The sequence below is a fragment of the Comamonas sp. C11 genome (genome assembly GCF_024496285.1).
Lineage (GTDB): Bacteria > Pseudomonadota > Gammaproteobacteria > Burkholderiales > Burkholderiaceae_C > Comamonas > Comamonas testosteroni_F.
In genome coordinates, this window is sequence record NZ_CP101743.1 from 739,151 (window position 1) to 796,444 (window position 57,294).

48 protein-coding genes (2 of these 48 only partly in view) are annotated in these 57,294 nt (G+C 64.8%); 33 read left to right on the forward strand and 15 right to left on the reverse strand.

From position 1 onward, the window contains the following. The 3 genes from NOX35_RS03340 to NOX35_RS03350 all read right to left on the reverse strand — a co-directional run. Positions 1–477, reverse strand: partial view of a TRAP transporter small permease gene (locus NOX35_RS03340; RefSeq protein WP_034357232.1) — the 5' portion only. Its footprint begins 30 nt before the window's first position; only the first 477 of its 507 coding nucleotides appear in the window; the start codon lies at positions 475–477; the stop codon falls past the left edge of the window. An 80-nt stretch (positions 478–557) separates the two neighbouring features. Beyond that, a complete protein-coding gene (locus NOX35_RS03345) occupies positions 558–1,541 on the reverse strand; it encodes a TRAP transporter substrate-binding protein (protein WP_256495718.1) in 984 nt (327 codons plus the stop codon). Between the two features lie 171 nt (positions 1,542–1,712). Beyond that, positions 1,713–2,390: a GntR family transcriptional regulator gene (locus NOX35_RS03350; protein WP_012836944.1), complete on the reverse strand. Its 678-nt coding sequence runs from the start codon at positions 2,388–2,390 to the stop codon at positions 1,713–1,715. Between the two features lie 293 nt (positions 2,391–2,683). On the opposite strand from NOX35_RS03350, the gene NOX35_RS03355 reads away from it, so the two are divergent. The 6 genes from NOX35_RS03355 (at position 2,684) to NOX35_RS03380 (ending at position 9,311) form a co-directional block, all read left to right on the forward strand. Further along, complete coding sequence (locus NOX35_RS03355) at positions 2,684–3,403, forward strand: DUF969 domain-containing protein (protein WP_182285591.1); 720 nt, start codon at positions 2,684–2,686, stop codon at positions 3,401–3,403. Continuing rightward, positions 3,400–4,353 (forward strand): DUF979 domain-containing protein, encoded by a 954-nt coding sequence (locus NOX35_RS03360; RefSeq protein WP_182285592.1) that lies wholly within the window; start codon positions 3,400–3,402, stop codon positions 4,351–4,353. The genes NOX35_RS03355 and NOX35_RS03360 overlap by 4 nt, the downstream gene beginning before the upstream one ends. A 16-nt stretch (positions 4,354–4,369) precedes the next feature. After that, positions 4,370–5,026, forward strand: coding sequence for a pyroglutamyl-peptidase I (gene pcp / locus NOX35_RS03365; protein WP_182285593.1), 657 nt, complete (start codon positions 4,370–4,372; stop codon positions 5,024–5,026). A 20-nt stretch (positions 5,027–5,046) separates the two neighbouring features. Beyond that, positions 5,047–5,814 (forward strand): LamB/YcsF family protein, encoded by a 768-nt coding sequence (locus NOX35_RS03370; RefSeq protein ID WP_182285594.1) that lies wholly within the window; start codon positions 5,047–5,049, stop codon positions 5,812–5,814. Positions 5,815–5,819: 5 nt separating this feature from the next. Beyond that, the gene (locus NOX35_RS03375; protein ID WP_182287088.1) at positions 5,820–7,445 is read left to right on the forward strand and encodes an urea amidolyase family protein; all 1,626 of its coding nucleotides are present in this window, start codon (positions 5,820–5,822) and stop codon (positions 7,443–7,445) included. A gap of 138 nt (positions 7,446–7,583) precedes the next feature. Continuing rightward, a complete protein-coding gene (locus NOX35_RS03380) occupies positions 7,584–9,311 on the forward strand; it encodes a biotin carboxylase N-terminal domain-containing protein (protein ID WP_371878516.1) in 1,728 nt (575 codons plus the stop codon). Between the two features lie 49 nt (positions 9,312–9,360). On the opposite strand, the gene NOX35_RS03385 is transcribed toward NOX35_RS03380, so the two are convergent. Further along, positions 9,361–10,014 (reverse strand): TetR/AcrR family transcriptional regulator, encoded by a 654-nt coding sequence (locus NOX35_RS03385; protein WP_256495720.1) that lies wholly within the window; start codon positions 10,012–10,014, stop codon positions 9,361–9,363. A gap of 244 nt (positions 10,015–10,258) precedes the next feature. On the opposite strand from NOX35_RS03385, the gene NOX35_RS03390 reads away from it, so the two are divergent. From NOX35_RS03390 to NOX35_RS03400, 3 genes are all read left to right on the forward strand, one after another. Beyond that, the gene (locus NOX35_RS03390; protein WP_256495722.1) at positions 10,259–11,140 is read left to right on the forward strand and encodes a TauD/TfdA family dioxygenase; all 882 of its coding nucleotides are present in this window, start codon (positions 10,259–10,261) and stop codon (positions 11,138–11,140) included. After that, positions 11,122–11,892 (forward strand): class II aldolase/adducin family protein, encoded by a 771-nt coding sequence (locus NOX35_RS03395; protein WP_182285597.1) that lies wholly within the window; start codon positions 11,122–11,124, stop codon positions 11,890–11,892. Before NOX35_RS03390 ends, NOX35_RS03395 begins: the two co-directional genes overlap by 19 nt. 417 nt (positions 11,893–12,309) lie before the next feature. Next, positions 12,310–14,793, forward strand: coding sequence for a heavy metal translocating P-type ATPase (locus NOX35_RS03400; protein ID WP_256495723.1), 2,484 nt, complete (start codon positions 12,310–12,312; stop codon positions 14,791–14,793). A gap of 57 nt (positions 14,794–14,850) precedes the next feature. Here NOX35_RS03400 and NOX35_RS03405 read toward each other — a convergent pair whose 3' ends face one another. The 5 genes from NOX35_RS03405 to NOX35_RS03425 form a co-directional block, all read right to left on the reverse strand. After that, positions 14,851–15,558: a riboflavin synthase subunit alpha gene (locus NOX35_RS03405; protein ID WP_256495724.1), complete on the reverse strand. Its 708-nt coding sequence runs from the start codon at positions 15,556–15,558 to the stop codon at positions 14,851–14,853. A gap of 235 nt (positions 15,559–15,793) precedes the next feature. Continuing rightward, complete coding sequence (locus NOX35_RS03410) at positions 15,794–16,663, reverse strand: hypothetical protein (protein ID WP_256495725.1); 870 nt, start codon at positions 16,661–16,663, stop codon at positions 15,794–15,796. Between the two features lie 143 nt (positions 16,664–16,806). Then, on the reverse strand, positions 16,807–16,986 hold the full coding sequence (locus NOX35_RS03415; RefSeq protein WP_012836954.1) for a hypothetical protein: 180 nt from the start codon (positions 16,984–16,986) through the stop codon (positions 16,807–16,809). A gap of 192 nt (positions 16,987–17,178) precedes the next feature. Beyond that, positions 17,179–18,417 carry a PLP-dependent aminotransferase family protein gene (locus tag NOX35_RS03420; RefSeq protein WP_256495727.1) on the reverse strand — a complete coding sequence of 413 codons (1,239 nt, stop codon included), beginning with the start codon at positions 18,415–18,417 and terminating at the stop codon, positions 17,179–17,181. After that, positions 18,414–19,832 carry a VOC family protein gene (locus tag NOX35_RS03425; protein ID WP_182285602.1) on the reverse strand — a complete coding sequence of 473 codons (1,419 nt, stop codon included), beginning with the start codon at positions 19,830–19,832 and terminating at the stop codon, positions 18,414–18,416. The genes NOX35_RS03420 and NOX35_RS03425 overlap by 4 nt, the downstream gene beginning before the upstream one ends. A 171-nt stretch (positions 19,833–20,003) precedes the next feature. On the opposite strand from NOX35_RS03425, the gene NOX35_RS03430 reads away from it, so the two are divergent. After that, a complete protein-coding gene (locus NOX35_RS03430) occupies positions 20,004–20,921 on the forward strand; it encodes a LysR family transcriptional regulator (RefSeq protein ID WP_034381395.1) in 918 nt (305 codons plus the stop codon). Positions 20,922–21,048: 127 nt separating this feature from the next. On the opposite strand, the gene NOX35_RS03435 is transcribed toward NOX35_RS03430, so the two are convergent. After that, positions 21,049–21,960 (reverse strand): transporter substrate-binding domain-containing protein, encoded by a 912-nt coding sequence (locus NOX35_RS03435; protein WP_182285603.1) that lies wholly within the window; start codon positions 21,958–21,960, stop codon positions 21,049–21,051. A 472-nt stretch (positions 21,961–22,432) separates the two neighbouring features. Between NOX35_RS03435 and NOX35_RS03440 the strand changes: the two genes are divergently transcribed. Both NOX35_RS03440 and NOX35_RS03445 read left to right on the forward strand, forming a co-directional pair. Further along, the gene (locus tag NOX35_RS03440; RefSeq protein WP_256495730.1) at positions 22,433–23,110 is read left to right on the forward strand and encodes a DUF2760 domain-containing protein; all 678 of its coding nucleotides are present in this window, start codon (positions 22,433–22,435) and stop codon (positions 23,108–23,110) included. Positions 23,111–23,113: 3 nt separating this feature from the next. Next, positions 23,114–25,090: an Hsp70 family protein gene (locus NOX35_RS03445; protein ID WP_256495731.1), complete on the forward strand. Its 1,977-nt coding sequence runs from the start codon at positions 23,114–23,116 to the stop codon at positions 25,088–25,090. 253 nt (positions 25,091–25,343) lie between these two features. Here NOX35_RS03445 and NOX35_RS03450 read toward each other — a convergent pair whose 3' ends face one another. Next, on the reverse strand, positions 25,344–26,375 hold the full coding sequence (locus NOX35_RS03450; RefSeq protein WP_256495732.1) for a porin: 1,032 nt from the start codon (positions 26,373–26,375) through the stop codon (positions 25,344–25,346). Between the two features lie 196 nt (positions 26,376–26,571). On the opposite strand from NOX35_RS03450, the gene NOX35_RS03455 reads away from it, so the two are divergent. From NOX35_RS03455 to NOX35_RS03540, 19 genes are all read left to right on the forward strand, one after another. After that, positions 26,572–29,445 (forward strand): Hsp70 family protein, encoded by a 2,874-nt coding sequence (locus tag NOX35_RS03455; protein WP_256495733.1) that lies wholly within the window; start codon positions 26,572–26,574, stop codon positions 29,443–29,445. 195 nt (positions 29,446–29,640) lie between these two features. Continuing rightward, positions 29,641–30,669, forward strand: a complete 1,029-nt coding sequence (locus tag NOX35_RS03460; protein WP_182285608.1) for a tripartite tricarboxylate transporter substrate binding protein — start codon at positions 29,641–29,643, stop codon at positions 30,667–30,669. Positions 30,670–30,681: 12 nt separating this feature from the next. Then, on the forward strand, positions 30,682–31,107 hold the full coding sequence (locus NOX35_RS03465) for a DUF2809 domain-containing protein (protein WP_256495735.1): 426 nt from the start codon (positions 30,682–30,684) through the stop codon (positions 31,105–31,107). A 6-nt stretch (positions 31,108–31,113) separates the two neighbouring features. Next, on the forward strand, positions 31,114–32,439 hold the full coding sequence (locus NOX35_RS03470; protein WP_256495736.1) for a nitrate regulatory protein: 1,326 nt from the start codon (positions 31,114–31,116) through the stop codon (positions 32,437–32,439). Positions 32,440–32,698: 259 nt separating this feature from the next. Further along, positions 32,699–33,970, forward strand: a complete 1,272-nt coding sequence (locus tag NOX35_RS03475; protein ID WP_256495737.1) for a CmpA/NrtA family ABC transporter substrate-binding protein — start codon at positions 32,699–32,701, stop codon at positions 33,968–33,970. A gap of 26 nt (positions 33,971–33,996) precedes the next feature. After that, on the forward strand, positions 33,997–34,989 hold the full coding sequence (gene ntrB, locus NOX35_RS03480; protein ID WP_182285610.1) for a nitrate ABC transporter permease: 993 nt from the start codon (positions 33,997–33,999) through the stop codon (positions 34,987–34,989). A 109-nt stretch (positions 34,990–35,098) separates the two neighbouring features. Beyond that, positions 35,099–35,911, forward strand: coding sequence for an ABC transporter ATP-binding protein (locus NOX35_RS03485; RefSeq protein WP_256495738.1), 813 nt, complete (start codon positions 35,099–35,101; stop codon positions 35,909–35,911). Between the two features lie 367 nt (positions 35,912–36,278). Beyond that, complete coding sequence (gene nirB / locus NOX35_RS03490; RefSeq protein ID WP_256495740.1) at positions 36,279–38,753, forward strand: nitrite reductase large subunit NirB; 2,475 nt, start codon at positions 36,279–36,281, stop codon at positions 38,751–38,753. Positions 38,754–38,929: 176 nt separating this feature from the next. Next, positions 38,930–39,328, forward strand: a complete 399-nt coding sequence (nirD, locus tag NOX35_RS03495; RefSeq protein ID WP_182285612.1) for a nitrite reductase small subunit NirD — start codon at positions 38,930–38,932, stop codon at positions 39,326–39,328. A 79-nt stretch (positions 39,329–39,407) separates the two neighbouring features. Next, positions 39,408–39,521: a hypothetical protein gene (locus NOX35_RS28745; protein WP_371878517.1), complete on the forward strand. Its 114-nt coding sequence runs from the start codon at positions 39,408–39,410 to the stop codon at positions 39,519–39,521. Further along, positions 39,518–42,379: a nitrate reductase gene (locus NOX35_RS03500; RefSeq protein WP_256495741.1), complete on the forward strand. Its 2,862-nt coding sequence runs from the start codon at positions 39,518–39,520 to the stop codon at positions 42,377–42,379. The genes NOX35_RS28745 and NOX35_RS03500 overlap by 4 nt, the downstream gene beginning before the upstream one ends. Positions 42,380–42,415: 36 nt before the next feature. After that, a complete protein-coding gene (gene cobA / locus NOX35_RS03505; protein WP_256495742.1) occupies positions 42,416–43,240 on the forward strand; it encodes a uroporphyrinogen-III C-methyltransferase in 825 nt (274 codons plus the stop codon). A 145-nt stretch (positions 43,241–43,385) separates the two neighbouring features. Continuing rightward, a complete protein-coding gene (locus tag NOX35_RS03510) occupies positions 43,386–44,828 on the forward strand; it encodes an NAD-dependent succinate-semialdehyde dehydrogenase (RefSeq protein ID WP_182285617.1) in 1,443 nt (480 codons plus the stop codon). Positions 44,829–45,082: 254 nt separating this feature from the next. Next, positions 45,083–47,017, forward strand: a complete 1,935-nt coding sequence (locus NOX35_RS03515) for a TonB-dependent siderophore receptor (protein WP_256496880.1) — start codon at positions 45,083–45,085, stop codon at positions 47,015–47,017. A 5-nt stretch (positions 47,018–47,022) separates the two neighbouring features. Continuing rightward, positions 47,023–47,919 carry a substrate-binding domain-containing protein gene (locus NOX35_RS03520; RefSeq protein WP_232538116.1) on the forward strand — a complete coding sequence of 299 codons (897 nt, stop codon included), beginning with the start codon at positions 47,023–47,025 and terminating at the stop codon, positions 47,917–47,919. Positions 47,920–47,932: 13 nt separating this feature from the next. Beyond that, positions 47,933–48,484, forward strand: a complete 552-nt coding sequence (locus NOX35_RS03525) for a DUF2478 domain-containing protein (protein WP_256495744.1) — start codon at positions 47,933–47,935, stop codon at positions 48,482–48,484. Beyond that, positions 48,478–49,530: an iron ABC transporter substrate-binding protein gene (locus tag NOX35_RS03530; RefSeq protein WP_256495745.1), complete on the forward strand. Its 1,053-nt coding sequence runs from the start codon at positions 48,478–48,480 to the stop codon at positions 49,528–49,530. Before NOX35_RS03525 ends, NOX35_RS03530 begins: the two co-directional genes overlap by 7 nt. Before the next feature lie 155 nt (positions 49,531–49,685). After that, on the forward strand, positions 49,686–50,654 hold the full coding sequence (locus NOX35_RS03535) for an iron ABC transporter permease (protein WP_256496881.1): 969 nt from the start codon (positions 49,686–49,688) through the stop codon (positions 50,652–50,654). Next, a complete protein-coding gene (locus NOX35_RS03540; RefSeq protein ID WP_182285620.1) occupies positions 50,654–51,409 on the forward strand; it encodes an ABC transporter ATP-binding protein in 756 nt (251 codons plus the stop codon). Before NOX35_RS03535 ends, NOX35_RS03540 begins: the two co-directional genes overlap by 1 nt. Before the next feature lie 5 nt (positions 51,410–51,414). On the opposite strand, the gene NOX35_RS03545 is transcribed toward NOX35_RS03540, so the two are convergent. The 3 genes from NOX35_RS03545 to NOX35_RS03555 form a co-directional block, all read right to left on the reverse strand. Then, positions 51,415–53,409: an FUSC family protein gene (locus NOX35_RS03545; protein WP_256495746.1), complete on the reverse strand. Its 1,995-nt coding sequence runs from the start codon at positions 53,407–53,409 to the stop codon at positions 51,415–51,417. After that, positions 53,406–53,897 (reverse strand): MarR family winged helix-turn-helix transcriptional regulator, encoded by a 492-nt coding sequence (locus NOX35_RS03550; protein WP_256495748.1) that lies wholly within the window; start codon positions 53,895–53,897, stop codon positions 53,406–53,408. Before NOX35_RS03550 ends, NOX35_RS03545 begins: the two co-directional genes overlap by 4 nt. Positions 53,898–54,075: 178 nt before the next feature. Further along, positions 54,076–55,164 (reverse strand): YeiH family protein, encoded by a 1,089-nt coding sequence (locus NOX35_RS03555; RefSeq protein WP_182285623.1) that lies wholly within the window; start codon positions 55,162–55,164, stop codon positions 54,076–54,078. 263 nt (positions 55,165–55,427) lie between these two features. On the opposite strand from NOX35_RS03555, the gene NOX35_RS03560 reads away from it, so the two are divergent. Both NOX35_RS03560 and NOX35_RS03565 read left to right on the forward strand, forming a co-directional pair. After that, on the forward strand, positions 55,428–56,372 hold the full coding sequence (locus NOX35_RS03560) for a LysR family transcriptional regulator (RefSeq protein ID WP_182285624.1): 945 nt from the start codon (positions 55,428–55,430) through the stop codon (positions 56,370–56,372). A gap of 139 nt (positions 56,373–56,511) precedes the next feature. Continuing rightward, positions 56,512–56,733 (forward strand): hypothetical protein, encoded by a 222-nt coding sequence (locus NOX35_RS03565; RefSeq protein ID WP_034357313.1) that lies wholly within the window; start codon positions 56,512–56,514, stop codon positions 56,731–56,733. A 70-nt stretch (positions 56,734–56,803) separates the two neighbouring features. Here the strand turns inward: NOX35_RS03565 and NOX35_RS03570 are convergent, their stop codons facing one another. After that, positions 56,804–57,294 carry the 3' portion of a CreA family protein gene (locus tag NOX35_RS03570; protein ID WP_256495752.1) on the reverse strand. 10 nt of this gene lie beyond the right edge of the window, so 491 of the gene's 501 nt are visible here — the last part of the coding sequence; its start codon lies beyond the right edge, outside the window — the gene reads right to left on this strand; its stop codon occupies positions 56,804–56,806.

Consider the following 57,294-nt stretch of genomic DNA (forward strand, 5'->3'; position numbering starts at 1 on the left):
CGCCTTGCGTTTGCCCAGCAGCTCCAGCACCAGTTCGTCGCAGAACGCGATGAAGAAAACAATCGTGCCCAGAGCCATGAAAATCTGCGGAATCCACAGCGGTGTGGCGTCGATGCCCACGGAGATGTCTTCGATCTCCCAGGACTGCCATACCAGGCGCGTGGAATAGAAAGCCAGAAAGGCCGAAAGAATGGTGGCGATGCCCAGGGCGGTCAGTTCCAGCGCCTTGTAGGCCTTGCCCTTGAGCGCGCCCAGCAACAGGGTGACGCGGATATGTTCACCTTTCTTCAAGGTGCTGGCCAGGGCCATGAAGCCGGCTCCGGCCATGGCGTAGCCTGCGTAGGCATCGGTGCCCGGGGCGCTGAAACCGAAGAGTCGGCTGGTGATGGTCAGCAGCACCATCGCCAGCACGCCGATCATGGCGATGCCGGCAAGCCAGGCACTGCCGTCATAGAGGCCGTTGAGTAACTTGCGCATACTTGTCTTCCTGAGCGGCTGTGGTCATCGGCCGCCCGGCACCAAATGCCAGGACCGGGCGGCCAGATGCAATCTGCGCCTTACTTGCCAGCCTTGTAGCCGTCGAGAATGGCCTGGCCGTCAGCACCGGCCTTGTCCGTCCATTCCTTGATCACGGTCGCCCCGATCTTGCCCAGGTCGGCCTTGAGCTGGGCGGACGGCTGCTCGACCTGCATGCCGCCTTGCTTGAGGGCTGCAATCGAGCGCGCATCCACTTCCCTGGACTCTTTCCAGCCGCGCTGCTCGGCGGCGGCAGCGGCCTTGAGTACGGCCTCCTGCGTGCTCCTGTCCAGTGCGCCAAAGGCCTTCTTGCTCACGGTCACGGCATTCTTGGGAATCCAGGCCTGTACGTTGTAGTAGTACTTCAGGCTTTCAAACAGCTTGTTGTCGGCACCGGTTGCGCTGGAGGTAATCAGGCCATCCACCACGCCCGTAGCCAGCGCCTGGGACAGCTCGGCCTCCTGCACGGTCACGGGCTGGGCGCCGATCAGCTCGCCAATGCGGGCTGTGGTCGGGGAGTAGACGCGCCACTTCATGCCCTTGAGATCGGCCGCGGAGTTGACGGGCTTTTTGGTGTAGATCCCCTGGGGAGGCCATGCCACTGAATACAGCAGCACCTGTCCCTGCTTGTCCAGCAGCTTTTGCAGCGCGGGTTTCTGAGCCTGATAGAGCTTGTAGGCATCGTCATAGTTGCTCACCAGGAACGGGAGTCCGTCGACACCGAAGATCTGCGACTCATTCTGAAAGCTCACCAGAAAGAATTCACCCATCTGTGCATTGCCGGTCTGCACGGCACGCTTGATTTCGGGCATCTTGAACAGCGATGCACCAAAGTGCGGCGTGATCTTGAGCTTGCCGCCCGTGGCAGCATCCACATCCTTCACAAACAGTTCGTTGTTCTTGGAGTGAAAGTTTCCAGGCCCGTATGCGGTGGCGAAATCCCACTTGGTTTGTGCCATTGCATGACCGGCAATGCCGATGCCGGCGAGCAAGGTTGCGGTGGCGCAGAAAATGCGACGCTTCATGAGAACTCCTCGGATAAGAGATGCGGACGAATGAACTCAGGCAAGAGTTGTGCCAAAAGTAGCATTTGTCTCAACAAACATCCATGAGGGATTTCAACGAGTTTCAAGGAAACGTAGGGTGTTTCATTGCTTTTTTTCTATTGAAAATGGCATTTTGTTGAACAAGATCCCTCAAGGGGCTTTGATTCCCGCCTCTGCCAGACGCCGCGCATAGGCGGCCAGAATGATGCGCTCCGAATGCACCAGGTAGGCGCTGAGTTCCTGCGCCGCCTCTGCTGGCCTGCCGGCTTCGAAGATCTGCAGAATCTTCAGATTCATGCTCACATAGGGTGCATGCAGAAAATGCGGGTCGCGCAGCAGGCCGAAGGCCAGGCGCAGCTCTGCCAGCAGATGCGAGAACATCTCATTGAGGCGTTCGCTGTCGGCCAGGGCCACGATGGCTTTGTGAAACGCCATATTGGCGGTGCCCACTTCGGACCAGTCCTCGGCCTCGCTGTGCCGCTGGCCGCTTTCCACGGCCTCGCGCATCCGCGTCAGCGCCGGGTGCATGGGATAGGCCTGTGCCAGTGCCTGGCACTCGATCATGCGCCGCACGCGATAGATGTCGATGATGGACGCCATGCTGGGCACGGCCACCGATACGCCCTTGTTGGGCTCGTGTACCAGCAGACCTTCCTTGGTCAGCATGCGGAACACCTCGCGCAAGGTGTTGCGCGAAATATCCAGCGCTTCGCTGAGTGCTGCTTCGGACAGTCGCTGGCCCGGGCTCAGCACGCCCTTGACCAGCTGGCTGCGTATTTCTTCGGCGATGCGTTCGGTCAGGTTCTGGACCTCTGCTGCGACTTTCATGGCATTCCCTTTTGACTGTCGCCAGAGTGTAGCCATCGTTCTGTTGACTCAGAGAAGTTCAAAAGAATGGTGAGACCTAGGGTTTGCTCTATTACAAAGTCTATTTGTTCTGCAAACAATTTCATTTGTGGAATCAATCTGAATTGATTGTTCAACAATTTGAGGAATCAGGCAGCTCTGAAGCAGAGCTGCCCAGCCTTCTTCAAAAGAGCTGGGCGGGGTTGCCGATAGCGTTCCCGTCTTTGGTAGAGCCCGCCGCGCAGCGGATCAGGGCGTGATTTCCGGAGGCTTCCATGCCTGTAGACGTAAACCTGTGGCCGCTGATCGGCGTGCTCATCATCATTGCCGGCTTCGCGCTGCGCTTTAACCCCATGCTGGTGGTCATCGTGACCGCCATCGGCACAGCTTTTGCGGCGGGCTTTCCGCTGGACAAGGTTCTGGCCGCCATCGGGACCGGCTTTATCAAGACCCGCAATCTGCCGCTCATCATCTTGCTGCCCCTGGCCGTGATCGGCTTGCTGGAGCGCCATGGCCTGCGTCAGCATGCGCAGAACTGGATCAGCTCCATCAAGTCGGCCACCGCCGGCCGCCTGCTGATCGTCTACCTGGCAGCACGTCAGCTGACGGCAGCCATCGGTCTGACCAGCCTCGGCGGGCATCCCCAGATGGTGCGTCCGCTGCTGGCCCCCATGGCCGAAGGCGCGACGGAAAACCGCTACGGCAAGCTGTCGGGCAAGGTGCGCGAGAAGCTGCGTGCCATGTCGGCTGCCACGGACAACGTGGGTCTGTTCTTTGGTGAGGACATCTTCGTGGCCTTCGGTGCGATCGTGCTGATGACCACTTTCCTGAAGGAGGCGGGCATCGAGGTCGAGCCGATCCATGTCGCGCTGTGGGGCATTCCCACGGCCGTCTCGGCCTTTGCCATCCATGCCTTCCGCCTGCATCGCCTGGACAAGCAGCTGGCGCGTGAAATTGCTGCGGAAAAGAAAGTTGCCCAGGGAGAACAGGCATGACCATCACCATTCAATACCTGTACTACCTCGTCGGCCTGGTGCTGGCGGTGACGGCCTTGATGACGCTGCGCGATGGCAGCAACCCGCGCCGTTTCTCGGCGGGCCTGTTCTGGGCACTGTATGCGCTGGTGTTCCTCGTCGGTGATCTGCTGCCGCCCGTATGGGTGGGGGCGGTCGCGGTCGTCATGGCCCTGATTGCCGGCTTCGGCGGCGTGATGGGCGGCAAGCACCAGCCGCGCACCGATGCACAGTACCTGGAAAGCGCCAGGCGCCTGGGCAACAAGCTGTTCGTGCCGGCGTTGGCCATCCCGCTGATCACCATGGTGGGCACGCTGTCGGCCAAGCATCTGGTCTTTGGCGGCACTCCGCTGATAGACCCCAAGAACAGCACGCTGGTCAGTCTGGGCATCGGCTGCGTGATTGCGCTGGTGCTGGCCTGCAAGATGACGCGCGAGACGCCGGTGCAGGGCCTGCGCGAGTCGCACCGCCTGATCGATGCACTGGGCTGGGCCCTGGTGCTGCCGCAGATGCTGGGCATGCTGGGTCTGGTGTTCTCGGATGCCGGCGTGGGCAAGGCCGTGGCCTATGTGACCACCACCTACATCAACATGGATGTGCGCTTTGTGGCCGTGGCCGTGTATGTAATCGGCATGGCGCTGTTCACCGTCATCATGGGCAATGGTTTTGCAGCCTTTCCGGTGATGACGGGCGGTGTGGGCGTGCCTGTGCTGGTTGGCGTCTACCATGGTGATCCAGCCGTGATGGCGGCGGTCGGCATGCTGTCGGGCTACTGCGGCACCTTGCTGACGCCCATGGCGGCCAACTTCAACCTGGTGCCCGCGGCACTGCTGGAAATTGACAAGAATGCCGTCATCCGTGCGCAGGTTCCCACGGCCATCACGCTGCTGATCGTCAATGTGTTCCTGCTCAATTTCCTGATGTTCCGCTGATTGTTAGAGTTTTGCCATGACTGCGCCCACCGTTTCCCGCATTCTGCTCACCGGCTTCGAGCCGTTCGATCAGGACCCGATCAACCCCTCCTGGGAAGTGGCGCGAGCGCTGAATGGCGAAGTGATTGCCGGTGGCCTGGTGCATTCCGTCGAGCTGCCCTGTGTGTTTGGCGATGCCATCCTGGCGCTGGATGAAGCCCTGGCCGAATTGCAGCCGACTCTGGTGATCTGCCTGGGTTTTGCCGGGGGGCGTTCGGAGATCACGCCTGAACGCGTGGCCATCAACATTGATGACGCGCGCATTCCCGACAACGCGGGCAAACAGCCCGTGGACGAGGCCGTGGTGGCCCATGCGCCCGCGGCCTACTTTTCCACATTGCCCATCAAGGCCATGGTGCGCAACATGCGCGACCTGGGTGTCCCGGCCTTGGTTTCCAATACCGCGGGCACTTTTGTCTGCAACCATATCTTTTACGCGCTCATGCATCGCCTGCACCGCCGTGGCGCACCAGGCGTGCGTGGCGGTTTTATCCACACGCCTGTCATGCCAGGGCAAGTGGCATCGCAGCCAGGCATGGCCCTGGACCTGCAGATCAAAGGCATACGTGAAGCGATTCGCACGGCCATGACCGTGCACCAGGACCTGCGTGAAACTGCAGGCCAGCTGCATTGATGCCGACCGGGAGACGAATGATGAAAATGGATTTGAACAGCGATCTGGGAGAGAGCTTCGGCGCCTGGCGCATGGGCGACGATGCGGCCATGCTGGACATCGTCAGCAGCGCCAATGTGGCTTGCGGCTTTCATGCTGGCGACCCGGCCGGGATGCTGACCACGCTCAGGGCTGCCAAGGCGCGCGGCGTGGTCGTCGGCGCACATGTGGCCTACCGCGACCTGTCGGGTTTCGGGCGTCGCAACATGGATGTGGCCAGCGGCGATCTGGTGGCCGACGTGATCTACCAGATCGGCGCTCTGCAGGGCCTTGCGCAGGCGGCCGGCACCAGTGTCCAGTACGTCAAGCCGCACGGCGCGCTCTACAACACCATTGCCCAGGACAGGCGTCAGGCCATGGATGTGATCAATGCCATCAAGGCCATCAATCCCAAGCTGGTGCTGATGGCGCTGGCAGGTGCGCCCCTGATAGCCTGGGCCCGCGATGCGGGCCTCTGCGTAGTGGCCGAGGCCTTTGCCGATCGGGGCTATACGCCCGACGGCGCCCTGGTCTCGCGCCGCGAACCCGGCGCCGTGCTGCACGACGAAAACCTGATTGCCCAGCGCATGCTGACGCTGGTGCGTGATGGAGTGATCGAGGCCGTGGACGGCAGCCTGGTGCGTGTGCAGGCCGATTCCATCTGCGTGCACGGCGACAGTCCCGGTGCCGTGGCCATTGCGCGCAACATCCGCCAGCGTTTCGAGCAGGAGGGCGTGCAGATCACCTCCTTCGTGGAAACAGCGTCATGAGCACCATGCGCTTTTTGCCCGTCAACCGCCAGGCCATCCTGGTGGAGTTGGCCGATCTGCAGCAGACGCTGGTGCTGCTGGGTGCCTTGCAGGCCCAGCCCATAGAAGGCGTGCAGGAGCTCGTGCCTGCCGCGCGCACCATTCTTGTGCAGTTCGCGCCTCATATCATCGGCGCGGCGCAACTGGTGCGGCGCATTGCCGCCTGCGACCTGAGCGGCAGCGTGCAGCGCTCGGATGTGCTGGTGCAGATTCCCGTGCGCTATGAGGGCGAGGATCTGGCCGAAGTCGCGCAGATCCTGGGCCTCACGGCCGAGGAAGTGGTGCGCCGCCACACCGGCAGCGAATGGTCGGTGGCCTTTACCGGCTTCGCGCCGGGCTTTGCCTATCTGAGCGGTGGCGACCCCGTCTTCAACGTGCCGCGCCGTGCCACGCCGCGCACCAAGGTTCCGGCCGGTGCGGTGGCGCTGGCCGGCAGCTTCAGCGCGGTCTATCCACAGGCCAGCCCCGGCGGCTGGCAGATCATCGGCGTGACCGATGCCGCCATGTGGGATCTGGCGCGCGATCTGCCTGCCTTGCTGCAGCCCGGCTACCGCGTGCAGTTTGTCGATGCAGCTACTCAAAAAGTAGCTGCTAGCGATTTCTCTGATTCGATTTCAGATGAAAAAGTATCTGAGATCAAGAATGATCAGGCGCAAGCAGCTACGAATTTCAATGGCTGCGCCTTGCATGTGCGCGCCACGGGCCTGCTCACGCTGTTCCAGGACATGGGGCGCCACGGCCAGGCCGGGCAGGGCGTTTCGGCCTCCGGAGCCATGGATCAGGCTGCATTCAAGACGGCCAACCGGCTGGTTGGCAATGCCAGCCAACTGCCGGTGCTGGAGACGGTAGGCGGCGGCTTGTCGCTGCAAAGCGTGGGCGAGAACGTCGTTGCAGTGACGGGCGCAGATGCGCCCATCAGCATCTCCACAGCCGACGGGCGCCGCTGGTCTGCGCCGCGCCATGCCGCGATTGCGCTGGCCGATGGCGACACGCTGAGCCTGGCCCAACCCGTTGCCGGTGCCCGCTGCTATGTGGCGGTGCGTGGCGGCTATGAGGTGGCTCCCGTGCTGGGCAGTGCTTCGACGGACACCCTGGCCCATGTCGGCCCTCCCGCCCTGCACAGCGGCCAGTTGCTGACAGTGCTGCCGGCCCGCCATGCCGTGGTGGGCGAGCTGGCCCTGCCGGTGCAGGAGCTGCCGGCCCCAGACGGCGAGGTGGTGCTGGATGTGGAGCTGGGCCCGCGCACCGACTGGTTCACGCCCGAGGCCGTGGCCTTGCTGGCCGGCCAGCGCTGGCAGGTCACGCCCCAGTCCAATCGGGTGGGCTTGCGCCTTGCCGGCGAGCAGGCGCTGACGCGCGCCGTGAGCAGCGAGCTGCCCAGCGAAGGCACGCCGCTGGGGGCCATCCAGGTTCCTGCCAGCGGCCAGCCCGTGCTGTTTCTGGCCGACCACCCCTTGACCGGTGGCTATCCCGTCATCGGCTGCGTGGCACCCCATCATCTGGATCTTGCGGGGCAGATTCCCGTAGGAGCCTGGATTCGTTTTAACCCCATACGCGCCTTTGCAGAGCTGATGCCAGCAGCCGCGGAGTGAGGAGTGAGTTGATGAAAAAAGTTCTGATTGCCAACCGTGGCGAAAACTGCTGCGCAGCAGCGGTTTCACCAGATTGCCGGGCCCGCGCAGCAGGCGGCGGTCTCGCAACCCTGTCTTACGCTTCCTGAGGTGGCAACCATGATTACCAAAGTTCTGATTGCCAACCGTGGCGAGATCGCCGTACGCATCGCGCGAGCCTGCGCGGATTACGGAGTGAAGTCCGTCGCCGTCTATGCCGATGCCGATATCGATGCCCTGCACGTGCGCCGCGCCGATGAAGCCTACGGCCTCGATGGCGACAAGCCTGCCGACACCTATCTGAACATCGCCAAGCTGATTGAGATCGCCAGGCGTTCGGGCGCCGATGCCGTCCATCCCGGCTATGGCTTTCTGTCCGAGAGCGAAGCCTTTGCGCAGGCCGTGCTGGATGCGGGGCTGATCTGGATCGGTCCGCGTCCCGACACCATTGCCAAGCTGGGCGACAAGGTCGAGGCGCGCAAGATTGCACTGCAGGTCGGTGCGCCGCTGGTGGCCGGCACGCCCGATCCCGTCAAGGATGCCGACGAAGTGCTGGCCTTTGCCCAGCAGCATGGTCTGCCCATCATCATCAAGGCCGCTTTTGGCGGCGGTGGCCGTGGCATGAAGATCGCCTGGCGCATGGACGAAGTGGCCGAGCTGTATGCATCCGCCGTGCGCGAGGCCGTGACGGCTTTCGGCCGTGGCGAATGCTTTGTCGAGCAGTTCCTCGACAAGCCGCGCCATATCGAGGCGCAGGTGATTGCCGACACGCACGGCAATGTGGTGGTGCTGGGCACGCGCGACTGTTCGCTGCAGCGCCGCAACCAGAAGCTGGTGGAAGAAGCGCCGGCACCCTTCATCACCGAGGCGCAGCGTGAACGCATTCACAGTGCGGCGAAGGCTATCTGTGCGCAGGCAGGCTATATCAGCGCCGGAACCGTGGAATTTCTGCTCAGCGGCAATGGCGCCATCTCCTTCCTCGAGGTCAATACCCGCTTGCAGGTCGAGCACACCGTGACGGAGGAAACCACGGGCATCGATCTGGTGCAGGAACAGCTGCGCGTGGCCGACGGTCTGCCGCTGTCCTTCACGCAGACTCCGACGCCGCGGGCTCATTCCATCGAGTTCCGCATCAATGCCGAAGATGTGGGGCGCGGCTTTCTGCCCACACCGGGTCTGATCACGCGCTTTGCCCCGCCTTCTGGGCCGGGCGTGCGACTCGATTCCGGTGTCGAAACCGGCTCGGTGATCCCCGGCACGTTTGACTCCATGATGGCCAAGCTCATCGTCACCGGGGCCACGCGCGAGCAGGCCCTGGCCCGTGCGCGTCGCGCGTTGGCAGAGTTCCGCATCGAGGGCGTGGCTTCGGTGCTGCCCTTTCACAAGGCTGTGCTGAATCAGGCCGACTTTGTGGGGGCTAATGGCTTCAATGTCCACACCCGCTGGATCGAGACCGAGTTTGCCGAGCCGCTGGCAGCGGCTGCCCGCGCCGAACCTGTGGCCGATACCAGCCTGCTGCGCACGGCCATCGAGATCGACGGCCGCCGCGTGCAACTGGGCCTGCCCGCCATGCTGCTGCAAGGTCTGTCTGCACCGACGACTGGCGTGGCTCAGGCCGCCGCGCAGCAAAGCGTGGACCCTGACGCGGTCATCTCGCCGATTGCCGGCAATCTGCATGCCTGGAAGGTCGCCGATGGCGACGAGGTCAAGGAAGGCGATGTGATCGCCGTGATGGAAGCCATGAAAATGGAAATGCAGGTCTCGGCCCACAAGAGCGGCCGTGTCACCTTGGCCGCGCAGGCAGGCACTGCGCAGGCCTTGAGCGCCGTGATCGCTCATATCCGGTAAGCTCGGCCAGCCCCGCTCGAAGCGCGACCTCTGTGTCGCGCTTTGTTTTTTAGCTTCGCTTCACGCAGCTCATGGCCATGGCCACCAGTGCGTCGAGAAAATCGGGCGAGCGGGCCTGCTCGGGCACATCGTGGACGGCGCTGTGGATGATCTCGCGCAGGCCCTGGCCCAGCAGATAGGCCGCCAGCGGCATGTTGTCGGTTCCCACCTCCGCGACATGCATCTGCAGCAGCGGCAGCCAGGTGGTGTTGATGAATTCCTCCCGGCTGGCCTGCGGTGCATGCCACAGGCCCAGATGCAAGGCCGAGCCGTAGCGCGCATGAAAGGCGCTGCTAAGGCCATGCAGCCGCTGCTCCACGCGGATCATGTTGGCAAACACCTGCCGTAGCAATGCCTCCAGCGACAGGCCTTGCAATTGCTCGCGCATAGCAAAAAGCTGCTCGGATTCCTGGTCGAGCAGGCGTTCATACACCGCCGCAATCATGGACTCCTTGCTGGGAAAGTACTGGTAGATGGAGCCCACGGCAGCACCCGATACCTCTGCAATGCGATTGACCGTGAGAGCGTCCTCGCCTTCCTTTTCGAGAAGGCGCAAACAGGCTTCGGCAATGGCATCGACCAGCGCTCTGGAGCGTGCCTGCGTGGGTTGTTTGCGTGGCTGAGGCAGAAGGTCCTTGGGGCGTGGGGTGGTGGGCGCTTCCATGAAATGCAAGTCCTGACTCTGTCTGATCTGTTGGTGCTGATTTTCTCTTTTTCCATCAATGACTTGCGACGTCTTTGAGGGCGCTGGAATGCGAGTGGAAAAACGCACTCCCTGTGCCTAGACTTTGGATCAGGCTGCTCGCCATCCTAGCGCGAAGGAGCGGCCCGACAAAGCCTGAGGCAGACGCTGTGGAGGAGACGGAAGCGCTGCCCTCGGGCAAGACATTGCATAGAGGAGAAAGTCCATGTCATCCCCCATCTCGGTTCAGATTCTCGGCCCGCGCATCGGTGCCGAAGTGCTGAAGCTGGACCTGGCAGACCCGCTGTCTGCGCAAACCTTGCAGGAGCTGGAAGCCGCCCTGCTCAGGCACGAAGCACTGGTGCTGCATGTGCCCGATATGACGCCCGACCAGCATCTGGCGATCGCCGGGCATTTCGGCGAGGCCGAAGTCCATACTTTCTATCCCAATCTGGGGCAGGGCTATGAGCAGATCACGGTCATCGACTCCAAGCTCGGTGACCGCGCCGATATGTGGCACCACGACGAGAGCTTTCTGCCCAGTCCGCCCATAGTCACCATGACCCATGCGCGCATCCTGCCGCCCACGGGGGGCGATACCTGCTGGATCAGCATGACCAGTGCCTACGATGCGCTTTCGCCGAAGATGAAGCAGTACCTCGATGGCCTGAGTGCCTGGCATGACATGAACAGGCCCATGACGGCGGCGCTGCAGCATGGCATCTGCACGCACGAGCGCTATGTGGAGGTGGTCGCGCAGAACCGTCGCCAGTTGCACCCCATGGTGCGCGTGCATCCGCTCACGGGGCGCAAGGCGCTCTACGTCAGCCCCACCTATGTCACGCATATAGATGGCCTGCCGCAGGCCGAAAGCCATGCCATCCTGGCCTATCTGCACGCGCACTGCATTCAGGTGGAGTTTCTGTTCAAGCACCGCTGGGTACTGGGCGATATGGTGATCTGGGACAACCGCAGCGTGGTGCACAACGCCATCATGGACTACGCCCCGCACCAGCGCCGCATGCACCGTGCCTCGGTGTTTGCGCGCCAGACCGCGGCTGCCGATCCACACAACAATCAGGGGGTTGCATGCGCTACGACGGCTTGAATCAGGAGCTGCTCTCCAAATACGCACCCCGTCCCGGTCGCAAGCCTTTGCTGCCGCAACTGACCGAGCGCCAGCAGGTCGCGCTGCTGTGCCGCGTGCTCTCGCGCGAAGGCTATAACGACCATATCGCGGGCCACGTCACGCTGCGCCTGGATGACGGCAGCTATCTTGCCAACCCCTGGGAGCTGACCTGGAGCGAGCTGACGGCCTCGGACATCCTGCGGCTGGATGCACAAGGCCAGGTGATCGAGGGCGAGTGGAATATCACTCCGGCCATTCGATTGCACATGGACGTGCATGAAAAGCGCCACGATGTGCGCGTGGTCATCCACAACCATCCCGAATGGAGCTCGGTCTGGTCGGCCACGGGCAGGGTGCCGCCCGTGTATGACCAGACCTCGGCCCTGGTCGATACCGACCCCGTGGTCTATGACGAATACCGGGGTACGGTGGAGCAGCGCGAGCTGGGCAATGCCGTGGCCAGCGCATTGGGCCAGAGCAAATGGGCGCTGCTGGCCAATCATGGTGCGCTGGTGGTGGGCGAGAGCATTCGACAGGCGCATCTGCGTGCCATCACGCTGGAGTGGCGCTGCCGCCTGGCCTGGCGGGTGCAGGCGCTCGGTGGCGGCACCCCCTTGAGCGATGCCGTGAGCCAGGCCACCGGAGCGCGCACCGACCTCAACGGCTTTCCCTTTCTCTGGGAGGCCATGTGCCGCGAGGAAATCCGCCGCGATCCCTGCGTGCTGGAGTAGGTCCGGGCTCTCTTCGCGCTCGCACCGTTGGCTGCTGGCGCGAAGCGAAGACTGCATCGATCTGTCGAAAGCGCTTTCCGTCCGTCCATGATTTGCCGATACCGCTGCGTCCGCTGCTCAATACTTCAGCAGGCGCTGCGGCATTGGATGTGTTCGCACATGAGCCGCAAGTGTCCGAGGCTTTGGTCGACCTGCCCAATACGGCGCTGATGCCGTACATGGCAAGCTCCACCCGCAAAGGCTGGCGGGCACATGCTCGCGTAGGCCCAGGCGCACCTGGTGGAGTATTTCGGAATGCCGCAGCACACAGGCTGAAGCATTGCATGTTTGCACCATGCGGCAGAGGTTTTTGCCGAGGGCTTGACCTTTACATGATGTCAATCTCTACAGTAGCCTTCAACGTGAATGGAGAACGCGATGAATGCACTGACCAAAAGCGGAGCCTTTGAGTTGTCTGTGGAAGGAATGACCTGCGCATCCTGCGTGGGCCGGGTGGAGCGGGCGCTCAAGAAAGTGCCTGGTGTGCAGGAGGCCGTGGTCAATCTGGCCACGGAAAAAGCCAGCCTCACCGTGGCCGATCCGGCGCAGGCTGCGGCCATCCTGCCGCAGGCCGTGGCGGCGATCGAAAAGGCGGGCTACGCGGTGCCCGCGCAAAGCGTGGACCTGCAGGTGGGCGGCATGACCTGTGCGTCCTGCGTGGGCCGTGTGGAGCGTGCGCTCAAGAAAGTGCCCGGTGTCCAGAACGCCGTGGTGAATCTCGCGACCGAGCGTGCCAGCGTGCAGCTGCAGGGCGGCGTGACGGTGGGCGCTCTGATCGCGGCGATTGAAAAGGCCGGCTATGAAGCGCAGCCCGTTGCGCACAGCGCCGACGCGACTGGCGAGGACGCCACAGCCCAGCGCCAGGCGCAGGAGCGCGAGTCGCTCAAGCGTTCGCTGATCTTTGCGACCCTGTTCGCACTGCCCGTGTTTCTGCTGGAAATGGGCGGTCACATGGTGCCGGCCTTCCATCACTGGATTGCGGGCAGCATCGGCACGCAGAACAGCTGGTACATCCAGTTCGCGCTGACGGCCGTGGTGCTGTTCGGGCCGGGCCGGCGCTTCTTCGAGAAAGGCGTGCCCGCCCTGCTGCGCGCTGCGCCCGACATGAATTCTCTGGTCGCCGTGGGCACTTCGGCGGCATTCGCCTATTCGGTGGTCGCGACCTTTGTGCCGCAATGGCTGCCTGCAGGTACGGTGAATGTGTACTTTGAAGCCGCGGCCGTCATCGTCGCGCTGATCCTGCTGGGCCGCTTTCTGGAGGCGCGTGCCAAGGGCAATACCTCGGAGGCCATTCGCCGCCTGGTGCAGCTGCAGGCCAAGACTGCGCGCGTGCGCAAGGGCGGCATGGTGCAGGAAATCGACATTGCCCAGGTGCGCGCCGGCGATGTGATCGAAGTGCGCCCCGGCGAGCGCATTCCCGTCGATGGCCTGGTCATCGAAGGCCGCAGCTTTGTCGACGAATCCATGATCAGCGGCGAGCCCGTGCCGGTCGAGAAGGCTGCAGGTGCCGAAGTGGTGGGGGGCACGGTCAATCAGAATGGCGCGCTGGCTTTCAACGCTACAAAGGTGGGGGCAGACACGCTGCTGGCGCAGATCATCCGCATGGTGGAGCAGGCCCAGAGCAGCAAGCTGCCGATTCAGGCCCTGGTGGACAAGATCACCATGTGGTTTGTGCCGGCCGTCATGGCAGCGGCCCTGCTGACCTTTGTGGTCTGGCTGGTCTGGGGTCCCGATCCCGCGCTGAGCTTTGCCCTGGTCAATGCGGTGGCCGTGCTCATCATTGCCTGCCCCTGCGCCATGGGGCTGGCCACGCCGACTTCCATCATGGTGGGAACCGGCCGTGCCGCGCAAATGGGAGTGTTGCTGCGCAAGGGCGAGGCACTGCAGCAGCTCAAGGATGCCAGGGTGGTGGCGGTGGACAAGACCGGCACGCTGACCCGTGGCCGTCCCGAGCTCACCGATCTGGTGCTGGCCGATGGGTTTGAACGTGCCGTCGTTCTGGCGCAGGTAGCTGCCGTGGAAGACCGCAGCGAGCACCCGATTGCGCGCGCCATTGTCGATGCTGCCAAGTCAGAGGGACTGGAGATTCCATCCATCAGCGACTTCGCATCGGTGACCGGCTTCGGCGTGCGTGCCGTGGTGCTGGGCGATCAGGTGGAGATTGGTGCCGACCGCTTCATGCGCGAAATCGGCCTGAGTGTTGACGGCTTTGCGGCTGAGGCCGAGCGCCTGGGCAGCGAAGGCAAGACGCCTCTGTATGCCGCCATCGGCGGCAAGGTGGCGGCCATGATTGCCGTGGCCGATCCGATCAAGCCCACCACCAAGCCGGCGATCGATGCCTTGCATGCGCTGGGCCTGAAGGTGGCCATGATTACCGGCGACAACCGCCACACGGCCGAGGCGATCGCCAGGCAGCTGGGCATTGACGAGGTGGTGGCCGAGGTCCTGCCAGGCGGCAAGGTCGAAACCGTTAAGCGTCTCAAGGCCGAACATGGCACGCTGGCCTATGTGGGCGACGGCATCAACGACGCACCGGCCCTGGCCGAGGCCGATGTGGGCATCGCCATAGGCACGGGTACCGATATCGCGATCGAGGCTGCCGATGTGGTGCTGATGTCGGGCGACCTCTCGGGCGTGCCGAATGCGATCGCGCTGTCCAAGGCCACGATGAAGAACATTGGAGAGAACCTGTTCTGGGCCTTTGCCTACAACGTGGCGCTGATACCGGTGGCGGCGGGTCTGCTCTACCCATTCAACGGCATGCTGCTGTCGCCGGTGTTTGCGGCCGGAGCCATGGCACTTTCCAGCGTATTTGTGCTCTCCAACGCGCTGCGGCTCAAGCGCTTCAAACCCGTCCTCTGAAAGCAGGGCATGGGGTGGGCGCCGGAAGATGTTCTGACGCTTGCCCCGCATCCGGGACTATGGCTTGGGCAGCTGCGGCACATCCACAAAATCGTCGAGGCTCAGGCCTTTTTCCTGCAGCAGGGCTTCGAGCACGGGCTTGAGCCGGCCCAGGCTGGCCTCCACGGTTTCGCGCACGGTATCGACCACCACCTGGGTGCTGCGTTCGATCTCGATATTGACCAGATTGCCGACCTTCTTGCCGCCGAACACCGTCATGCGCAGGGTTTCGGGAATCAGCCAGACCTCGAACCAGCCCTCCTTGCGGTTCACCTCGGCCACCGTCAGGCTGGCGCCGTTGACGGCGATATAGCCCTTGGCAAACACATAGGGGCGGAAGGCCTCGGGAATGCCGAAACGGATCTTGTGATTGGTCTCGGTCTGCATCACCTCCAGCAGCGGCGCCATGAAGTCCACATGGCCCGACAGCGGGTGGCCGCCAATCTCGGCACCGTCCCTGGCGGCGCGCTCCACATTGAGCGTGTCGCCGGCCTTGCAGCTGCCCAGCGTGGTGATGTTCAGGCTTTGCAGCATCACATCAAAGCTGGCGCTGGTGGGTGAGAGGTTTTCGGTCACCGTCAGGCAGACGCCGTCGTGCGAGACGCTGGCGCCAATGGCCAGATCCTGGCAGAAGCCTTCGGGGAACTCCATGATGAAGGTGCGCAGGCCGTCCTGGTCGCGCAGCGCGGCAATTGTTGCCACGGCCTGAATGATGCCGGTAAACACGGGGCAGACTCTCTTATCAACAGGCTGGCGCCGGGCGCTGGCCTTGGGTCAAAAAAGCTATTTTGCCTGTGTTCTGCATAGCGGGCAGAACGTCTGCTGCACTGTGAGAAGGGCCGCTTGCTCAGGGACGCCGAGGAAGGGCCTGGGCCGGCCGCGCCGCCCCGCACCGAGGGTGTCGTCCCCCTTCGGCGTAGCCAGAGAGGGGGAGGGCGGGGCCGCCCAGGCGCGCAGCGCCTCAGGGGGTGAGCGCCGCATTTTCCCAGAAGCCGCTGATCAGCGCCTCGGGCTTTTTCAGTGCACGCACCCAGGCGCAGTCGGGCCAGGCCTGCATCTGCACATTCATGCCGGCAAAAACGCCGTAGCCCGGGCCGGCCGCGATCTCGCCATCGGCCTGCAGGGTCTCGCCGCTGCGGATGCTGCAGGCCGCGCGGATATCGCCCTGGGCCTTGATGCCCCAGCCGGCCTGAATATGGTTGCCGCACAGGATGTCGTCGTTGCCGGCAATGCCATGACCTACATCGAGCAGGCCCTGCACCTCGATGGCGTCACCCGCTTTCAGGCCCTTGCCGCAGTGCATATCGCCTTGCACCTGCACTTGCTGGCCGATATGGGCATTGCCTTTGAGCTTCACGTGGCTGCCGACGCTCAGCTCCCAGCCGCAGCGCAAGTCTTCGGCGCGCAGCTCGCCTTCGACTTCCACGCTCCAGGCCGCCTTGATGCTGCCGCCGGCCTGCAGCAGTTCAGCCGCGAAGATGGCGCCGCCGCATTGAATGTCCTCGCCCGCTTCCAGCTTGCCCGCCCGTATGCCGCCGCCCGCCTGCAGGCTGCGGCCCACCAGCAACTGGCCGGGCACGCGCACATCGCCATGCACTATCAGCGTGCCGGCATAGACGAAGTTGTCGGCCTCCAGGTGCTCGAGCTCCAGCACGCTGTTGGTGGAGCCGAAGTTCTCCAGCAGCCAGCGTGCATCTTCCACGCGGCCTGCGGCCACCTGGGTGTCCATGGCCGCCTGGTAGTCGCCGCCGGCCAGGTTGTTGCGTACAAACCAGCGATAACCCATGGCACAGGGATTTTTGCCGCGCAAGAAATTTTGAGTGAGTTCCATGTCCATGGCTGACCTCCGGATCGTCCTTTGAGCAAGATGCGGTGCGCGTGACAGTACGGACGCCGAAGACGTGGACGTACCTCTCCCATGCACCAGGGAAATGCTGTTTGGGAAGGCCGTGCGGAGGATGTGAGCTGTGTGCTTCAAGCCATCCGCACGGCGGCGGAAAGCATGGCCGTGACACCGCTCAGGCTCACGAATGCAGTGGGAATGCCATGGCGGCGTGTGTGCAGCGCACGCAGCACGCAGGCACGCGCGGGCAGCTCTGCGGCGAGGGCAGAGCGGCGCAGGCGGGCGGCGGTGGACAGGTGCAGGCAGGCCATGGCAGAGAAGATGTCTGAGCCCCGATTATGCCGCGCAGCCCGGGCCGGTGCAGCCGGGCTCCTGTATCTCCGTGCTTTCATGGCGCTGTGCATGGTTTGGCGCCGCGCAAGGGCCGCACCGCAGCGTCTTTGCCGTCCCCTCCGGCGAAGCCAGAGAGGGGGAAGACGCGAAGCGGCACAGGGTGCCTTATCTCAGCGGCTTTGCGCTGCGGCCCGGCACAGGCGTTCCACGGCCTGCGCGATCTGCGGCACCTCGGGCGCGGCAAACGACATGCGCAGCGTGTGCAGGTCGGGGTCGGCCGGATAGAAGGCCTTGCCTGGCACATAGACCACGCCCTGGGCCACGGCGGCGTCGAAGAGCTTTTGCGGGTCGATGCGGTGGTCCAGCTCGGCCCAGACGAACATGCCGCCCGCGGGGCGCGAGCAGCGTATGCCGCTGTCCGGCGCCGCGTCCAGGCCCTGGACCAGTGCCAGCATGCGGCGCTGGTATTCCTGGCGCGCGCGCTGCACGGTGGCCGGGTAGCGGCCGCTGGCCAGATAGCAGGCGGCCACCGACTGCGTCAGCGGCGAGGTGCACAGGTCGGCTGTCTGCTTGGCCACCGTGCAGCGGCGCAGCAGCGGCGCGTCGGCCAGCATCCAGCCCACGCGCAGCGCGGGGGCCACGGTCTTGGACAGGCTGGACAGATAGATGACGGGGTTGGTGCCGGGCCCGGCCAGGCGCTCGCCCGCTGCGCGCACAGTGCCTGGCATGGCCTGGGGGACGCCGCCGGGCTCGTCGAAGCGCAGCTCGCCATAGGGATCGTCCTCGACTACCCAGAAGCCGTGCTGCCTGGCCAGTTGCACCAGGGTTTCGCGGCGCTCCTGCGCCAGCAGCGTGCCACGCGGGTTGGAGAAGTTCGGCACGGTGTAGAGCAGCTTGGGGCGCTGGTCGGCGGGCAGCGCGGCCAGCACATCGGCCAGGGCTTCGGTCTGCAGGCCTTGTTCGTCCATGGGGATGGGCAGGATGCGTGCCTGCGCCAGGCGCAGGGCCTGCAGCGTGGCGGGATAGGCCGGCACCTCGACCAGCACCGTGTCGCCGGGCTCCACGAGTACGCGCACCAGCAGGTCAAAGGCCTGCTGCGATCCGGTGGTCACGAGGATGTCGGCGGCCGTCGCCTGCATGCCGCGCTCGTGCGCCTGCTGCGCCAGGGCCTCGCGCAGCTCGCCCATGCCTTCGGTGGCGCCATATTGCAGCGCGCCCGGGCCCTGGGCCATGGCCTGCGCAGCGGCCAGGGCCAGGCCCTCGGCATCGAAGAGGCTGGGCGATGGATAGCCGCCGGCCAGCGAGATCATGCCGGGACGCGAGAGATAGGGAAACAGCTCGCGTATCGGAGATCCCGCAGGCTCGGCAAACACGGCGGCAAAGGGAGCCAGTGCGCTGTCCTGACTCATGCCGCAGCTCCCGCCAGCATCCCGAGAACCTGGGCCCTGGATTGCTGCTCGGAGGCCTCGTACAAGGCGATTTCGTCATGCACGCTTGCGCCCAGCGCGTTCTCGAAGACCTGCTGCGCGGCATGGGCCTGGTATTGCTTTTGCTCCTCGCCGCCGAGGTTGGACTGGAAGATGCCGGCCGCGCTCACGGGCAGAAAATCCTCATAGGTAATCGGCTCGGCCTGCACCAGTCCCTTGCCGATCAGCGCTTCCAGGTCTGCCTCGGCAGCGTCCTGGGGCAACTGGGCCTGAGCCTGTTCGGTCAGGCGGTAGCGGTAGAAAGCCAGGCCCTGGCGGCGCAATTGCTCGTGCGTGTCTGGAAACTGCGTGAAGACCTGTTGCAGGCGGTGTGCATAGTCGGGCGCGGCGCTGCCCGCGCTGTCTATGCCGCGCACTAGGCCCAGGAGCTCGTCGTACAGGGCGCGGCCCTTGCGTGTCAGCGCGACGCCGCGCTGCTCGATCTCGCCAAAGCGGGCGGTATGGGCGCCGGCACTGTCCGCGTTGGCGTCGGCATCGGTAAAGCGCACGGCCTCCTTGAGCGCCTTGAAGCTGGTCTGGCGCAGCAAGATAGGGCAGGCGCGCTGTGGCGGGCCTTCGACCACGTCCTTGGCATCCATGCCGCGCGTGGGCATATCGGCCTGGGCCATGTCTATGTCCAGCGTGCGTGGCGTCAGATGGTTGATGTGCGGGCCCTTGAAGCACACCACATCGGCGACCAGGCGGTGGGCTTTTTGCAGGGCGTTGTAGGTGGCGGCGTCCACGGTGGCATCGCTGTGCCAGCGGAAGGTCTCCAGGGTCTGCTGCACAAAGGCGTCTGCGTCGCTGCTGTCCAGGCCTCCGTCACGCTCGGCCTGGGCAATGAGCTCCAGCGCGCGCGGCGTGAAGATGCGACGGCGCTGGAGGATTTCGGCAGCCTGCGCGCGCAGTGCCTCATCGGCAATCAGCTCCAGGCGCAGCAGCGAGGTGAAGACGCGAAACGGGTTGGCCAGCAGCGCCTCGTCGTGTACGGGGCGAAAGGCCGTGGAGTGCACGGGAACGCCGGCCACCGAGAGGTCGTAATAGCCCACGGGCTCCATGCCCATCACGGCGAACAGGCGGCGCAGCGTGGCCAGTTCCTCGGCCGTGCCCACGCGGATGGCGCCATGGCGCTCCACATCCAGGCGCTCGAGCTCGCCGCTTTTGCTCATGCGCTGGCGCAACTCGGGGTCGGCCTGCAGGGCCAGGGCGTTGATATCGGCCACCAGGTCGATCAGGGTCCCGTACTGGGGCACTTCCTTGCGATACATCTCGGACATGGCCCGCGAGAAGCGCGTGCGGATCTCGTTGGAGGAGACAAAACGGGCAGCGGTGGAGGAGGCGTGGGGCGTGGCGCTCATGACGAAACAGAAGGGTCTTGGGTTCGTGGGATGGCTACGCCGCTGGCGTGGCCGCAGGAATATCCAGGATGTTGTGCGCCGTCATGACTTTGGTCAAACGATAATCCTGCCTTCAGGTCATACCTAAATGGAATGAACCTGCTGGCAGTCCCACACTTACCGGTTCCTTCCATGCAGCTATCCCGTCGCTTTCTGCCCCCCATGTCCCTGCTCTGCGCCTTCGAGGCCTCGGCGCGGCATCAGAGCTTTACTGCGGCCGCCGCCGAGCTGCATCTCACGCAAAGCGCCGTCAGCCGCCAGATCCGCGCGCTGGAGGAGCGGCTGGGCACGGAGCTGTTCGTGCGCGAGCGCCAGACCGTGCGCCTGAGCGCTGCGGGCCAGGCCTATGCGCAGGAGATCCGCGCCGCCCTTGCGCGCATCTCCAATGCCACGCTGGGCTTTCGCACCAATCCGCAGGGCGGGAGCCTGAACCTGGCGATCCTGCCGACCTTCGGCACGCGCTGGCTGGCGCCGCGGCTGCCGCAGTTCTTCAGCGCCCATCCGGGCATCACCATCAATCTGACGACGCGGCTGTCGCAGTTCGATTTCCAGCTCGAAGCCGTGGATGCAGCCATTCATTTCGGCCTGCCGAACTGGCCGGGCGCGGAGCTGGAGTTTCTGATGAGCGAGACCGTGGTGCCGGCCTGCAGTCCCGATGTGGCGGCCCGCCATGGTTTTGCCCGGCCACAGGATCTGCTGCGCGCGCCACTGCTGCATCTGGCGTCGCGTCCCGACGCCTGGCAGCGCTGGTTCGGCAGCCAGGGTTGCCAGGGCGGCGATATGCAGGGCATGCTGTTCGATCAGTTCGCCACGGCGGCGCAGGCGGCGATTGCCGGCGTGGGCGTGGCGCTGCTGCCCAAGTTTCTGATCCTGCGCGAGCTGCAGGCCGGCGATCTGGTCCAGGCCCTGCCGCAGCTGCCCGAGGTGCAAAGCGCCGAGCGCTACTACCTGGCCTGGCCGACCAGCCGCTCGGCCTATCCGCCGCTGCAGGCCTTCCAGGGCTGGCTCAAGCAGGTTGCGCAGGAGTTCGCTTCCTCTGCACCGCTGTAATGGAAAAAAGGAGCTGCCAGCGCAGCTCCTTCAAGGGATTCAGCCATGAATATGCCTGAAGTGATTTATCAACAGGCGCAACCAGCTATCAATAAAGCATGGCTTCAAGCACAGGCCAGTGGTTGCTTCAGCTGTTGTAGGCTTCCAGTGGCTTGTCATTGGGCGCTTGCAGCAGCTGCTTGAGCGTCTCGCTCATGGGTAGGTTCAGCGGCATTTCCTTGGGCGGAATGGGCTGCATAAACCATTTGTCGTAGATCTTCGCCACCTCGCCGGACTTCATCATGCGCACCAGGGCATCGTCCACGGCCTTCTTGAAGCCGGGATCGTCCTTGCGCATCAGCAGCGCGATGGGCTCCGATCCCAGCGCCTCGCCCACGATCTTGTAGCCTCTGGGGTCCTTGGAGTTGGCGATCACGCCGGCCAGCAGATTGTCGTCAAGCACGAAAGCGTCAGCGCGGCCGGACTCCAGCATCAGAAAGCTCTCGAAATGGTCCTTGCCCAGCTGGGTCGGCAGCTTCACATTGTTGTCATGACTGTATTTGCGCAGCAGCTGCACGGCGGTGGTACCTGCCGAAGCTGCCACGGTCTTGCCGTCCAGCTGCTTGAACGAGGTCACGGGCGAGTCCGCACGCACGGCCATGCGCACCTGGCTGACATAGGTAGTGACGGCAAACGAGACCTGCTTCTGGCGGCTGAGGTTGTTGGTCGTGGGGCCGCAGCCCAGATCCACCGTGCCGTTCTGCACCAGCGGCATGGTGTTCTGCGCGGTGATGGCCATGTATTCGATCTTGGCACTGGGCGCGATCTGGGCCAGAACCTTCTCGCACAGCTCCACGTGGTAGCCGGTGAAGCGGTGGTTGGCGCCTATGGCATAGGCCATGGGGGCCGAGCTTTCGCGCACGCCGATGACCACCTTGCCGGTCTTCTGCAGTTTTTCCAGCGTGCTGCCGGAAGTGGTCTGGGCCTGGACGCCAGCGGCGGCCATGGCGGCTACAAGGGCGGTACATGCCAGCGTTATGTTCGCGGTCATCAGGCGCATGGGGGAGGTCTCCTCGGAAAGTGGGCGTATGGAAAACGCAATGCAGTTGTTGTTCGGTCGTTCCTGGTGCCGCGCATTGCTGCAGCCCTTGAACCGGCAGGACCTGTGGCCGCAACGGCCTGTGTGTCAATGTCCTGCAGCAACTATCCGGCAAATGGCGGCGGCTTCATAACGATGAAACGGAAGAAGGTCATGCTTGCTGCGTATGACCCGGCAGCGCGCGTTCCGGCGCGGCAGCCGGAGCGGCAAAGCCATAGCGGGAGGGCAGATCGGGCTTTTTGGGTAATATCTGCGCCTGTTGCACAGGCCCGCGCGCATTCTGCATTCGTTTGCGACGCGTCCAGCCTTGTATCGCCAGGGCCGGCCGTGCTGCTGCCGCCTTGTCAGGCTCCGTTTTCGGTTCGCGCAGCCCAGCCCGCAAGGGCGCCACAGAATGGTTGTGCGTGCGTGAACCCGTTTTGAGACAGACTCCATGACTGCCAATACCCCCCCCTCATTCCTGAGCCGCATCGCCATCGCGATCGGCAGTTTCTTTGCCATCCTCGGTAACGGCCGTCTGGCCGCCGACGTGAACCGTGTGCGCGCCGGTGAGGCCTTTGCCGCCGACGTTGCGCCCAAGGAAGTGCGCGTGGAAGTGCCGGTCGAGAAGATCGTCGAGGTCCGTGTCGAAGTGCCGGTCGAGAAAATCGTGGAAAAGACCGTCGAGAAGCGCGTCGAGGTTCCGGTCGAGAAGCTGATCGAAAAAACCGTCGAGGTGGAAAAGCTCGTCGCCACCGACAGCGCCGCCCTGCAACTGCTGGGACTGATGCAGCGCGAGGCCCGCTTTGTGGACTTCATCCAGGAAGACGTCGCCCCCTATACCGATGCCGAAATCGGTGCCGCCGCGCGCGTGGTGCATGAAGGCTGCCGCAAGGTGCTGCGCGAGCATTTCACGCTCTCCCCTGTGTGCAGCGAAGCCGAAGGCTCGCGCATCACATTGCCGGCCGGCTTTGACGCCGCTGCCGTGCGCCTGACGGGCAATGTGCTCGGCCAGCCACCGTTCACCGGCACGCTGTCCCACCGCGGCTGGCTGGTGACGGAGGTCAGGCTGCCCCAGCTCATCGACATTCAGGCCGCCAAGGTCATCGCCCAGGCCGAAGTGGAGCTGTGAGCCATGAATATGTTTGCCTCCATCGCCGCATCGGGTGCGGCCAGTCAAGCTGCGAGCACTCCTGATTCCGTGGCTGCTGCCGCTCAGCTGCAAGGCCCAGCAGGCCAGGCCCAAGCCCAGTCTGTCGGCGCCAGCTACAGCATCGGCATCGATCTGGGAACCACCCACTGCGCGCTGTCCTATGTGAACAAGACCGCCAGCGATGGCGAGAAGGTGGTGCAGGGCGTGCTGGACATTCCCCAGCTCACGGCTCCCGGCAGTGTCGAGGCCAGGCCCCTGCTGCCGTCCTTTCTCTATCTGCCGCACGAGAGCGAGCTGACCGAGGCCGAGCGCAGCCTGCCCGGCGCGCCCGGCGACTTCATCACTGGTGAATTCGCTCGCAGCCGTGGCGCGGCCACGCCCATCCGCCTGGTGAGCAGCGCCAAGAGCTGGCTCTGCCACCCCGGCGTCGATCGCCGTGCCGGCATTCTGCCCGCCGATGCTCCCGAGGAAGTCAGCCGCATTTCGCCGCTGACCGCTTCCACCCGCTATCTCGAGCATCTGCGTCGCGCCTGGGAGCAGGCCCACCCCGAGGCCCCGTTTGCCCAGCAGGACATCACCGTCACCATCCCGGCATCGTTCGACCCCGCCGCGCGCGAGTTGACGGCCGAGGCCTGCAAGGCCGCGGGCTTTGCCAGGCTGACGCTGCTCGAAGAACCCCAGGCCGCGCTGTACAGCTGGATCCAGGCCAGCGGCGGTCAGTGGCGCAAGCAGGTCAAGCATGGCGACATCATCCTCGTCGTGGACGTGGGTGGCGGCACCACCGACCTGTCGCTGATCGCCGTGCTGGAGCGCGAAGGCAATCTGGAGCTGCAGCGCATTGCCGTGGGCGAACACATTCTGCTGGGCGGCGACAACATGGACCTGGCTCTGGCCTATGGCGTGGCACGCAAGCTTGCGGCCGAGGGCAAGCAGCTCGATGCCTGGCAAACCCGCGCGCTGGCCCATGGCTGCCGCGCCGCCAAGGAGCAGTTGCTGGCAGATAGCAGCCTGCAGGCCGTGCCTGTGGTCGTCCCCAGCCGGGGCAGCAAGCTCATCGGCGGCAGCATCCGTACCGAGGTGACACGCGACGAAGTGCTGGCCATGCTGGTCGAAGGCTTTTTCCCCAAGGTGGCCGTCAGCGACAAGCCCAAGACCCGTGCGCGCGGCGCGCTCACGCAGCTGGGCCTGCCCTATGCGCAGGATGCCGCCGTCACGCGCCATCTGGCGGCCTTCCTGAGCCGCCAGGTCAATGCGCTGGCCGAGATTGACGGTCTGAACGGTGAGCAGATCGACGGCTCCACCTTTCTGCACCCCACGGCCATTCTGTTCAATGGCGGCGTGCTCAAGGCGCCCCAGATCGAGCAGCGCATCCTGGAAGTCATCAACGGCTGGCTGGACGACGAGGCCTGCGAGCCCGCGCGTCTGCTGGACGGTGCCAACCTCGATCTGGCCGTGGCGCGCGGAGCGGCCTATTACGGCCATATCGCCACCAGCGGTCGCGGCGTGCGCATTCGCGGCGGCACCGCCCAGTCCTATTACGTGGGCGTGGAGAGCAATATGCCCGCCATCCCCGGCATGGAGCCGCCCTTGTCCGCCCTGTGCCTGGCACCGTTCGGCATGGAAGAGGGCACCGAAGTCGCTCTGCCTGACGAAGAGTTCGGCCTGGTCGTGGGCGAGCCCGTGCGTCTGCGCTTCTTCGGCTCGTCCGTGCGCCGCAGCGATCAGGTCGGCACCATGCTGGACTTCTGGTCGCCTGAAGAACTGGTGGAGCTGCAGGAGATCGAGCTGAATCTGCCCGCCGCCGGCCGCGCGGCCGGTGAGGTGGTGCCCGTGACCCTGGCGGCGCGCGTGACCGATATCGGCACCCTGGAGCTCAATGCCGTGCCTGTGGGCGGAAGCGAGCGCTGGAAGGTGGAATTCGATGTGCGCGCAGAAACCTCTGCGGAGGCCGCCGAGTAAGGCCGCTGAGTTGCTGGACTGCGACAGCCCGCTGGCCGATTGGTTGGCGGGCTTTTTTGTTCTCTCTTTTGTTCTCTCTTTTGCGGCTGCACGTCCGGCCGAGACCCGCCCGCTGTCCGTGGCAAAGGCATGTCACAAAAAGGTTCAGGCCCAATCACGCCAGGAGCAAGATCATCAAGCTCTTCTTTTGAGTAGCATGGCGCGCGCCACGCCCACCAGCAACATGGAGCGCGCCCGCCAATCAAGCAGAGGTCTAGAACGCGTGGCGCAGACCGACGCTCAGGCTGCTGGCATCCTGCCCATAGCCCACGCCGCCCTTGAAGTTATAGCCATAGGCCACGCCGGACCCGTTGTCGATGCGCGTGTAGGCAGCATAGAGCTTGGTGCGTTTGCTCAGGTGGTGGTTGTAGCCGAGAATCCACTGGCGCGCGCTGCTGCCGGGCACATGGCTCCATCGGCTCGCCCAGCCGTAGCCCAGGGCAAGCTCCGAAGCGCCGACCCGGTAGACCGCAGTCACGCGCGCAGCGTCACGCGTGCCGCAACCGGCACCGCCATTGCTGCACAGCGAGCCCGAGCCGTTGTCCGAGCGCTGGTAGTAGGCACCGACCTGCAGCGCATTCCAGAGGTAGTGGCCGCGCAGGGCAAACTGCTTGTCGTCACCCAGCTGGGTAAAGCCCGCGCCCAGGGCCAATGGGCCGCGTTCCCAATTGGCATAGAGGTCGTAGCCGTTCTTTTGCACGGCGCCTGTTGTCTTCTCGTGTAGCGATGCCTGAGCTTCCAATGTCAGACCAGCCATCACAGGGCTGCGATAGGCGATCTTGTTGGTGTTGCGCATCACGTAGTCATAGAGCGCATCGGCGATGGAGCCGGTGTCGTGGTTGGGCTCATCCAGTGCACCATAGTCTGCAATGCCGAAATAGGTGGCAGCACCAAAACGGCCCAGACGCAGCTTGCCAAGACTGCCCGAGAGGTTGACTTCGCTTTGACGCTGAAAGGCCAGGGCGCCGTTGCTGCCGGTACCGGCGCCGGTATCGGATTCGAAGCCGGATTCGAGCTGGAAGCCGGCCTTGAGGCCACCGCCCAGGTCTTCGCTGCCCACAAAGCCAAAGCGCGAGTTGTTGTTGAAGAGCCCGGTCAGGCTGCTGCCTCCGACCTTCTGATGTTCGACCGAGGTATTGAGACGGCCGTAGATCTGAACGCTGCTTTGTGCCAAAGCGGCGGAAGCTCCGGCGGTGGCCAGAGCAGCGAGGAGGACACGAGACACAGTTGTTGTTTTGACTGGCATGTAGCGACTAGCCTTCGATCTTTGCTATGAAACTTGCGCGAACCTGCGCGCTTGTTACAAGGCAAATCCCGTGCCAGCCAATGTGCACTGCTTTGGACAGTTGTCGTTGCGGCTGCAGCTCATCCCGGCAGGCGGTTCGGGCATCCGGCTCTTGTTACGATCGGCGACAGAGTTTTACGCGTCTTCGTCTCAGCCCATGCATCCATCTCGCCCCACCCACGCCGTCGGCATAGACCTGGGCACCAGCCACACAGTCGTGGCAAGCGTTGCGCTGGACGGTGCGACGGGTGATATCGCGCTGCTCGATATTCCGCAGCGCAGCACGGCAGGCGAGGTCGTGGCCCAGCCTCTGCTGCCTTCGGTACGTTACCAGGCAGCAAAGGGCGAGCTGGGCGAGGCCTGGCAGCAGCCCTGGCCACCGCAGGGCGCGGATGAAGCTGCGCCTGCCGTCATAGGCCGCTGGGCGCGAGATCTGGGGGCTGCCGTGCCGGGGCGGCTGGTGGCCAGTGCCAAAAGCTGGCTCTCGCACACCGGCGTGGATCGCACGGCTGCCATCCTGCCCTGGGGGACAGGCGAGGACGTGACCAAGGTATCGCCGCTGGCGGCATCCAGCTCCTATCTGGCCCATGTGAAAGCAGCATGGGACAAAGCCCATCCCGAAGCGCCACTGCACCAGCAAAGCGTGGTGCTGACGGTGCCCGCTTCATTTGACGAGGGTGCACGTGCGTTGACGCTGGAGGCCGCGCAGATGGCAGGTCTGCCGCGCGTGCAACTGCTGGAGGAGCCCAAGGCCGCGTTTCACGACTGGCTGGTGCTGCAGGGTGATGAGCTGGCCGCGCAACTGGCGGACAGCCGGCTGGTGCTGGTGGTGGATGTGGGCGGGGGAACTACCGATCTGACGCTGATCCGCGTGGATGCATCGGCCGACGGCGGCCTGCCCACGCTGACGCGCACGGCTGTCGGCGAACACCTGATGCTGGGCGGCGACAACATGGATCTGGCGCTGGCCCATCAGCTTGAGACTGCGTTTGCGGGCAAAGCGGGAGACCAGGGCCAGAGGCTGTCCGTCCAGCGCTTTGCCCAACTGGTGCAGCGCTGCCGCATGGCCAAGGAGCAGTTGCTGGCGCAGAACGCGCCAGAGCAGATCGGCATCACCTTGCTCGGGGGCGGCAGCAAGCTGCTGGCGGCGACTCAAAGCGTCACGTTGACCCGCGAGCAGGTGCGGCAGTCGGTGGTCGACGGCTTTTTGCCGGTCGTGCAGATCAGCGATATGCCCGCCAGGCGGCAGGGCGCGCTGCGCGGCTTTGGTCTGCCCTATCCGGCCGATGCGGCCATCAGTCGTCATCTGGCGCAATTTCTCGCCCAGCATGCAAGCGGGGGGCTGCCCGATACCGTGTTGCTCAACGGCGGCGTGTTCCACGCCCATGCCATGGTGCAGCGTCTGACGGAATTGCTGGGCCGCTGGCGCGGCAGGCCGGTGCGCGTGCTGCACAACCCGCACCCGGACTGGGCCGTGGCGCGCGGTGCGGCGGCCTATGGACTGGCCCGCCATCAGGCAGAGCTGGCGGCGACTCAGGTTGCCGCACCCAACCCGCCCGAAGCACGGGCTGGGCAGGCATCAGCAGCGATCAAAACCATGGTGCCGCGCATTGGCGGCGGTTCGGCACGCAGCTACTGGTTGCTGCTGCCGGGCAAGAGAGGCGAGGCTCCGCAAGGCCTGTGCCTGCTGCCGCGTGGCACGGAAGAGGGCGTGCGCATGGTGCTCTCTGGCCGGCGCTTTGCGCTCAAGCTGGGCCAGGCCGTGCGCTTCAGTTTGCTGGCCAACAGCCAGAGCCATGTGCCTGCGCAGCCCGGCCAGATTGCACCTTTGAGCGGTGAGGGCTGGGTAGAGCTGCCGCCCTTGGTCACGGTGCTGCCCGCGCCCGAAGGTCGGGCTGCGGCCCAGGTCGAGGTGCAGCTGCAAGCCTGCATGAGCGAGGTCGGCACGCTGGAAGTGCGCTGCGTGGCCGTGCCGGATGCAGGCCGGTCCTGGTTGCTGTCTTTTGCCGTGCGTGGTGCTGCAGCTTCCGAATCAATAGCTGACAACGTAGATGCGCAAAGCGCTGAGGACCGGAAATCTTCAAATTCTTTGATGGCCAGGCTGCCCGAAGCCGTGGCCCTGGTGGATCGCATCTTCGGCACGCAGGCGCAGGAGGTGACGGCCCGGGAAGTGCGCCAGCTGCGCCAGTCGCTCGAGAGAGTCCTCGGCCCGCGCGAGGGCTGGGAGCTGGACCTGCTGCGTGCCTTGTTCGATGCGCTGCTGGCCCGTTCCAGGCGCCGCCGCCGCACGGCCGACCATGAGCGCGTCTGGTTCAATCTCGCAGGCTGGTGTCTGCGCCCCGGCGTGGGTGCAGAACTCGATGGCTGGCGCATAGACCAGGTCTGGTCCTTGTATGGCCAGGGCCTGGGTCATGCCAAAGAGGCCGCCAACTGGACGGAGTGGTGGGTGTTCTGGCGTCGCGTGGCGGCGGGTCTGAACGAGACCCGGCAGATGGAGCTGCTCGAAGACGTGGCCGGCCATATGCACAAGGCCGTGCAGCAGAACACGCGCGGCAAATCCAGCCATGGCAGCTATGACGACATGCTGCGCCTGTTCGCGGCCATGGAGGCCGTGCCCTGGCAGTACCGCCAGGAAATGGGGCAGTGGATGCTGCAGCGCCTCAGGCGCGAGGATGAAACCGTGCAGACCTGGTGGGCCATAGGCCGCCTGGCGGCACGCCAATCGCTGGCCGCCAACGCCCATCTGGTGATGCCGCCCGAGGCGGCTCTGGAGTTTGTGAACGCCACGCTGGCCCAGGACTGGCGCAGGAACGAAACCGCAATGTTTGCCGCTGTGCAGATGGCCCGCATGACGGGCGACCGCGCGCGTGACCTGCCCGATGCCATCAGAGCGCAGGTGCTGGAGAAGATGCGCAGCAGCAGTGCGCCCGAGCGCTGGATGACCATGGTCGAGCAGGTGGTGCAGATGGAGGCCGAGGACCAGAAGCGCAGCCTGGGCGACAGCCTGCCGCCGGGTCTGGTGCTGTTGTGAAGATGCCGTGCCGCCGCAGCCAGGCTTGGAGTCAATGCATTTGCAGGAGGCTGCCCCTGCCAAACGCGATGGCTGAACAGTGAGCGCTGTTCAGGCCCTCCGGTCAGCGATGCAAGAATGGCCTGTTGCATGGGACGACAGGCCAGCATGGAGGGCTGGCAGCATCCATGTCCACCACCACAGGAAATGATTGCCATGAAGTTTGAAGAAGCTGCGCGCACCGAGATGGCGCGAAACGCTGTTTTTATCTCCGGAAACCAACGCCGCTCGCTGCTGCTTGCGGCGGTGGCTGCCGTGGTGGCGGCTCCTCTGACGCAAGCATTGGCGCAGGGCGGCAACTGGCCTGCCAAGCCGATTACCTTTGTCGTGCCCCAGGCACCGGGCGGTGCCAACGATGTGATTGCGCGAGCCGTGGCGCAGGGGCTGGAGAATTCGCTGGGCCAGCCCGTCATCGTGGAAAACCGCGCCGGTGCCAACGGCAATCTGGGCACGGGCCAGGTGGCGCGCAGCGCGGCCGACGGCTACACCTTTCTGGTGACGGCGCAAAGCGCCTACACCATCAATCCGGCGCTTTATTCCAGGGTGCCGTTCGATCCCATCAAGGATTTCACCCCCGTAATGCAGCTGGCCGTCGCGCCTTATCTGCTGGTGGTGAACCCGAACTTTCCGGCCAAAAATCTGGACGAGCTGGTGGCCTATGCCAAGGCGCATCCGGGCAAGGTGGAATACGCCTCTGCCGGCAACGGCACGCTCAACCATCTGCTGGGCGAGATGCTGAAAAAACAGAAGAACGTGAGCCTGCTGCATGTGCCTTACAAGGGGGCATCGGCCGCCGCCACCGATGTGGTGGCCGGCCAGTTGCCGGTGACCTTTGGCAGCTTTCCGGGCGTGATGCCTTTTGTCAGCAGCGGCAAGCTGCGCGTGCTGGGCGTGGCGTCCGACAGGCCGACCTCGCTGGCACCCGAGATCCCCGTGCTGGGCAAGGGCCTGGCCGTGACCAGCTGGTACGGCTTGTTCGCACCGGCCGGTACGCCGCAGCCGGTGGTGGACAAGCTTTATCAGGCCGTGAAGACCGTGCTGGCCAGGCCCGAGATGGCCGAACGCCTCAAGACTCTGGGCGCCGAGCGCGTGGAGTCCACGCCGCAAAGCTTCAAGGACATGCTGCCGGCCGAGCTGGCGTACTGGAAGCAGGTGGTCAAGGACTCCGGCGCGCATATCGACTAAAGGGGACGCAGCTTGTTGATTCATCTGGCCGCTGCCGGACCCTTTCGTCGCTCACGGATGGTGTTGACCCTGTTCATTGCGGCGGTCATCGCCATCGGGCTGGCCTCGCGCCGGGGCTACGTGCCCTTTCCCGTCGTGCTGGGCAACTATCCGGGCGATGCGCTCTGGGCCTGGGTGCTGCTGCTGTGCGTGGCCTGGCTGCGGCCGGCCATCACGCGCGGCAGGCTCATGGCCTGGTCACTGGTCATCGCCTTTGCCATCGAGTTCCTGCAGCTCTATCAGGCCCCCTGGATGCAGGCCCTGCGTGCCAACAAGCTGGCCTATCTGGTGCTGGGCAACGGCTTCGATCCCCTGGATCTGCTGGCCTATGTCGTGGGAATCGGTGCGGGCGCCATGGTGGACCGGCTCTGGGAGAAGCGGCAGCGTCGCCTTGCCTGAGATGGCATGAATCGTGCTGATCGTCCATGGCATCAACATGACGACAAGCACTACCCCATGAAAACGCCTCTGCACTATCTGGTGGCTGCAAGGCAAAGCGAGATTGCCGAGCTGGAGCAGATCAGCCGCGCCAGCAGCCTGGTGGCGAGCGTGTCCGAGCTCGTCCATGCGCTGCAAAAAGAGCGCGGTCTCTCGAATATCTTTCTGGTCAGCGGCGGAGCACAGGCGCAGCAGAGCCTGCTCGACCATGGCCTGCATGTGGACCGGGTCATGGAGCGGGTCTGCCTCGCGCTTGAAGAGCTGGGCGCGCGGGCGCCGGGTGCGCATGGCGCTCGCCTGTTCAATGCGATCGCCAATGCGCTGCAAGGCTTTGAAGCCCTGCCGCTGCTGCGCCGCCGGCGCGATGCGCTGCAGCTCAGTGCCGAGGACTGCACTCAGGCGTTGATCCGCATGATTGCGGCCTGCCTGACCGTGGTGTTCGAGGCGGCGGACAGTGCTTGCGATCCCGATATCGCGAAATTGCTGGTGGCGCTGTTTCATTTCATGCAGGGCAAGGAGCTGGCGGGCCAGGAGCGTGCCACGGGGGTTGCGGCGTTTACCGCAGGGGTAGGCAGGACGGAGCGTCAGCGCCATTGGCTGCATCTGATCGAGTCGCAGGAGCGTTGCTTTCAGGTGTTTGCAGACTTCGCCAGCCCCTCGGGGATGGAGCGCTGGCAGCAGCAATGCGGGGCCTGCCCCGATATGACGGTGATCGAGCGGCTGCGTCGAATGGGCTGCACGGCCGGTGACGGCCTGCCGCTGGACCGCAGCCTGAGCTCGCCGTGGTTCGAAGCCTGTTCCAGCCGGCTCGACGCCATGCACCAGATTGAGGCATTCCTGGCCGAGGAACTGCAGGCCCAATGTCTGCGCAAGCTGGAGCAGGCCGGCGCCGCGCTCTGCCAGCAACTGGCGCTGCTGGAGATGCAGCCGCAGCCGGGGACTCGCGCCGAAGCGGCTGCAGCCTTTCTGGGGGCCACGCAGTCAGCCGCCTCCTTTCCTGCTGAGGGCGCATATGGGTTGCAGCTCGAGAAAAGCATTGTCTTGCTGGTGCAGGAGCAATCCATGCGGCTGCAGGACATGCAGACCGAAATCGACAAGGCACGCGCCACGCTCAAGGAGCGCAAGACCATAGAGCGGGCCAAGGGCGTGCTCATGAACTACCGCCAGCTCAGCGAGGGCGATGCCTACAAACTGATCCGGCAGACGGCCATGAACCAGAACCGGCGCATGCTGGATGTGGCCGAGGCGATTCTGGCCACGGTGGACCTGCTGCCGGGCAGCACCAATTCATAGCCTTGGCTGCGCTGTGTTTGTTGTGCTGCACCAAATATGGGCCAAAACCGGAGGCGCAAAGCCTGCTCCGCCTCTGATCAAGGCCTGGCATGGTTTGTGCATGACTGTTGATGTCAAGCAGACCAAAGGCGGTCGCGCTTAAAGCGTTATTACGAGTGACCTGGGACAACGGCGTCCTTTTCTCCTCACACCCGAGGAGGGAAGGGCGCCTTTTTGTTTTCCGGATCGCCTTCACCACGATTCTTGATGGAGTTTTCTCATGAGCCAGCGCCTTCCTTCGTCTACTGTTCCTGCGCCCGAGCCCGTATCTGCCGGTGGCCGGCGTGAGTTTCTGCGCGTGGCCGGTGCTGCTGCCCTCTATGGCACGCTGGGCCACCATGGCGCCTGGGCCGCAGGCTCCGACGCGCCGGAGAAGAAGGAGGTCAGGATCGGGTTCATCCCGCTGACCGATTGCGCCAGCGTGGTCATGGCCTCGGTGCTGGGCTTCGATCAGAAATACGGCGTGAAGATCGTCCCCAGCAAGGAGGCAAGCTGGGCCGGCGTGCGCGACAAGCTGGTCAACGGCGAGCTGGACTTCGCCCATGTGCTCTATGGCCTGGTCTACGGCCTGCATCTGGGTGTGGGCGGCCCCAGGAAGGACATGGCCGTGCTCATGAGCCTGAACAACAACGGCCAGGCGATAACGCTCTCCAAGGCCCTGGCCGACAAGGGCGCGGTGGACGGAGCCAGCCTGGCCAAGGTGATGGCCAGGGAAAAACGCGAATACACGTTTGCCGGCACTTTCCCCACAGGCACCCATGCCATGTGGATGCATTACTGGCTGGCGGCTGCGGGCATCAACCCTTTGTCCGAGGCCAAGCTGATCACCGTGCCACCGCCCCAGATGGTGGCCAATATGCGCGTGGGCAATATGGATGGCTTCTGCGTGGGCGAGCCCTGGAATCACCGCGCCATCATGGACGGCATAGGCATTACGGCCAATACCACGCAGGATATCTGGAAGGATCACCCCGAGAAAGTGCTGGGCACCACGGGCGAGTTCGCACAGAAGAATCCCAACACTTGCCGCGCCGTGATGATGGCGATTCTCGAGGCCGGCCGCTGGATCGACGCCAGCCTGCAGAACAAGACCAAGATGGCCGAGACCGTGGCCCAGAAGTCCTATATCAACACCAGCGTGGACGCCATCAACCAGCGCATTCTGGGGCGCTACCAGAACGGACTGGGCAAGACCTGGGACGACCCCAACCACATGAAGTTCTTCAACGACGGGGCCGTGAACTTCCCCTATCTCTCGGACGGCATGTGGTTTCTTACCCAGCACAAGCGCTGGGGCCTGCTCAAGGCTCATCCCGACTATCTGGCCGTGGCCAAGCAGATCAATCGCATCGACCTCTACCAGCAGGCGGCAAGCCAGCTCAAGGTCAGCGTGCCCAAGGATGTGCTGCGCAGCAGCAAGCTGATCGACGGCGTGGTCTGGGACGGCAAGAACCCTGCCCAGTACGCCGACAGCTTCAAGATCAAGGCCTGAGGCCGCCACCCGACAGGAGAACCATCATGGTCAGTGCCGTACTTCACGCGCCGCTCGAACTCGACCCCCCGCACGATCCGCAACTGGCAGCCCAGGCGGCCAATGATGCGCTGCTCGAAACTTCAAAAGAGATAGCTTCTGGCGCAGAACTTGTAAAGGCTGAAGTGCAAAAAGATATCAAACCCAAAGCGATGGTCACGGCTGCGGTTGCGGTGGCACCCAGCCGCTTGCGCCAATGGGCTGAACAGCTATTTGGTCAGGCCCTGCCGCCGCTGCTGGGGCTGGCGCTGCTGGTTGGCCTGTGGTCGCTGGTATCGAGCAGCACCGGCAAGAGCATTCCTACCCCGGCGGAGACCTGGGAGCAGGCCTTGCAGGTGTTCAGCGATCCCTTCTACCGCAACGGACCGAATGACCAGGGCGTGGGCTGGAATGTGCTGTCCTCGTTGCAGCGCGTGGCCCTGGGTTTCGGTCTGGCGGCACTGGTCGGCATCCCTTTGGGCTTCGCGATCGGACGCTTCAGCTTTCTGTCGCGCATGTTCAACCCCTTGATCAGCCTGCTGCGTCCGGTATCGCCGCTGGCCTGGCTGCCTATCGGCCTGCTGGTGTTCAAGGGCGCCAATCCGGCAGCCATCTGGACCATCTTCATCTGCTCGATCTGGCCCATGGTCATCAACACCGCCGTGGGCGTGCAGCGTGTGCCCCAGGACTATATGAATGTGGCGCGCGTGCTCAATCTGTCGGAGTGGAAGATCGCCACCACCATTCTGTTTCCTGCCGTGCTGCCCTATATGTTGACCGGCGTGCGCCTGGCCGTGGGCACGGCCTGGCTGGTGATCGTTGCCGCCGAGATGCTGACGGGCGGCGTGGGCATAGGTTTCTGGGTCTGGGACGAGTGGAACAACCTCAACGTCAAGAACATCATCATCGCCATCTTCGTGATCGGCATCGTGGGCCTGGTGCTGGAGTGGGCCCTGGTCAAGCTGGCTTCGGCCTTTACGTTTGAAGAGGTCAAGACTTAACCCACCCCTGAGCCGCGCCCTCGGGCGCGTCACTCCCTCAAGGGGGCACCACCGGTGGCCCGGCAAAGCCGGCGCCACGGTGGCCTCGAAAAATAGCAAGGAGTACCTCATGCATACATCTCTCAGCACCAAGTACATCGAGATCCACGGGGTGGAGCAGACCTTCAAGACCGCCAAGGGCCTGTTTCCCGCGCTGCGCGACATCAATCTGAACATTGCCAAGGGCGAGTTCGTAAGTCTCATCGGGCATTCGGGCTGCGGCAAGTCGACGCTGCTCAATCTGATTGCCGGCCTGACCATTCCCACGGGCGGTGCATTGCTGTGCGCCAACAAGGAGATCAAGGGCCCCGGCCCCGAGCGTGCGGTGGTCTTCCAGAACCACTCGCTGCTGCCCTGGCTGAGCTGCTGGGGCAATGTGCACCTGGCCGTGGAGCGTGTCTTCGGCAAGCGCGAAAGCAAGGCACAACTGGCGCAGCGCACCGATGCGGCGCTGGCCATGGTGGGCCTCAGCCATGCGGCGCAAAAGCGTCCCGGCGAAATCTCGGGCGGCATGAAGCAGCGCGTGGGCATTGCCCGCGCCCTGTCCATGGAGCCCCAGGTGCTGCTCATGGACGAGCCCTTCGGCGCCCTCGATGCCCTGACGCGCGCCAAGCTGCAGGACGAGTTGCTGGAGATCGTGGCACGCACCCAGAGCACCGTGGTGATGGTCACGCACGATGTGGACGAGGCCGTGCTGCTGTCCGACAAGATCGTGATGATGACCAACGGTCCCGCTGCCACGATTGGCGAGGCGCTGCATGTGGCACTGCCACGCCCGCGCAGCCGGGTGGAGCTGGCCGAGGATGCCCAGTATCAAAGCTACCGCAAGGCGGTGATCGACTTTCTCTACACGCGCCAGGGCCATGTGGAAAAAGCGGCCTGAGCCTCGCCTCGATGTCTGTTGCATGGCGCCCTGGGGCGCCATGTTTGTTTGGTGCACAGCAAAGCGGCGCACAGGCACAAGGATGGTGCATCTCTTTCTTGCCTGCTGCATTCCACGAGACGGCAGAGCTGGCATGGCAATTGCATGTTCCCTGTCGTGGCCAAGGTGGGCCACAGGGTGATGGTGCAAGGCTGGATCAGAACCCAAAAGACAAAGACGTCTACATGCTCATGCAAGTCATGAAGCATGCAGACGTCTTTTTTTGTTGCCGGGCCGTCTCAGGACACAGGCGCTTCTTCGGAGGTGTTGCTGCCAAGCGCAGGGGTTCTGCGCGGGAGGCCTTTTTCGCAAGCCCACGGGGACTCAGATGAAAAAATCCAAACTGGTCATGATTGGTAACGGAATGGCAGGCGTGCGCGCGCTGGAAGAGTTGCTGGCCATTGCTCCCGATCTGTACGACATCACGGTCTTCGGCGCCGAGCCGCATCCCAACTACAACCGCATTCTGCTGTCGCCCGTGCTCGCCGGCGAGCAGACGCTCGGCGATATCGTGCTCAACGACTGGTCCTGGTACCAGGATCACCATATCCTGCTGCACGCCGGCTATACCGTGACGGCCGTGGACCGGGCCCGGCGCACGGTACATGCGGTCAATGCCCTGGGCGAGACCGCCAGCGCCGAGTACGACCGGCTGATCATGGCGACGGGCTCCAAGCCCTTCATCCTGCCCATCCCCGGCAAGGACCTGGAGGGTGTGCTGGCCTACCGTGACATTGCCGACACCGAGGCCATGATCGAAGCGGCCAAGACACTCAGGCATGCGGTGGTGATCGGCGGTGGCCTGCTGGGACTGGAAGCGGCCAACGGCCTCATGAAGCGCGGCATGCAGGTCACCGTGGTGCATGTCGGCGACTGGCTGATGGAGCGTCAGCTCGACGATCAGGCGGGCCGCATGCTGCAGAAATCGCTGGCCGAGCGCGGCATGCAGTTCCGCATGCAGGCGCAGACGCAGGAACTGCTGGGCGACGAAGACGCAGGACGCAGCGGCCGCGTGCGCGCCGTGCGCTTCAAGGACGGCAGCGAGATACCCGCCGAACTGGTGGTGATGGCCGTGGGCATTCGTCCCAGCACCGAACTGGCCGAGTCCATGCATCTGCTTGTGAGTCGCGGCATCGTGGTCAGCGATACGCTGCAGACCGTGACCGATCCGCGCATCTATGCCGTGGGCGAATGCGCGGCACACCGAGGCATTGCCTACGGACTGGTGGCGCCCCTGTTCGAGCAGGGCAAGGTGCTGGCCAACCATCTGGCCGAGTTCGGCATCGGCCGCTATCTGGGTTCCCTGACCTCGACCAAGCTCAAGGTCACGGGCATCGATCTGTTTTCCGCAGGCGATTTCCAGGGCGGCGGCGATACCGAGGAAATTCTCATGAGCGACCCCTACGCGGGGGTCTACAAAAAGCTGGTCATCAAGGACGACAAGCTGGTCGGTGCCTGTCTGTACGGCGACACGGTGGACGGCAGCTGGTACTTCAAGCTGCTGCGCGAGGGCCGCAGCGTGGCTGATATCCGCGACAAGCTGATGTTCGGCGAATCCAATCTCGGCGATACCGGCCACCAGGGGCAGAGCAAGGCCGCGGCCATGGCCGACGGCGACGAGGTCTGCGGCTGCAACGGCGTGACCAAGGGCGCGATCTGCAAGGCCATCAAGGACAAGGGCCTGTTCACGCTCGACGATGTGCGCAAGCACACCAAGGCCAGTGCCAGCTGTGGCTCCTGCACGGGACTGGTGGAGCAGATCATCATGTTCACGGCCGGCGGCGACTACTCGGCGGCCCCCAAGACCAAGGCCATGTGCGGCTGCACCGACCACGGGCACCAGGCCGTGCGCGATGCGATCCGCGATCACAAGCTGCTGAGCACCGATGCGGTGTTCCGCTTCATGGAGTGGCGCACGCCCAATGGCTGTGCCTCCTGCCGCCCGGCCGTCAACTATTACCTGATCAGCACCTGGCCCAAGGAAGCCAGGGACGACCCGCAAAGCCGCTTCATCAACGAACGCAGCCACGCCAATATCCAGAAGGACGGAACGTACAGCGTGATTCCGCGCATGTGGGGCGGCGAGACCACGGCCTCCGAGCTGCGCCGCATTGCCGATGTGGTGGACAAGTACCAGATACCCACCGTGAAGGTCACGGGCGGCCAGCGCATCGATTTGCTGGGCGTAAAAAAGGAGGATCTGCAGGCCGTCTGGAACGATATCGGCATGCCCTGCGGCCATGCCTATGCCAAGGCGCTGCGCACGGTCAAGACCTGTGTGGGCAGCGAATGGTGCCGCATGGGCACGCAGGACAGCACCCAGATGGGCAAGGACCTGGAGCGCGCCATGTGGCGCATGTACGCACCGCACAAGGTGAAGTTCGCGGTCAGCGGCTGCCCGCGCAACTGCGCGGAGTCCGGCATCAAGGATGTGGGAATCATCGGCGTGGACTCGGGCTGGGAGATGTATGTGGGCGGCAACGGCGGCATCAAGACCGAGGTCGCGCATTTCTTCACCAAGCTCAAGACCGCCGAAGAGGTGATGGAGTACACGGGCGCCTTCATGCAGCTGTACCGGCTGGAAGGCTGGTATCTGGAGCGCACGGTGCACTACATCAATCGCGTGGGTCTGGACTATGTCAAGCGACGCATTCTCGACGATGCCGAGGGCCGCAGGGCGCTGTGGGAGCAGCTGCAGTTTGCACTGGACGGCGAGCCCGATCCCTGGTTCGAGACCGACAAGGCGGCCGTGGACACGCGGCAATTCCAGGCTTTGCCCGCTGATGTGTCAGCTATTGCCTGAAACCGAGAACCTCTTTCAATTTTTCAGCAGTTTACGAACCTGGCGCGGCATAGCCAAGGGACGGTGAGCAAGGGCCTGGGCGGCCCCGCCGCCCCGTAGCGAGGCCGTCGCTCCCCTCCCGCAAAGCGAGAGAGGGGGAAGTCGCAAGGCGGCTCAGGGGAGCTTAGGAGATGCAAATGAGCGAATGGATTTCTATCTGCACGATGGACGACATCCCCGTGCTGGGAGCGCGCCGCGTGGCGCGCGCACAAGGGCTGGATGTGGCCGTGTTCCGCAATGCCGACGACGAGGTGTTTGCGCTGCTGGATCGCTGCCCGCACAAGGGCGGCCCGCTTTCGCAAGGCATTGTGTTCGGTCGCAGCGTGGCCTGCCCGCTGCACAACTGGACGATTGCACTGAGCAGCGGCGAGGCGGCTGCGCCCGACGAGGGCTGCACGCCCTATTTCAGCGTGCGTGTGCAGGACGGCGAGGTGCAGCTGCGCGCCGACGAGCTGGCCAACCGCGCCCTGGAGCAGACCCGCCCGCATGCCGGTCCTGCGCATTGCGCGGGCAAATCCGGCTGTGCCACGGCCTAGTGTCTATGTTGATATGAAATGAATAGCTGCATGCGCTTGTTCAGAAAGCGTTACAGCATGATTTCACTGAAAGTCTGCCATGCATGAGACTCGATCCACCTGTCCCTATTGCGGTGTCGGCTGCGGACTCGCCTTCGGCGGTCCGCGTTGCGGTGACCATGGGCGCCGCAGCTTCTCTTCGGTGACGCCATGAAAGAAACCAAGTCCACTTGCCCCTATTGCGGTGTCGGCTGCGGCGTGGTCATCGAGTCCGATGGCCTGCAGATTACCGGCGTGCGTGGCGATCCCGAGCATCCTGCCAACTTGGGCCGTCTGTGCACCAAGGGCAGCACCCTGCATCTGACGGCCGCGCCCGCCTATGCCCAGCAGGCCCGCCTGCTGCAGCCCATGCGCAGGCTGGAGCGGACATCCGCGCCGCAGGCCGCGAGCTGGGATCAGGCCCTGGATGAACTGGCGGCGCGTATCGCCGGCATTCGCGCCGCCCATGGGCCCGATGCACTGGGTTTCTATCTCAGCGGCCAGTTGCTGACCGAGGACTACTACGTCTTCAACAAGCTGGTCAAAGGCTTGCTGGGCACCAACAATCTCGACACCAATTCGCGGCTGTGCATGAGCAGCGCCGTGGCCGGCTACAAGGCCACGCTGGGCGCCGATGCACCGCCGGCCTGCTATGAGGACATAGACCTGGCCGGCTGCATGTTCATCACGGGCAGCAATATGGCCTGGGCGCACCCCATTCTGTTCAGGCGTGTGGAAGAGGCCAGGGCGCGCAATCCGCAACTCAGGATCATCGTGGCCGATCCGCGCCGTACCGAGACGGCAGAGCTGGCCGATCTCTATCTGCCGCTGCAGCCGGGCAGCGATGTGATGCTGTTTCACGGTCTGCTGCACATCATGCTGTGGGAGGGCTGGACGGACAGCGCCTTCATCGCGCAGCACACCAGCGGCTTTGCACAGCTCAAGGAACTGGTGCGCGAAGCCACGCCCGAGAAGGTCGCTGCCATCTGCGGCCTGCCCGTGCCGGACCTGTACCTGGCGGCGCGCTGGATGGCGCTGGGCGGTGCCGAGGAGCCGGCGGACGCGCGTCGTCCCACGCTCAGCCTTTACTGCCAGGGTCTGAACCAGAGCCGCAGTGGCACGGCCAATAATGCGGCGCTGATCAATCTGCATTTGGCGACGGGCCAGATCGGCAGGCCTGGCGCCGGGCCCCTGTCACTGACGGGCCAGCCCAATGCCATGGGCGGGCGCGAGGTGGGCGGACTGTCCAATCTGCTGAGCGCGCATCGTGATCTTTCGAACGCAGGGCACAGGGCAGAAGTGGCACGGCTATGGGGTGTGGAGTCGATTCCGCAGAAGCCCGGAAAGTCAGCGCTGGAGATGTTCGAGGCCGCTGCCGACGGCCAGATCAAGGCCTTGTGGATTGCCTGCACCAACCCCGCGCAGAGCATGCCCGAACAGGCCATGGTGCGCAGGGCGCTGGAGCGCGCCGAGCTGGTGGTGGTGCAGGAGGCCTTTGCAGCGACCGAGACCACGGCCTATGCCGACTGGTTGCTGCCAGCCTCCACCTGGGGCGAGAAGCTGGGCACGGTCACGAACAGCGAGCGGCGCATCTCGCGGGTGCGCGCCGCCGTGGTCGCGCCGGGGGCGGCACGCCATGACTGGCAGATAGGCGTGCAGCTGGCGCGGCGCCTGGAGCAGCATCTGCGGCCCTCGCTGCCAAGCTTGTTTCCCTATGACACTGCGAATGCCGACGCGGGTGCAGAAGCCATCTGGAACGAGCATCGCGAGTCCACACGAGGGCGCGATCTGGATATCACGGGTCTGAGCTGGGCGATGCTCGAGGTCGAGGGACCCCAGCAATGGCCCATGCCCCAAGGCGCTAGCCAGGGCCGGCAGCGTCTGTATGGCGATGCGGTGTTTGCGACCGAGGATGGGCGTGCACGCTTTGATGCACAGCCCTGGCAGACGCCGGCCGTGCCGCGCGATGCACGGCATCCGTTCAGTCTCAACACCGGCCGCCTGCGCGATCAATGGCATGGCATGACGCGCACTGGCCAGTTGGGGCGTCTGTTCGCCCATGCCAGCGAACCTCAACTGCAGGCCAGTCCCCAGGACATGCAGAGGCAGCAGCTGCAGGACGGCGATCTGGTCCATGTCTCCAACCGCTATGGCGCCATCGTGCTGCCCGTCAAGGCGGACCCGGGCTTGCAGCCCGCACAGCTCTATCTGCCCATGCACTGGGGCAGCATGTACCTGAGCGGCATGGGCTCCAAGGGACAGCGGCTTGCCGGAGTCAACGCCTTGACCACCCCCGAGCGCTGCCCGCGCTCCAAGCAGCCCGAGCTCAAGCATGTGGCCGTCAGGCTGCTCAAGGCCGAGCTGCCCTGGACCTGTCTGGGCATGGCCTGGCTTGATGACCAGCAGGTGCAGTCGGTTCGGCAGGCCCTGAGCGAACTGATGGCCGAGTTCGACTTTGCCAGCTGCGTGCTGTTTGGACGCGCCGTGCCGCTGGAGAAAGCGGATCAGGGCCGCACCGGCGTGCAGTTCCGCGCCGCAGCCTATGCGCAGCCCGGCGCCGAGGTGCTGGCGCGGCTGCACAGCCTGCTGCGGCTCGATGGCCCGCAGGCCATGCGCTATGCCGACGCGCGTCGCCAATGCAGCCGCGCCATGGCGATAGGCCGGCAGACCGATGAGCCCAGGCTCGATGCCTTTTTGCTCTGTGGCGATGCCAGCGCCGGTCGCTGGCTGGGGCCGGTACTGCGCGACGAGCAATCGGTGCAAAGCTATGGGCGTCTGCTGCTGTCCTCGGGGGCCAGGCCGCCAGCCGCCATGCCTGCCCGGTCGCCACAGATCTGTGCCTGCATGAATGTGGATGAGGCCAGCATCAACTCGGCACTGACCGCGTGCGAGGGCTCCGCCGACGAGCGGCTCGCGCAGCTCAAGTCTTCCCTGGGATGCGGCACGCGCTGCGGCTCCTGCATTCCCAGGATCAAACAACTGGTGCATGCGACGCCTGCGCCGCAGTCGGCAAGCCTGCCGGTTGCCGCCTAGATGTCGATGTCCGGCAATGCATATGAAAGGCCAGCCATGACAAACAGCCATGCCACTTCCCTGCTGCCCGCGGGCCGCTGCTATCTGGTCGGTGCCGGCCCCGGCGATCCGGAGCTGCTCACGCTCAAGGCGCTGAGGCTGATCCAGTCCGCCACGCTGCTGCTGGCCGACGACCTGGTGTCTGCCGACATCGTGAAGCTTGCCAGCGCAAGCGCCCGCATCGTGCATGTGGGCAAGCGCGGCGGGCGCGAGAGCACCTCGCAGGAGTTCATTGAAAAACTCATGATCATGGCGGCTCGCCAAGGTGAGCTGGTGGTGCGCCTCAAGGGTGGCGATCCCTTCATCTTCGGTCGTGGCGGCGAAGAGGTCGAGCATCTGCGCCGGGCCGGGATCGCCGTGGAAGTGGTCAACGGCATCACCGCCGGGCTGGCCGCAGCCACCAGCCTGGGCGTTTCGCTGACCCATCGCGACCATGCCCATGGCGTGGTATTCATCACTGGTCATGCCAAGCCAGGCAGTGCCGGCCATGACTGGCAACTGCTGGCCGGCACGGCCCGGATGCTGGGGCTGACGCTGGTGATCTACATGGGTGTTGCCACTGCCGCCTTCATCCAGCAGCAGCTGCTGGCAGGCGGGCTGCCGGCTTCTACTCCGGTGGCTCTGGTCCAGAACGCCAGTCTGCCGGCACAGCAGCAAGTGGTGACCGAGCTGGGGCAGATGACGCAGGCGCTGGCTCGCAGCGGACTGGGCAGCCCCTGCGTGTTCGTGGTGGGCGAGGTGGTCAGGCTGGCCGCATCGTCCGCCGGGGGGCTGGGCGGGCTGATGGAGCAGGTGGAGCGACGCCTGGCCGTGGGCGCATGAGGTCGATTGCTGACAGCTGTCCCCCTTTTGTCTGAGTGCCGAGCCCGCATGACTAGAATTTGTTCGGTAACCCCTGAACATTTGTCACACCCGGTCGCGCCAGTCTGCAGGGGGATAGCGGCGGCCGACACCTATGAGTCATGCGATGAGCACTGCATATCCTGATACCCAGCTTTTGATCGACGGTCAGTGGCAGGACGCTGCCAGCAGCAAGAAAATTGATGTGCGCAACCCGGCAAGCGGCGAGGTGATTGGCCGCGTGGCCCATGCCGATATTGCCGACCTGGATCGCGCCCTGGCGGCGGCCGACAAGGGCTTTCAGGTCTGGCGCAAGGTGTCTGCCCATGAGCGCGGTGCCATCATGCGCCGTGCCGCAGCCCTGTTGAAAGAACGTGCCGACGAGATCGCCGCGCTGCTGACGCAGGAGCAGGGCAAGCCGCTGGCCGAGGCCAAGGTGGAAATCATTGCCGGCGCCGGCATCATTGAATGGTTTGCCGACGAGGCGCTGCGTGTCTATGGCCGCATCGTGCCTTCGCGTCGCCCCGAGCAGCAGCAACTGGTGATCAAGGAGCCCGTGGGCCCGGTCGCTGCCTTCACGCCCTGGAACTTCCCCGTCAACCAGATCGTGCGCAAGATCGGCGCGGCCCTGGCTTCGGGCTGCTCCTTCCTGGTCAAGGCACCCGAGGAAACTCCGGCCTCCCCCGCAGCCCTGCTCAAGTGCTTTGTCGATGCCGGAATTCCTGCCGGTGTCGTGGGTCTGGTCTATGGCAACCCCGCGCAGATTTCCGAATATCTGATTGCCCACCCCGTGATCCGCAAGGTGACCTTCACCGGCTCCACGGCCGTGGGCAAGCAGCTGGCGGCGCTGGCCGGCCAGCACATGAAGCGCTCCACCATGGAACTCGGCGGCCATGCTCCCGTGATCGTGGCCGAGGATGCCGATGTGCAGCTGGCCGTCAAGGCTGCGGGCGCGGCCAAGTTCCGCAACGCAGGCCAGGTCTGCATCTCGCCCACGCGCTTTCTGGTGCACAACAGCGTGCGCGAGGAGTTCACGCGCGCCATGGTCGCCCATGCCGAGGCATTGAAGGTCGGCAACGGCCTGGAGCAGGGCACGCAGATGGGCCCGCTGGCCAATCCGCGTCGCGTGACCGCGCTGACCCAGCTGATCCAGAACGCCGAACAAAGCGGTGCCAAGCTGATGACGGGCGGCGCATCCTTTGGCTCCGCCGGCAACTTCTTTGCCCCCACGGTGCTGGCCGACGTGCCTTTGACGGCCGACATCTTCAACCAGGAGCCTTTCGGTCCCGTGGCGGCGATTCGCGGCTTCGACAGGATCGAAGACGCCATTCAGGAGGCCAATCGCCTGTCCTATGGTCTGGCGGCCTACGCCTTCACGCGCTCGCTCAAGACGACGCACCAGCTGTCGCAGGATGTGGAAGCCGGCATGTTGTGGATCAACCAGCCTGCCCTGCCATCGGCCGAGCTGCCCTTTGGCGGCATCAAGGACTCTGGCTACGGCTCCGAAGGCGGCCCGGAGGCGCTGGAAGCCTATCTGGTGGCCAAGGCCGTGGCGATCAGCTGCGTTTGAATCTGCGAGGCATTTGATGCAAGGCCACCCTCGGGTGGCCTTTTTCATGGGTGATGTATGCCGTGCGGCTTATGGAGACTGTTTGTTGATCGTTATTCCATAAATGAATAGCGGTGGCTAGAATCGACATTTTTTACATTCGACAACAAATTCCAGCCCGCGCCATGCCATTGCACTTCACGGTTTCCCAGATCCATCCTCCGAGTCTTGTTCTTCGCCGCAGCTGGTTGTGGGGCGCGCTGGCCATCGCGCCCATGGGTGCGGCCGAAGCTGCCAGTCAGACTTTCACGCTGGGTACGGTGGAGGTCAGTGCGCGGCGCGAGGCCGAAGAGCTTGGGGCCGGCGACATGCAGCGCGTCGGCAGTGCCGAGATGGAGCGCATCAATGCCGGCACCGTGGCCGATGCCGTGCGCAATCTCCCCGGCGTGAGCCTGTCGCGCAACAACCGCAACGAGGAAATGATCAGTCTGCGGGGCTTTGACTCGCGCCAGGTGCCCATCTTTGTGGACGGCGTGCCGCTGTATGTGCCCTATGACGGCTATGTGGATCTGGGCCGTTTCACCACCTTCGACCTGGCCGAGATCAACGTGGCCAAGGCCGGTGCCTCGCTGCTGTACGGCCCCAATACGCTGGGCGGTGCCGTCAATCTGGTCACGCGAAAAGCGGTCAAGCCCTTCGAGGGCGACGTGCGCCTGGGTGTGGGCAGCGGTGGCGAGCGCAGGGCGAGCTTCAACCTGGGGGGCAACCAGGGCAACTGGTACTACCAGTTGGGCGCCTCCTACCTGGATGCCGACAGTTTTCCTCTGCCCCGGGGCTTCAGGGATTACAAAAAGCAGCCCACCGATACCGGCAGCAAGCGCGAGAACGCGGACCGTACCGACAAGCGCCTGTCCTTCAAGCTGGGACTCACGCCCAATGCCACGGACGAATACGCCATTGGCTATGTGCGTCAGGAAGGCGAGAAGGGCAATCCCGTCTACACCGGCCAGTCCACGCAGAAGAACGCCGTGCGTTACTGGCGCTGGCCCTATTGGGACAAGGACAGCCTGTACTTCCTGAGCACCACCCGTCTGAACAGCAGCAATGTGCTCAAGACCCGCCTGTACCACGACACTTACAAAAACGGTCTCGACATGTACAAGGACGCCAGCTACACGGCCCACGATCCGACCAGCAGCTACAAGGATGTGAGCAAGGGGGCCAGCCTGGAGTGGGTCAACTACGCCTTCTCCGGTCATGAGCTGCATGCGGCCTTCCACTACAAGCAGGACGAGCACACCGACGCGGCCTCGGGCAAGGACCCGCAGAAGCACTACCGCGATGTGACCACCTCGCTGGTGCTCGAGGATCACATCGCCCTGGCCGAGCGTTGGCGCCTGACGCTGGGCCTGAGTCACGACCAGCGCGATGCCAAGCAGGTCTACCAGTGGCCCACGGGCTCCACCAGCGCCACCAACGGTCTGGCACGCCTGAGCTATGCGCTCACGGCCCAGGGCGACGAGGTCTATCTGATTGCCTCGCACAAGACCCGCTTTGCGACCATCAAGGACCGCTATTCGGCACGCATGGGAACGGCCCTGGCCAACCCCGACCTCAAGCCCGAGGTGGCCAACCACCTGGAGCTGGGCCTGAGCGGCAAGCCCTGGCAGGGCGGCAAGGGGCAGGCGGCCGTGTTCTACAGCCGGGTGCGCGACCAGATCCAGACCATGGTCCTGGACTCCACGGCCTGCGGCGGCAAGACATGCAACCAGGCGCAGAACGTGGGACGCACGCGCAATGTCGGTCTTGAGGTGTCTCTGGCGCAGCAACTGTCGGCCCAATGGGCTCTGCATGCGGGCTACACCTATCTGAGCCGCACCAATCTCAGCGACCGCAGCATCACCTTGACGGACACGCCGCGTCAGCGTCTGACTGCCGCCCTGCAATGGAGTCCGCAAGCCCAGTGGCAGCTGCGTGCCGAGCTGGAGGCAGAACAGGGCCGCAAGGTGCCGCTGTCGGCCAGCGGCCAGGCACAGGTCTATCAGATGGCCGGCTATGGTGTGGCCAATCTGCGCGCGCGCTATCTGCCGCGTCCGGACACCACGCTGGACTTCGGCGTGGCCAATCTGGGCGACAAGTGGTATCAGCTGGCAGACGGTCTGCCCATGCCTGGCCGCAGCTGGTACATGAACCTGGGCTACCGGTTCTGATGGCCATGGAACACCTGCTTCAGACATCGCTGGCAAGGCGTGACTGGCTGCGGAGTCTGGCTGCCCTGGGCATGGCCGGTGGCCCGGCCCTGGCGGCGGGAGCAAAACCCGCTGCGAGCACAGGCGTACAGGTGGCAGCCGTGGGCGGACTCGTGCTGTGCGGCGTGTGGCCGCGCGTGGCCGAACAGGCCAGCCAGGCCCTGGCCATGCCGGTCACCACCGTGGCGGCCGCGCCCAAGGAGGGCGTGGTGCCCGCCTTCGCGCGCGGCCAGGCGCAGATGCTGCTGATTCACGCCAGCGACGAAGCCATGGCACTGGAGGCCAGCGGCATGGCGGGTGCTGCGCGCGTCTGGGGCTGGAACCAGCATGTCATTGCCGGCCCCGCTCATGACCCCGCCGGCGTGCGTTCGGTCGCTGACGGCACGCAGGCGCTGCGGCGCATTGCCGAAACCGGCGCCCCCTTTATCGCGCTGCGCGATCCCGGCAGCTATACCGTGGTGCAGCGTCTGTGGCGGCGCGGCGGCATACGCCCCGATGCGCGCTGGCTGCGCGCCGACACCGGCCCGCGCCCGCAGGCCGTGCTGGAGCTGGCGGCGCGCGAGCAGGCCTATGCCGTGGTCGGCCATATTCCCCTGGCTTTCGGCAAGATGGGCGCTCCCGGCATAGAGCTGCTGCTGCATGGCGATCCGCTGATGCGCAGACCCTATGTGCTGCTCACGCCCGGCCCGCGCCATCCGGCCACGCCGGAGCAGCGTCGGACGGTGAACCTGCTGGCCGAGTATCTGCTGTCGGCGGCCGGCCAGCATGTACTCGAAGCCGCCAGCGGCGCAGGCGGCCCCTGGGTGTTTGCGCGCGACAGCGTACCCGCCGGCATGAACACCGGCGCCGATGGACAGACATGATCGAAGGAGCTGCATGAGCCCCTATCCTGACCGGCCGCCGCTGGCGGCAGTGATCTTTCCCGATGACCGGCACGATATCGAAGCCATGCTGGAGAGCGTGGCGCGGCGGCTGCAGCAGTCGGGGCGCTGCGTGGGCGGGCTGGTGCACCGGCAGAGCCGCTATGCCAATGGCAACAAGTGCATGCGCCTCGTGGATCTGCGCAGCGGCCAGCAATTCGAGATGACCGAGGATCTGGGGGCGGCTTCGCGGGCCTGCAGCCTTAACCCTCAGGCCCTGGCCCGGGCCAGCGTGGTGCTGCGCCAGGCGCTGGCCGATGGCGTGGAGTTGGCCGTCGTCAACTGCTTTGGCCAGCTCGAAGCCGCAGGCGGCGGTTTTGTCCAGGAGATCGCTGCTTTTGTCGAGGCCGGCATTCCCATGATCACGGCGGTCGCCGCCCGGCATGAAGCCGGCTGGCAGGAATTTACCGGTGGCGCCTTTGTCGGCCTGCCGGTGGATGAAGAAGCCGTGCTGCGCTGGTGCTTGCAGCAATTGCAAACTCAGGGCGCGGAAGACTTGCCATGCTGACACGTCGCCAATGGCTGCATGGCGGTGCAGCGGTGCTGGCTTCAAGCCTGTACCAGGGTGCTTTATGGGCGCAGGACGGCCGCTCCGTCATCGCCGCTCGATTCGGCTCGCTGCCGGCACGGCCGGGCCGGGTCTTCGCTTCGGGGCCGCCGGCCGGCGTGCTGCTGGCAGCGCTGGCGCCGCAGCAGTTGCTGGGTTGGCCCATGCAGCTCAGCGATGCAGCGCGCGCCCATCTGGGTGCGCCACTGCAGGCCTTGCCCTATCTGGGGCGCCTGTCGGGCCGTGGCAGCACGCTGCCGCTCGAAAAGCTGCTGGCTCTGCAACCCGATCTGGTACTGGACTCCGGGACTTCCGACGCCACCCATGTCTCAGCCGCAGAGCGCCTGGCGCGCCAGACGGGCCTGGCCTGCGTGCTGGTACAAGGCAGCCTGGGCGACCATGCGCGCCAGCTGCGCGAGGTGGGAGCTTTGCTGGGTGCGGCCGGGCGTGGCGAGACCCTGGCCCGCCATGCGGACGAGGTCGCGGGTCTGGTGCAAGCCGTGACTGCCGGTCTCGGTGAGCAGGCCCGGCCGCGCGTCTATCTGGGGCGGGGCACCAACGGTCTGGAAACCGGGCTGGCCGGCTCCATCAATGTCGAGGTGATCGACTATGCGGGCGGCCGCAATGTGGCGGCCCAGGCAGGCAGGGGCGGACTCACGCGCGTCTCCATGGAGCAGATCCTGGCCTGGGACCCCGAAGTCATACTGACCCAGGAGGCGGGCTTTGCCGAGCGCGCGCGCCAGGACCCCTTGTGGCGTGGCGTCAGCGCCGTGCGCAGCGGCCGTGTGCACTGCGCGCCTGTGCTGCCCTTTGGCTGGCTGGACGGCCCGCCCAGCGTGAACCGGCTGATCGGAGTGCGCTGGCTGGCTGAGAAGTTGCATCCGGGCCGGCTCGCGCGGCAGGGCGCCAAGCCCCTGGAGCAGGCGGTGCGCGAGTTCTATGCGTTGTTCTATGGCGTCCAGCTGTCGTCGGCACAGTTGCAAGCGCTGCTGGAAGTCGCGCGCTGAGTGTCTCTGGTTTTATGAAGCTATTCGGCGCTAGCCCAGACAGGGTAATCGGTGACAGCTCTATTTTGAGGAGCAAGGCAAGCCGCAGCCATCAACGCGGCCATGTTCGTAGCAGCACGGCCTGGGGCTGGCCTTTGGCCCTGCTCTTGCTGGCTATGGTGCTGCTGTGGGCGTTGTGCTCGGGCCAGTTTGCGCTCGCGCCGGCACAGCTGGCCGAAGCATTGTGGGCTCGGGCCACGGGGGCGGCTTCGCCGCTGCCGCCAGCGGCCGAAACCGTGCTCTGGAATATCAGGCTGCCGCGCATCGCAGCCGGCATGGCGGTCGGTGCGATGCTGGCTGCAGCCGGTGCGGCCTACCAGGGCATGTTTCGCAACCCGCTGGTATCGCCTGACATTCTGGGCGTTTCGGCCGGTGCCGGCCTGGGCGCCGTCGTCGCCATCTATCTGGGCCTGTCGATGTTTGCCGTGCAGTGGCTAGCCTTTGGCGGCGGACTGGTCGCCGTGGCTGTCGTGGTGCTCATCAGCGCCTGCGTGCGCAGGCACGATCCGGTGCTGGTGTTGGTACTGGCCGGTATTGCGCTGGGCGCTTTGCTGGGTGCCGGCATCGCCCTGATCAAGACCCTGGCAGACCCGAACACCCAGCTGCCGTCCATCACCTTCTGGCTCATGGGCGGACTGTCGGCCGTGACGCTGCAGGAAGTGGCCGCCACGGCACCCGTGATGCTGGCGGCCTTGCTGCCTTTGCTGCTGCTGCGCTGGCGCATCAATCTGCTGGCTCTGCCCGATGAGGAAGCGCGGGCTCTGGGCGTGCCGGTCGGGCGGCTGCGCCTGGTGCTGGTGGTTAGCGCCACGTTGGGCACGGCGGCGGCCGTGTCGCTGGCCGGCATCATCGGCTGGGTCGGACTGGTGGTTCCGCATGTGGCGCGCCTGCTGGTCGGTCCTGATTTCGTGCGCCTGCTGCCGGCTTCGGCCCTGCTGGGCGCGGGCTTTGTGGTGGCAGCCGATACGCTGGCCCGCACCATGGCGCGTATCGAGCTGCCGCTGGGCATTCTGACGGCCCTGGTCGGTGCACCATTCTTTCTGTATCTGCTGGCCCGCACGGGTCGCCGTGAAGGAGATGCCTGATGGCGGTGCTGGACTTGCAGGGTCTGAGCACCGGCCATGGCCGCAGCGTGGTCAGCGAATCCGTGGATCTGTCGATTGCTACGGGCGAGGTGCTGTGTCTGCTCGGCCCCAACGGCTGTGGCAAGACCACGCTGTTTCGCACGGTGCTGGGCCTGCTGCCGCCGCTGGCGGGTCGGGTGCTGGTGCAGGGCCAGCCGGTACAGCACTGGCCGCGCGCGGAGTTTGCGCGCCGCGTCGGCTATGTGCCTCAGGCCCAGGCCGGGGTGTTTGCCTTCGAGGCGCTGGACATGGTGCTCATGGGCCGCGCTGCGCGCCTGCCCCTGCTGGCCAGACCCTCCGGCGCAGACCGTGCCATGGCACTGGCCTGCATGGAACGGCTGCAGATCGCCCATCTGGCCGCACGCCGCTACACCGAGCTCAGCGGCGGCGAGCGGCAGTTGGTGCTGATTGCACGCGCGCTGGCGCAGGAGCCGGCGCTGCTGGTCATGGACGAGCCCACGGCCAGCCTGGACTTCGGTAACCAGATTCGCGTGCTGGAGCAGATCGAGGCGCTGAGCGCCCAGGGCATGGCCATGCTGTTGTCCACCCACCAGCCCGAGCATGGCTTGCGTGTGGCCAGCCGGATCGCCCTGCTGGGCCATGGGCGGCTGCTGGGCGTGGGCGAGCCGCGCGCCGTGGCCATGCCCGCAGCGCTGGCTGAGCTCTATGGTGTCAGCGAGGCGGCGATTGCCGCCCATCTATCGGGCGGCCGCTGAAGCGGTCAGCGCAACGCGGCGCTGGAGGCAAAGAAGGCCGGGTGCTCGCTGATGTCCTGGGCGGCCAGCCGCAATTGCAGCGCCTGCTCGGGCTGGCGCTGTTGTATGCGCCGGGCCAGGGCTTGCAGCAGCGGCACGGCCCTGGCGGGAGCGCTGGGCAGTTGCTGCAGTCTCTGCAGCGCGCTGCGCACACCGCGCAAGCTGCTTTCGGACAGGAGTACATCCGCCTGCAACTGGTGCAGGATCAGCACGGCCTTGCCCACCCGCAGCGCGGCCAGACCGCAGTCGGCCGCGTCCTGCACTGCGGGGGCGCTGACTTTTTCGGAGGCGCGCACCAGGCGCAGCAGGCGGTGGTAGAGGCGGGCGCGCCACACGCGCACGTCGCGGGCGTGCACGGGGGCGGAGGCCATGTCCTGCAGCTCATGAACCATCATGGCGCGCAGGCCGTTGAGCCTGCCTTGCGCGGTGACGGGCAGGATGAAGCGATAGGCGGCCCAGCCGGCCAGCGGGCCGGTGACGATGGCAAAAGCCATGGACAGCGAGTGGCCCACATCGAGCTGATAGGGGAAATGCGGCGACAGCGCCAGCAGGATCACCATATTGCAGTCAAAGCCGTACAGCGTGGTGCGGCGGTGGCTGAGAAGCAGGGCGCCAAGGAAGATGAAGGGCAGCATCATCAGCACCATCTGCAACTGGCTGTTGGCAAACGGCCAGGCAAACCACTGGCAGGCCAGCGCCACGCCCGCGCCCATGGCCTGGCCCAGAATCACAAAGCGCATGGTGAAGGCCGGGTTCTCGAACGAGGAGAACACGGTGATCATCACCGACAGGCCCAGCAACATATAGGCGCCGCCATGCCAGCCAGTGAGTACCCAGATCAGGCCGACCAGAAAGATGGAGCTGAAGGCCCGCAGCATGGCCCTGCGCGCACCCACCCAGTCGCTGTGCAGGACCACGGGCAACTGGCGTGCGCGATGGTGGGCCGGCAGAGTCAGGTCGCTGGCGGCCACGAAATGGGCCTGCAGGGCCAGGCCGATATTGCCCAGGATTTCCTCGGCATGACCCCAGCCCGCTGCGGCGCTGCGGGCCGTGGCGATGGCGTCGATGGCGGCCAGCGGGGCGGGCTGGGTTTCCAGCAGCTTGGCGGCCTGCTCCAGTGCAGCCGTCATGGCCTGGGCTTGGTCGGGCGAGAACTCGGGAGTGATGGTCTTGCCCGTGCTGTCGCGCAGCCAGAGCAGGGCCGAGATCTGGGTATTGATCAGGCGGCGCAGCGCCCGCACGGCGCGGCGCGAGCGCTGCGAGCCGGCGGCATGCGGGTCCAGTCCTTCCTCGATGGCAGCCATCACGGCCAGTCGCTCGGCCAGGTCCCTGGGGCTGAGGGCGCTATGCCCGCTGGCCGTGGCCTGTGTCGCATCGGCGATATCGCGCAGCAGACGCGCGCAGAGTCGTCGTACCCTGCCGTCGCCGGGGATTTCGGCGCCCACGGGCGTGAACAGCCAGCCCACGACGAGGGCGGCGGCCACGCCGGTCAGCGCCGTGAACAAACGATCCCAGCCCAGCGCGTAGACATGGGTGGGGTTGCCGTTGTCCAGCAAGGCCACCATGGAGGCCGAATAGCCGGCCAGCATGGTGCCGTAGGAGGCAAAGCTGCGCTGCAGATTGCCCAGGCCCGCGCATATGCCTATCCACACCGCCAGCCCCGTGACCAGCCAGAGCAGATCGCCATTGGCCACCAGTACCAGCACCACGCCGGCGGCCGTGCCGGCCAGCGTGCCCGTGGTGCGGAAAAAGCTTTTCTCCAGCAACTGGCCGCGCAGCGGCTGGGAGGCGGCCCAGACCGTCATGCCCGCCCATTGCGGGTGTTCCAGCCCCAGGGCCCAGGCGGCGAACACGGCAATGCAGGCTGCAAAAGCCGTGCGCAGATGCTGGCGCAGGCGGGCGCTGTCAAAGCCCCATCGCGTGGCGCTCTCCAGCAGGCGGTCGTAGGCAGCCACGCTCATGCGCGCTCCTCGGTGTCGGGCTGGGCCTGGGCTGAGTGCTGCTCGTGCATCTGCTCGATGCGGGCGCGAATCTTGTTGACGCCGTCCAGCATGGCTTCGACCTCGGAGTCCTCAAGGTCCTGCAACAGACTGAGCTCGGCCTCCAGCATGGTGGCGCGGACATGGTCCACGGCGCGATTGCCTTCGGCCGTGAGAAAGATGCGCTTGCTGCGGCGGTCGGCCGCATCGGCGCGGCGCTCCACCCAGCCCTTGCCTTCGAGAATGTCCAGCAGGCGCACCAGGCTGGAGCCGTCCAGGCCCACGCGCTCGGCCAGCTCCTTTTGCGTCACGCCGTCACCCCAGGCGCGCAGATGCAGAAGCGGCGTCCAGGTGGCGTCGGTCAGGCCGCTGGCGGCCAGCTGTTCTTCGACAAAACGCCGCCATTGGCGGGTCAGGGTGACCATGAGAAAGCCCAGGCGGTCGCGGGAGGGAGCATCGGCAAAAGACATGGCCAAATTTTGATGCTTGCTCAATTAATTTGCAATTCAAACTAATTGAGTCTGCATTTATAGCAAGGGTATTCCCTTGTATTTATGCAGCAAAAAAAGAGAGCGACAAGCGCTCTCTTTCAAAGGGTTTCAGACCTGTAGATGTTCTAGTTCTAATCCAGTCAGGCGCAAGCCGCTATCAAAACAGTGTTGGAATCCAGAGGTTCAATGCCAGGCCGGCGATCAGCAGCCAGGCAAACAGCGCCAGGGCCAGAATCAGCGGCCGGGTGCCCGCAGCACGCACGGCGCGGATATGGGTGGTCAGGCCCAGAGCGGCCATGGCCAGGGCCAGCAGCGCGTTGTCGAGTTGAATGCCAACGCTGACCACTTCCTTGGGCAGCACGCCCAGGGAGTTGACGCCGGCCATGGCCACGAAGCCCACGGCAAACCAGGGAATGGTGATCCGGTTGCCGGGCTGGCCGTCGTTCACGCCCAGGGCCCGTTCGCTGCGTGTCAGCCACATGGACAGCACCAGCAGGAAGGGCGCCAGCATCATCACGCGCACCATCTTGGCGATCACGGCCGTATCGGCGGCCTGGCTGCCTATGGCCTCGCCGGCGGCCACGACCTGGGCCACCTCATGCACGGTGGAGCCGACGAAAACGCCGTACTGCTGCATGCTGGTGTCTATCCAGCCGTACTCGGCATTCCAGTGGAACAGCGCCGGGTAGAGAAAAGTGCCTATGGTGCCGAACACCACCACGGTTGCCACGGCCACGGCCACGTCCTCGGCGCGCCCCTTGACCACGGGCTCGGTGGCCAGCACGGCGGCCGCGCCGCAGATGGAAGCGCCGGCTCCCACCAGCATGGTGGTGCGCTTGTCCATGCCCAGCAGTTTCTGGCCTATCCACTGCGCCAGCAAAAAGGTGCTGGACAGCACCAGTGCATCGATCACCACGCCGGCCATGCCGACCTGGCCGATGTCCTGGAAGGTCAGGCGCAGACCGTAGAGCACGATGCCGGTGCGCAGCAGGCGGGCCTTGGTGAAGGCGATGCCGCTGGCGCACTGGCTGGCGATGGCGGGATAGACGGTGTTGCCGACCAGCAGGCCGATGATGATGGCCAGCGTCAGCGCGCTCAGTCCGTTGTTCCTGATGGCCGGAAACTGCGCGGCCCAGGTGGCCACGGCAGCGATGGCGCCCGCCAGCAGCAGGCCCGGAATCATCCCGCCGGTCTTGTGCATCCAGCCTTGCGAGGGTGCGGAGTTTTTCAGTGTTGTAGTGTTCATCGTGACCTTTCGCAGCAGGCAAGACAACAGGTCTGATTGCCGGCATGGAGGTCACTTTAGATTTCTTGGTTATATTTGTATAACTAATAGTATTTGTAAGATCAACCTATAAAACAGGTAGATTGGGCTTTCTGGCTCCTGCAAATCGACTCAATCATTGATTGGATGAGCCGATGCTGGAGGGGCTGGTTGCCCGTTTTCGGCTGGGGGCAGGGGCTACTGGCTAGCCTGCTGTTGTCGATACGAATATACGAATCATCGTCATGCTGCATCTCACCTTGCGTCAGTTCGAGATCTTCTGCGCCGTGGCTCAAAGCGGGACCACGGTGGCTGCCGCAGAGGCCGTAGCGCTCTCGCAGTCGGCCACCAGTGCCGCGCTGCAGCAGCTGGAACAAGGCCTGGGCGTGCAACTGTTCGAGCGCGTGGGCAAGCGCCTGGTGCTCAACGATGCCGGCCGCGCGCTGCTGCCCCAGGCCCTGAGCGTGCTGGAGCAGGCAAGAGGCATAGAACAGACGTTTTCCGCGCGTGCGGCCAATATGCCGGTGCGCCTGCGTGTGGCTGCCAGCACCACCATCGGCACCTATGCGCTGCCCGAAGTGCTGGCGCGGCTGGCACGCTCGCATCCGCTGGTGCGCGTGGACCTGCAGATCGCCAACACCCAGGAAGTGGGCGAAGCCGTGCTGGCCATGGAGGTCGACATGGGCCTGATCGAGGGCAGCAGCCACTGGCAGGGGCTGGAGGTCGAGCCCTGGCTGCGCGATGAACTGGTCATCGTGGCATCGCCGCAGGACCCGCTGGCCGAGCAGGCGCGCAGCAAGCCGCTGGGCGTGGCAGCGCTGCGCAAGGCGGCATGGCTGCTGCGCGAGGCGGGCTCGGGCACGCGCGAGATGGTCGAGCATGCGCTGCTGCCGCATCTGCACCAGCTGCCTGCAAGCGCCACTCTGGGCAGTTCCGAGGCGATTGCACGCTGTGTCGAGCAGGGGCTGGGCATCAGCTGTCTGTCGCGCGTGCTGGTGCAGTCACAGCTGCAGGCTCGGGCGCTCGAAATTCTGCCCACCACGCTGCCGCGAATGTGGCGCAACTTCTCTCTGGTGCAGCGCGCCGGCAAGCGCCGCTCGCCCGCGCTGCAGGCCTTTGTCGACGCCTGCAAGGCCGGCGGGCAGCCGCCGCCCGATCCGTCCGCGGCTCAAGCGCCAAGCACGCTGTAGCGCTTGAATGACAGTCGCAGGCAGCTATGGTTTTCTTGACAATGATTTTGCTTGCGGCGGCGGTTTTTGCCCCTATATTGGATAGACAAGTCGGGCGTGGGTTGTACAGCGCCGGCTTTCACAAGCAGGGAGGAACACCATGAAAACCATCGATGAAATGCTGCACCTGGACCTGCTCACTCATGAACAGCATCTGCAGATCAGCCACTGGATCGACGATGCGCAGTCCCCCGAAGCCATCTTGCAGATGCCCGCCGGGCTCTGGCAGGCCGTGGAGCGCGCCAGCCAGGCCATGGGCGTGAATGAGGATTTGCTGCGCCCGCCGGCGCTGGACGCTGGCGGCCTGATTTTCAGTCAGTAGGTCGCGGGGCCTGGCCTTGAGTCAAAACTGCCTCAAACGCAGGCTGCACAAGCGCAGCCTGCTCTGATTTCTATTTCAACGGGATAGCCGTGCCCTGGGGCACGGCCACGGCGGTGACGCTGTTCTGAGGCGAGCCCTCGATCACCCGGTCCGAGTAGGTCATATAGATCAGGGCATTGCGCTTGGCATCGACCATGCGCACCACACGCAGGCGCTTGAACAGCAGCGAGGTGCGCTCGGTAAACACTTCTTCCTGCTGCCTGAGCGGCGCGGGGAACTGGATACTGCCCGTGGCCTGGCAGTCGATAGACGCCTCCGAGCGATCCTCGGCCAGACCAAGGCCGCCCTTGATGCCGCCGGTCTTGGCGCGCGAGACATAGCAGGTCACGCCCGGCACCTTGGGGTCGTCATAGGCATCGACCACGATCTTGTGATCCGGGCCAATCCACTTGAAGACGGTATCCACGGCGCCGATCTGTTCGGCATGGCTCATGCCGACAAAGGCCATGGTTCCTACGGTGGCGGCCCCAAGGGCCAGAACGGCGGAGAGCAATTTCATGG

Bases quoted from the DNA above. Each gene is read 5' to 3' on its own strand.
- NOX35_RS03350 (WP_012836944.1), bottom strand. From the start codon at position 2,390: ATGAAAGTCGCAGCAGAGGTCCAGAACCTGACCGAACGCATCGCCGAA.
- NOX35_RS03400 (WP_256495723.1), top strand. From the start codon at position 12,310: ATGAATGCACTGACCAAAAGCGGAGCCTTTGAGTTGTCTGTGGAAGGA.
- NOX35_RS03450 (WP_256495732.1), bottom strand. From the start codon at position 26,375: ATGCCAGTCAAAACAACAACTGTGTCTCGTGTCCTCCTCGCTGCTCTG.
- NOX35_RS03380 (WP_371878516.1), top strand. From the start codon at position 7,584: ATGATTACCAAAGTTCTGATTGCCAACCGTGGCGAGATCGCCGTACGC.
- NOX35_RS03535 (WP_256496881.1), top strand. From the start codon at position 49,686: ATGGTGCTGCTGTGGGCGTTGTGCTCGGGCCAGTTTGCGCTCGCGCCG.
- NOX35_RS03355 (WP_182285591.1), top strand. From the start codon at position 2,684: ATGCCTGTAGACGTAAACCTGTGGCCGCTGATCGGCGTGCTCATCATC.
- NOX35_RS03460 (WP_182285608.1), top strand. From the start codon at position 29,641: ATGAAGTTTGAAGAAGCTGCGCGCACCGAGATGGCGCGAAACGCTGTT.
- NOX35_RS03510 (WP_182285617.1), top strand. From the start codon at position 43,386: ATGAGCACTGCATATCCTGATACCCAGCTTTTGATCGACGGTCAGTGG.
- NOX35_RS28745 (WP_371878517.1), top strand. From the start codon at position 39,408: ATGCATGAGACTCGATCCACCTGTCCCTATTGCGGTGTCGGCTGCGGA.
- NOX35_RS03455 (WP_256495733.1), top strand. From the start codon at position 26,572: ATGCATCCATCTCGCCCCACCCACGCCGTCGGCATAGACCTGGGCACC.
- nirD (WP_182285612.1), top strand. From the start codon at position 38,930: ATGAGCGAATGGATTTCTATCTGCACGATGGACGACATCCCCGTGCTG.
- NOX35_RS03520 (WP_232538116.1), top strand. From the start codon at position 47,023: ATGGAACACCTGCTTCAGACATCGCTGGCAAGGCGTGACTGGCTGCGG.
- NOX35_RS03415 (WP_012836954.1), bottom strand. From the start codon at position 16,986: ATGGCCTGCCTGCACCTGTCCACCGCCGCCCGCCTGCGCCGCTCTGCC.
- ntrB (WP_182285610.1), top strand. From the start codon at position 33,997: ATGGTCAGTGCCGTACTTCACGCGCCGCTCGAACTCGACCCCCCGCAC.
- NOX35_RS03525 (WP_256495744.1), top strand. From the start codon at position 47,933: ATGAGCCCCTATCCTGACCGGCCGCCGCTGGCGGCAGTGATCTTTCCC.
- NOX35_RS03475 (WP_256495737.1), top strand. From the start codon at position 32,699: ATGAGCCAGCGCCTTCCTTCGTCTACTGTTCCTGCGCCCGAGCCCGTA.
- pcp (WP_182285593.1), top strand. From the start codon at position 4,370: ATGACTGCGCCCACCGTTTCCCGCATTCTGCTCACCGGCTTCGAGCCG.
- NOX35_RS03565 (WP_034357313.1), top strand. From the start codon at position 56,512: ATGAAAACCATCGATGAAATGCTGCACCTGGACCTGCTCACTCATGAA.
- NOX35_RS03470 (WP_256495736.1), top strand. From the start codon at position 31,114: ATGAATCGTGCTGATCGTCCATGGCATCAACATGACGACAAGCACTAC.
- NOX35_RS03545 (WP_256495746.1), bottom strand. From the start codon at position 53,409: ATGAGCGTGGCTGCCTACGACCGCCTGCTGGAGAGCGCCACGCGATGG.
- NOX35_RS03550 (WP_256495748.1), bottom strand. From the start codon at position 53,897: ATGTCTTTTGCCGATGCTCCCTCCCGCGACCGCCTGGGCTTTCTCATG.
- NOX35_RS03375 (WP_182287088.1), top strand. From the start codon at position 5,820: ATGCGCTTTTTGCCCGTCAACCGCCAGGCCATCCTGGTGGAGTTGGCC.
- NOX35_RS03530 (WP_256495745.1), top strand. From the start codon at position 48,478: ATGCTGACACGTCGCCAATGGCTGCATGGCGGTGCAGCGGTGCTGGCT.
- NOX35_RS03555 (WP_182285623.1), bottom strand. From the start codon at position 55,164: ATGAACACTACAACACTGAAAAACTCCGCACCCTCGCAAGGCTGGATG.
- NOX35_RS03370 (WP_182285594.1), top strand. From the start codon at position 5,047: ATGAAAATGGATTTGAACAGCGATCTGGGAGAGAGCTTCGGCGCCTGG.
- NOX35_RS03385 (WP_256495720.1), bottom strand. From the start codon at position 10,014: ATGGAAGCGCCCACCACCCCACGCCCCAAGGACCTTCTGCCTCAGCCA.
- nirB (WP_256495740.1), top strand. From the start codon at position 36,279: ATGAAAAAATCCAAACTGGTCATGATTGGTAACGGAATGGCAGGCGTG.
- NOX35_RS03360 (WP_182285592.1), top strand. From the start codon at position 3,400: ATGACCATCACCATTCAATACCTGTACTACCTCGTCGGCCTGGTGCTG.
- NOX35_RS03430 (WP_034381395.1), top strand. From the start codon at position 20,004: ATGCAGCTATCCCGTCGCTTTCTGCCCCCCATGTCCCTGCTCTGCGCC.
- NOX35_RS03435 (WP_182285603.1), bottom strand. From the start codon at position 21,960: ATGCGCCTGATGACCGCGAACATAACGCTGGCATGTACCGCCCTTGTA.
- NOX35_RS03540 (WP_182285620.1), top strand. From the start codon at position 50,654: ATGGCGGTGCTGGACTTGCAGGGTCTGAGCACCGGCCATGGCCGCAGC.
- NOX35_RS03410 (WP_256495725.1), bottom strand. From the start codon at position 16,663: ATGGAACTCACTCAAAATTTCTTGCGCGGCAAAAATCCCTGTGCCATG.
- NOX35_RS03395 (WP_182285597.1), top strand. From the start codon at position 11,122: ATGCGCTACGACGGCTTGAATCAGGAGCTGCTCTCCAAATACGCACCC.
- NOX35_RS03500 (WP_256495741.1), top strand. From the start codon at position 39,518: ATGAAAGAAACCAAGTCCACTTGCCCCTATTGCGGTGTCGGCTGCGGC.
- NOX35_RS03445 (WP_256495731.1), top strand. From the start codon at position 23,114: ATGAATATGTTTGCCTCCATCGCCGCATCGGGTGCGGCCAGTCAAGCT.
- NOX35_RS03345 (WP_256495718.1), bottom strand. From the start codon at position 1,541: ATGAAGCGTCGCATTTTCTGCGCCACCGCAACCTTGCTCGCCGGCATC.
- NOX35_RS03515 (WP_256496880.1), top strand. From the start codon at position 45,083: ATGGGTGCGGCCGAAGCTGCCAGTCAGACTTTCACGCTGGGTACGGTG.
- NOX35_RS03425 (WP_182285602.1), bottom strand. From the start codon at position 19,832: ATGAGCGCCACGCCCCACGCCTCCTCCACCGCTGCCCGTTTTGTCTCC.
- NOX35_RS03440 (WP_256495730.1), top strand. From the start codon at position 22,433: ATGACTGCCAATACCCCCCCCTCATTCCTGAGCCGCATCGCCATCGCG.
- NOX35_RS03560 (WP_182285624.1), top strand. From the start codon at position 55,428: ATGCTGCATCTCACCTTGCGTCAGTTCGAGATCTTCTGCGCCGTGGCT.
- NOX35_RS03485 (WP_256495738.1), top strand. From the start codon at position 35,099: ATGCATACATCTCTCAGCACCAAGTACATCGAGATCCACGGGGTGGAG.
- cobA (WP_256495742.1), top strand. From the start codon at position 42,416: ATGACAAACAGCCATGCCACTTCCCTGCTGCCCGCGGGCCGCTGCTAT.
- NOX35_RS03390 (WP_256495722.1), top strand. From the start codon at position 10,259: ATGTCATCCCCCATCTCGGTTCAGATTCTCGGCCCGCGCATCGGTGCC.
- NOX35_RS03420 (WP_256495727.1), bottom strand. From the start codon at position 18,417: ATGAGTCAGGACAGCGCACTGGCTCCCTTTGCCGCCGTGTTTGCCGAG.